Here is a 56,886-nt window from a genome sequence, read left to right as displayed (position 1 = left end):
AGGTGTGCAAGTCTGGCGTCAGACTGCATTCATTCAGCGCATCGTGCTGTCAAAATAGCCGTAACCCATGCCAAACTCGCCGCTTTCGCCTGGGGAGAGCCGAAAGGGATGAGGTTGCGCGCGCAGCTGCTCGTGATGAGCTGCCTGGTGATGTCGGCAAGTCTGGCAGCGCCCGGCAACGCTTGTGCGAGCGCTAGCGAAACAGCGGACAGTGCACGGGTCGATTTCGCCATCGACGCGCAGCCGCTGGCCACCGCCCTCATCGCCTTTGGCAAGCAGGCCAATATCCAGGTACTTACCTCCGGCAGCTCGGTGGCGAGCTTCCGATCCACCGGGCTGAGCGGCTGTTATTCGCCGGATGCGGCCATGGCGCGGCTGCTGCAAGGCACCGGCCTGCGGTACGAATTCACCGATCGCCATACCGTGGTGATCAAGCCGCGCGCCACCGCCGCCAATGCACACCCGTCCGAGGAGGCCGAGCCGCGCGACGTCAAGGAGCTGCTGCCGGTGCAGACCACCGCGCTGGTAGGACGCGATGTGGGCTTCATGGCCAATCTCACCAGCTCCGCCTCGCGTAACGACGCGGACCTGATCGATGTGCCGCAATCGGTGAGCGTGGTGACACGCGACCTGATGAATTCGCAGCAGGTGCTCAGTGTGGCCGACGCCGTGCGCAACGTCGCCGGTGTGCAGTACATCGATGGCTCGGACGGTTTGCCGCTGTTTCAAATACGCGGCTTCTATGTCGGCAATGGCCTCACCGACGGCATGCCCAACAGCATTGCCGGTTCCGGCGATTTTCCGCCCCTTATCGGTGTGAATCGCGTGGAAGTGCTCAAGGGGCCGCAGTCGATCCTGGGTGACACCACCGGCAACAGTTTTGGTGGCCTGGTCAACGTGACGATCAAGCAACCACAGGGTGCGCCCTTGCGAGAGCTGAGCTACACGCTCGGCGAGCGTGGCGAGGCCCAAATGGGCCTGGACCTGACTGGCCCGCTGGCAAGCAGCCCGGAGCTGAGCTACCGCTTGGTGCTGTCGGGCGAATACGCGCATCGCTCGCCGCAGGGTTATCTCAATCGCCGCAGCTCGTATATCGCGCCGTCCATCGCGTGGCGCACCTCCACAACGCAGTTGGTGGTGGGCGCACAACGCATCCAGAATCGCTTGCCCGTACCCGATCACGTCGTGATGCTGGGCGATGGGCTGTCGTCTGCTTCGCCGTTCGGCATCCTGCCTGGCAACCCGCACGATTACGCCAGCTACCAGACCGATCGCCTGTACTTGCTGCTCGACCAGCAACTGGACGACACCTGGAGCTGGCGAGGCCGCGCGCAGTACGTGCGGCAACGCAACGACCAGACCGGGTGGACCTACTACAACCCGTCGCCCAACGGCGACGTCACCGCGGTGGCCGAGTCGTATCGCTACAGCGATGCTTACTACTCGTTGCAAAACGATTTTGTCGGCGTGTTCGATACGGGCCCCATCACGCACACCGTGACGCTGGGTTTCGATTACTCGCGTTCGCGCATCGGTCATGCCGATGACTACGTGCGCCTGTGGGGTGCCGATGGTAGCTACAACCTTTTCAAGGATGCAGCGTTGCCGTCGGTACCCTCGCTGGTCACGCTCGATGACAACCAGCCCATCGCCGGCACCTCCTGGTCGGTGGACAACGGTTTGTTTGCGCAGGATCAGCTGAGCCTGGGCGAGCATTGGGATCTGCTCGTGGCGCTGCGGCGCGCCGCCTATTCGGTGTCCACCGAGGACGTGAACGGCAACCCGTGGACACCCCGGCGAACGAAATGGGTGCCCAACGCGGGCCTGGTCTACAAGCTCACGCCCGATGTGGCGTTCTATGCGGGTACGGCCAGCGGCTTTCAGCCGGTGTCGTTCCTGGGCGAAAACGGTCGGCCACTCGTGCCGGCGCTCTCACGCCAGATCGAAGCCGGCGCCAAGTTCAACCTGTTCGATCAGCGCGCACGCCTCACGGTATCGCTGTATCGCATCATGCTCGACCACAGCTACCTGCTGGTGTCGCCGCAACCGCCGAATTTTGCCGAGCTGGGGCCGGGTCAAACTAATCGCGGCGTCGAGGTCGAGTTCGTTGGGCAAGTTACGCCGGGCCTGGACCTGAGCAGCAGCTACACCAACGCGATGATCAGCAACCATGACGGCACGCGAGCCTCCGGCGCGCCGCGCCAGCGCTTCAACCTGTGGGCCAGCTATTGGTTCCAGAACGAAGCCCTGCGCGGCTGGGGCGTAGCCGCCGGCGTGTTGGCGCGCGGGCGCTCCTATGGACAAAGCTCCGACTACACCGCGTATTACCCCGTGCCCGGGCAGGCGGAGTTTGGCGCCAACCTGTCCTATCGCGCCGCGCGCTGGCGCGTCACGCTGGGCGTCAAGAATCTCTTCTCGCGCCGCCTCTATGCGGACGACTTCAATGAAACCTTCGTGCCGGTGCGCACGCGTCGCTCGCTCCTGCTGAGCGGTAGCTACGACTTCTGATCGTTCCCCCTCGTTTCCGTCTGGCACCTCTCGAACGTCTAACTCTACGGGGACCTTGCGCTAACACCGCAAATGGAACGGGCCATCGCCCAGAAATGGACCGGGCATGGGACGACAGACGTAGAGGGGAGAATTGATGAAGCAGGTTGCTTGCAAGCCGCTGGCCTTGGCGCTGGCGTACGGTTTGGCGTGCTCGTCGTGGGCGCATGCGGGTGATATCCCGCTGGACATCATCCAGGAGGACTTCGGCGGCGGGCAGTACGGTTTCCGCCTGGGTATCAATGTGGGCGTGAATGGCGCCCAGCCCAAGGAATACTTGTTCGATACAGGCTCGGACTCGTTCAACATCGATGCGGGTCTAACCGCCCTGCATGGCTCGGGCCCTGCGTGGTTTCCGACTCAACCCGGCGCCAATGTGGGCCCGTTGCGGTTCTATCTCTACGGCGACGGCACCTACGGCTACCTGCAGTCGTCCACCACGGTATCCAGCTTTGAGTTCTACAACAGCAGCACGGGCAGCAAGGTAGCCAGCTATGCCACGCCCACGGGCGCGCCGGTGGCGATCAACTACGCCTATGTCACCTCCACGGCCACCGGCCCAGTGGCTGGCACCGCCGGTGGCGTGACGTTGAAGGTGGACACCGGCTTTCAGCAGAACCTCGCCAATGGCGTGGCGCCGGAAGAGGGCAATTTCTACGGCATTGTCGGTGCCGGTGACTTTGGCAACGGTGTGCCGGGCATGCTCACCAGCTCGGGCTATATCGTGGAGGCCAATGGCACATCGGCTGTGCCTGGTAGCTGCGGAGCAGGCTGCCTGATCATGGGCCTTACGCCGTCGTTGCGCGCGCAGTTCCTGAGCGTCGTGCCATGGATCGGCGGCGCACAGGGCAGTTTCGCGCTCTCGGGTGCCCCTTCGGCCAACCAGTTCGATACGCAGTTCATGTATGCGCTGAGCGACGGCAAGCACACCTCCAGTGCATCGCTGCCCACGCTGTTCGATACCGGTACGCCCAACATCATGTTGATCGATAACGGGGTAGGCCTGCTTTCGGGCGAAACCGCGGTCGGACACATCAATCAAAACGGAAATGAGATCCCGGGTATCACGCTCACCACCACCGGTGTGGCGCCGGGTGCGCAGCCTAGTTCCGTAGCTACCGGTGATGACTCCACCGGCGATTACACCAACGTGGTGACGGTCGGGCCGTATTCCAATTTCGATAACGGCGCCATTTACGGCATCGGCTTCTTTTTCCGCAACGCGGTGATGTACGACCTGGCCAACCAGTCGACCGGCTACACGCCGTTCTACGTCACCGATGAGGACATTGCAGGCGGCCTTACGGTAACTCAGGCGATGGGGCCGTTGGGCCTGGCGGGTGTGATCTCGGGCAATGCGCCCTTTGTGGTCACCCACGGCGGCATTGCCAACCTCAGTGCCGTGAACACGTATACCGGGTTGACCCAGGTCGATGCGGGTGGTTGGTTGGGCTTGGCGGGTCCGGGCAGCGTGTCGCAGTCGTCCAAGGTGCTGGTCAACGGTGTGCTGGATATCTCCCGCACAGCGCAGGCCACGGCCATCACATCGCTATCGGGCGGTGGCATGGTGCAGTTGGGCGGCAACGTGCTCATGCTCACCCATGCCGCCGGTACCTTCGCGGGCCAGCTCACCGATGGTGGCCTCAGCGGTGCGGGGGGCGGTGGCCTGGTGATCAGCGCGGGTCAGGAAACGCTGAGCGGACAGAACACCTATACCGGTAGTACCGGCGTGGCTGCGCAAGGCGCGCTCAACCTAACGGGTTCGCTGGCGGCGGGCGTCGTGAACCTGGGGCAGTTCGCCAACAACGGCAGTGTCGGCGGTTCGGTGCTCAACGAAGGTTGGCTGCAGAACAATGGCCGCATCGCGGGCGACCTCGCCAGCACCGGCGTGCTCACCGGACAGGGGCGCGTGGGCGGCAACCTCAGTGTCAGCGGCACGGTGGCACCAACCTTCCAGGGCTTCACGGTGGGCGGCAACTATCTGCAAGGGGCCGGCTCGGTGTACTTGGTGGCTGCCAATCCATTGCAGGCGGGTGTGTCCAGCCAGATCAACGTGAGTGGGCAGGCCACGCTCGCCAAGGGTGCGGCGGTGACGTTGGCGCCGTCAGCGGCGGGGCAGCCGTATCAGGTCGGCGCACGCTATACGGTGCTCAGCGCCGCGCAGGGTATCAGCGGCAGCTACGCGTTGACTGGCAATACGCAGCTCAGCGCGGTGCTGGGTATCGCTCAGGCGTCGGATGCGCAACACGTCTACCTGGATGTGGTGCAGCTGCGTGCGCTGGACGCCGTGGGTGGTACGCATAACCAGGTGGCGACGCTCAGTGGCGTGCAGTCGTTGGCTCCGGCCAATGCGCTGTTCACCACGGTGACCAATTTGCCGAACGATGCTGCCATTCGTAGCGCCGCCGACCAGTTGTCGGGGGATATCTATGCCACGGCGCGGGGCACGTTCCTGGAAGACAGCCACTTTCTGCGTGACGCCGTCACCAGCCACCTGCGTGACCTCGAACATACCCAGCCCGATGGGAGCCGAAGCAAGCTCGTCTGGTGGGGACAGTTCATCGGCTCGTGGGGACACCGCGACAGCGATGGCAACGCTGGTGGAGTGTCGCGCTCGCTGGGTGGCTTCGTGATTGGTGCAGATGTGCCGCTGGGCGAGCGGAGCCATCTTGGCGCCGTAGGTGGTTATACGCAGACCTCACTGCAGGTCGGCTCGCGCGCATCCTCTGGCTCCAGCGACGATGCGCACGTGGGTGTCTACGCCGATACCACGATGGGCGCGTTCGGCCTGCGTGGCGGCGTGGCATACACCGAGCACACGCTGGAGGTCACCCGTCGCGTCGACTTCGCTGCGGTGGCCGTATCGCCGCAAGGCCGCGTCAAGTCGGATACCCAGCAGGCGTTTGTCGACGCCGGCTACGCGATCCAGCATGGCGCCACCACCTGGGAGCCGTTTGCGCAGGTTGCCTATGTGCGCTTGAACGACGATGCCTTCAGCGAGCGCTTGGCCGGTGCCGCTGCGCTCAACGGGCGCAGCGAGAACGACTCGGCCAGCTACAGCACGCTGGGTGCCCGCGTGGCCTCGCAGTTCGAGTTCGCGGGCGATGCCGTGAGTGCGCACGCCATGCTGGGCTGGCGCCACGCGTTTGGTGGCGTGAACCCGCAGGCCGCGTTGCACTTTACCGGCGGTGCGGACTTTGCGGTGCAAGGCGTGCCGGTGGCCCGTAACGCCATGGTCGTGGATACCGGGCTGGATCTGGCCGTCACCAAGAACGCCAGCATCAACATTGCCTACAGCGGCCAGCTTGGCCGACACGCGGTGGATAGCGGCTTTAAGGGCGGCTTCCTCTGGAAGTTCTGATCGTTGCGCAAGAAAAACGCCCCGGGGTTTGACCCCCGGGGCGTTGTCGTTAAAGCCGTGGTAGCGACGTATTACTTGGCGCCGCCCGACGCTTCCGGCTTGGCTGCGCTGTCGCCCGTGGCTTCAGTGGCGGCCTTGGCCTTGGCCTTGTGGCCGCTGTGCTGCTTCTTGGCCTTGTGAGCGGTTTCGCTGGTCTTGGTGGCGGCTTCGGTAGCCTTGCTGGAGGCGTCGCTTGCCTTCATGGCGGCGGCATCGCTCGCCTTGGTGACTTCCTGCGTGGTTGCGCCGGCGGTCGTGGTGGCAGCGGCCTTGGCCGGAGCCGTTTCCTGCGCAAAGGCGGGAGCGGTCAGCACGGTGGCGGCGGTGACGATGAGAGCGGCGAGCAGGGTCTTGCGCATGAGGAAAACCTCCAGTGGGTAAAGTGCCGTGACGACGTTGCGTCTCGGCTGGGATCAACGCTAGACCCGATTCGCCTTACCGAACCTGAACCGATCCGGCTCCCTTTAGCGGCCAGACAGATCGATGAATCGACGCTTCCTGACCGATGAAAACCCGGTGCCATCCCACTTGAAAAGCCTGGGAAGTGGCCGCCGTGCTCGATTCGTTTGGACGGCTATTTGGCGATCAATGCGCCGCGCCAACGGCTGGGCCGGTTTCCGCGCCCGCCTGCTCATGCTCCAGATGCGCCAACTGCGCCTCGTCGCGCGGCAGCAAGGCGTCCAGCTTGCCCCTCATGCGCAGCAGCGCCACGTTGGCCATGTCCTTGTCCACCCGTTGTTCGGGCCCGCCTTCGGTCGGTTGGCGGGCGCCAGGCGCACGGGTCAGCGTGGCCAACTGGCTACCCACCACTTGAGTCAGGGCGAAATAGCCATCGCTCTTCACCCCGGCCTGTTCAAGCAAGCGACCAGGCAGCATCCAGGAAGCCAGGGCTTCGTGTTCGGCTGGCATGGGGTTGCGTGGGTTCACCAGCAGCCACGTACTGGGTTGGCCCAGCATGTCCTGACCATCGGCGAAGCCGGCGCGCTCAAATACGCTGGTGAGCGCGGGCAAGTGGTCGCCATAGAACAGCAGCAGGGTTGGGCGTTCGCGTTGGGCCAGCAGGTCGGCCAGGCGTCCCAGCTCCTCGTCGGCATGGCGCAGGTGATACAGGTAATTCTGCAATTCCAGCCGATCGCTGCCGGTGATGGTGTCGGGCAGCGCAATGGCGTCGCGCTCGGTCGGGTTCGCCGGGGTGACGTCGTACGGGCCGTGTGCCTCGATGCTGATGGCGAACAGGAACTGCGGCGGGCCCTCGTTCTTCAGTTGCGCCATGATTTCATCGGTCATCGCGCGGTCGGTCATATACATGCCGTCGGTCGTTGCCTGTGCGGGAAACGCCGACTGCGATACGAAACGATCAAAACCCATGGCCTTAAAGGCGGTGCTGCGGTTCCAGAAGCTGGGGTCGTTGCCATGCAGCGCGATGGTTTCGTAGCCCTGCGAGCGCAAGGCGCGCACCATGCTTGGCACCACCTTGTGGTTCATTTGCAGATAAGGAAATTGCATGTCGTCGAAGTAGCGCAGGGAAAGCCCCGTGAGTACTTCGAACTCGGTGCGAATGGTGCCGCCGCCGAAGGTGGGTACATGCAACGCGCCACTGACGCCTTGCGCGGCCAAGCGGCGCAAGTGAGGCGTGAAATCGCTTTGCTCGAAACCGCGCATGATCGACGGATCAAAAAACGATTCGCTCTGCACCACCACGATATCCGGGGACTCGCCTTGCCCCGCCGTTGCGAACAAGCGCTGGCGCACAGCGAGGTCCGAGCGGGCAATAAGGTCGCGTGCCGCGTCGGGGTCGGGCTTTTGGCGCGCATGCGTGTGTTGCAGGTGGAACATCAGCAGCGAACTGAACAAGCCGGAGTGTTCGGCGGTGGCGGAGGCCGACCACGGTTCCAGCCACAGGTGATGGCCGCCGTAGATCTTCATCCAACCGGGCTGCCCTGCCATGAGGCTGCCAAAGAGCGCGAGCAGCGCCACGCCCGTGGTGATGCGTTTGCCGCGTGTGCGTCGCGCGAACAGCGGCGATTCCATGCGCCACGCCAGCACGATCAGCGCCACCGCCATCGCCGTGACGAGATAGGGCCACGGGCTGGCAGGCAGGTAGCTGCCGAGCAGGGCGAGGCCGCCACGTCGCAACTGCCCCACCATACGAAAATCGGCCGGCATCAACGGCGTGTGCAGGTGGCTCACCTTCAACGCGTTAATGCCGTAAACCAACGCCTGCATCAGGAACGCCAGGCTGAAGGACAGCAGCAGGCGTCGACTCAGCACCAGCAGCAGGCCCGCCAGCAGCAGGCCGGGCAATGCATTGGCAATAAGGTAAGTGGGCTGGTAGATCGCCTGCAGCGGGCCCACGCCTTTGCCGCCATCGATCAGGCCGGTAGCGAGCACGAATACCACCACGGCCAGGAGCGCGAGCCCCAGGCGCCATGGGGTGGAGCGATCCCGCAGGGCGGGGCGATGTGGCGAAGGGTTGTTCATGGCCATCCTGCGGCCGGGCTGTCATGACGTGGACACCGGACTGTAATGTCGTGCATATGAACCAATCGTTGGCCGCGCCGGGTGTCTGTTCATGCCCGAGCAGGGCGGAGCGGCAGCGAGCGCGACACTGGGGCACAATGCAACGATGACCGTTTTGAACAGGCCCACGGAATCCCAGGCGCTACGTGCCCTGATCGATGACCGTTACAGTGAGTTGGCTGCACGTTGCCGGGTGATGGGCGTGCCTTTGCATGACGATGCCGGCGTGGCCGAGCGCATTCGCCGCACGCTGCTGGCCAGCGATTTCGCCTTCGATACGTGGTTTCGCCAACCGCAATTGCTCGCCCCCCAAGGGCTGGAGCGCCTGCGTTCGGGCAGCGATGCCAGCGCCCGCGTCGATAGCCTGAAGCTCTCGGAAGATGAAACGGTTTGCCTGACGGAATTGAGACGATTCCGGCATGCCGAGGCGTTACGCCTGGTGTTTCGCGATGTGAACGGGCTGGATGAATTGCCCGAGACTTTGTCCGCCACCAGTGTGTTGTACGAGGCCCTGCTCGGCGCCGCACTGGCATGGTCCGAGCGCGCGCTGGCCGTGCGCTACGGGCACAGTCGCAGCCACGAAGGCGAGCTGCAGCGCATGGTGGTCATCGGGTTCGGCAAGCTGGGTGGCAGCGAGCTTAATTTCTCTTCCGACATCGACTTGGTGCTGGCTTATCCGAACAGCGGGCAGAGCGATGGAACACGCTCGCTCGATAACAGCGAGTATTTCGTGCGCCTGGCGCGCCAGCTTGTGCGTCTGCTGGCCGAGCCCACGGTGGACGGCATTTGCGCGCGCGTGGACTTGCGCCTGCGGCCGTTCGGCAATGCCGGCCGCCTCGCCTTGCCGTTTGCCGCCATGGAGCAGTACTACCAAAGCGAAGGCCGCGATTGGGAGCGCTACGCCTGGATCAAGGCGCGCGCCGTGGCGGGTGATCGCAACGCCGGCAAGCAATTGCAGGATCTGTTGCGCCCCTTCGTTTATCGCAAGTACCTCGACTACACCGCGTTCGCAGGCCTGCGCGAGATGAAAGCGCTGATCGACGCCGAAGTGGCGCGCAAAGACCTGGCCGACAATCTCAAGCTGGGGCCGGGTGGCATCCGCGAGATTGAATTCGTGGTGCAGCTGATGCAGCTCATTCGTGGCGGGCGCGAGCCCAGCCTGCGCGTGCGTGGCTTGCTCCCCGCGCTCACCGCCTGCGAGGCGCGCGGACACATCAGCGCCGCGCGTGCCAAAGCGCTACGCGAAGCCTATGTGTGCCTGCGCCGCGTCGAGAACCGCGTGCAGATGCTGCGCGATGCGCAGACGCACGACATTCCCGAAGACGCCTTGAGCCGCGAACGCATCGCGTTGGGGCTGGGGCACGCCTCCTGGGAGGAGTTGGCGCAAGAGCTAGCGCACCATCGCGCGCTGGTCAGCGAAGAGTTCGCCGAAGTGCTGGTGCCGCAAGGTGGCCGCACGGCGAGCGCGCCGGTGGCCGATGTGGCGCTGTGGCAGCGCGCGTGCACCGAAAGCCTCGATGCCGCCCAGATGGAAGCCTCGGGCTTTGCGCCCGGCGCCGAAGTGGCCGAAGCCCTGCAGAAACTTGCTCAGGCCGGCAGTGTGCGCAGCATGGCGCAGCGCACCCGCGACCAACTCGATCGCCTGATGCCGCAGTTGCTCGCCGTGGCGCGCGACAGCGCGGCGCCGGTGCCTTGTTTGTTGCGCCTTTGCCGGTTGGTACAAGCCGTAGCCAGGCGCTCCTCGTACCTCGCCTTGCTGGAGGAGCAGCCCGCCGCGCGCTTGCGATTGGCGCGCTTGTTCGCCGAAAGTGCCTTCCTTGCCGAGCGCGTCATCGCGCAACCTCTGCTGCTGGATGACGTGCTCGATCCGCGCATCGATCAATTGCCGCTCAAGCGCGCCGATATCAGCGAAGAAATCAGCCGCGTGTTGGCGACGCTGGACGAGCGCGAAGCCGAAGCGGAGTTGGAGCGCCTCAACGAGTTCAAGGCGAGCGTAGCGTTTCGCCTGGGGCTGGCCTTTAGCGACGGCCGTGCCGATGCCGTTGCCACAGCGCGTCGCTTGGCGGTGCTGGCCGAATCGATCGTGCAGGCCGTTACTACCTTGGCCGAACGTGAACTCGCTGCGCAGCATGGGCGCCTCCCTGGCGAAGGGAGCGGCCTGGCGGTGCTGGGTTACGGCAGCCTGGGCGGCGAGGAACTGGGCTTTGCCTCCGACCTGGACCTCGTTTTTGTGTACGACGGTCGCCGCGCGCATGCGATGAGCGACGGCGCCCGCCCGCTGGAAGGCTCGCGCTGGTACCAGCGACTGGTGCAGCGTGTGATGAACTGGCTCACCGTGCTTACCCGCGCCGGGCGCATGTACGAAGTAGATACGCGCCTGCGCCCCGACGGTTCCAAGGGCTTGCTGGTGAGCAGCCTGGAGGCGTTTACCGAATACCAAAAGGGGCGCGCATGGACCTGGGAACATCAGGCCCTGTTGCGCGCCCGCCCGGTGGCCGGCGATGCCGCGCTCAACGCCGAACTGGCGGCGGTGCGCCGGGAGGTACTTGCCACGCCACGCGAGCGAGAGGCCGTCATTACCGAAGTGAGCAACATGCGCCAGCGCTGGCGCGCCGAACGTGACCGTTCCGACGCCAGCCTGTTCGACCTCAAGCAAGGCGCAGGCGGCCTGCTCGATATCGAGTTTGCGCTGCAAGGCCTGGTATTGGCCAACGCGAGCGACGGGCCTGCACTGCTCAACATCACCGCCAATGCGGGCCTCATCGAGGCATGCCGCAACGCGGGCCTGTTGGATGGCCGACAGGCTGGTCTGTTTGCCGAGGCGCATGCGGAGTTGCTGCATCGCGCGCTGGCATGCACGTTGGATCTGCGCTCGCGCATCGCGCCACACGACGAGGAACTGGAGCGCCTGAGCGGCAACGTGCGTGAAGTGACGGCCGAGCTGGGCTTTCGGTTCTAGCGATGCTCTGATCTTGATCGTCATTCCTGCGAACCCCAAAAGGGGGCGAGAGCAGGAGGCACTTTTCAGCAGTCAAAGGGTCGGTGATCCATCGCCTGTCGATACTTGAACGTAAAGGCACTGGATGACGAGCGCCTCGGCTGTTGAGAGGCGCTTCTTGCACTTGCCCCCTATTGGGGTTCGCAGGAATGTCGGCTTAGATGATGCCCTGGTTCTGATCATCCCCTAGCGGGGGCTTGAATCTAGGGGCCGTCTTATCAAGTGGCAACTTGCTCGTCATTCCTGCGAAGGCAGGAATCCAGCGCCTTTGCTTTCAGCGCGCCGACCGTAGCGAATAGCGGCGTTCATGGCGATATGAGCGCGCCACCTAAGCCGTCACCCCTCCTCCAACACGCATCGCGCTTCCAGCACCATCCAATACAACGCCGTGGTGTCGAACGCGCGCGCAAACATCTTCGCCAATTCCACCGTCATCGGCTTGCCATTCATCATCCAATCCTTTAGCTGTGCGCTGGTGATGCCGATGCGCCGCGCCGTCTGCGCAAAGGTGAGGTCATCCGGCAGCATGTAATCGTGCAGCAGCACCTGCGCGGGTGAGCGCACGGCTAGCACACGGCTGACGTACATGCGCGGTGAGAGGGGAATCCGACTCATCACTGTCCTTAGTTGATGTGCGCGCACGCTTAAACACGCCGGCGTCGACGCAGCGATAGGTGTAGGCAAAGCACCGATTAAAACGTAAGTGATCGCCAAGGTGCGGCACACCGGCAACACGCCCGGTGCGCCGCGGGGGCGATCAACGGACGGGTCAGGTGCTGGCGGCGGGTTTTTGGCCCAACAAGCGCGCGTAGGTGTGCAGGTAATGCACGGCTGTCGATAACCCCGCGGATTCCAACGGGGTTAGGGCAAGCTGGCGTAACGGGCGGGAACCTCGGCGCGGCGGGGCGAGGAAAGCCTCCTCGCTATCCATCAGCAGACCCAGCAAGGCGTCTGCGGAGCGGGCAATACCGATCAGCGTTAACAACCGCTGCTCTGCGTCCCCAACCTCAGCTGGGGGAGCCAGCGTGTCGGCGGAGGTCGCGTGCGTAGCCTCTGATGGGAAAGACGGGCGTGCGCGTGCCGTATGATCGTGGGTAGCCATGATCAACTCTCGTGTAGTTGTTGATGGTTAGCGGGTCGTGTGAGTCGTTACCTCACGCGGCCCGCGCCTCATGACCCGAAGGTCACGGTTGCGCGAGAGACGGATTCAGACACCCCGCGCGCAACGAGACGAAAAGTAACAGAGGCGCGCCGAACGCCTTGTCAGGCGACCACCCGTCGCACCATGCGGCCCCGGCGCGCCTCTGCTGCGGCATGCGCCGTCAGCGCGCGACATCCGCCACGACTGACCACCGCCGCATGCGCGCGCGGATGCGCCATGCAGGTCGGCCTCAACACTACGTTCTCGATCTTCGCGTAGCCCGCCCCCGCCCGAAGGGGAGCGCAGTTTTGCTCGGCGCATCCTTAGGGACGCTCTGATTTTGATCGTCATCCGAGCAAACCCCGAAAAAGGGGGCAAGAGCAGGAATGACGAACGAAAAGTCGATTAATCGGACCTTCCCTAACGTTCGGTCGCTTGTCGCGCTGCGATGCGTTCGCGCAGCGTCGCGCTGATGGCTGCGGTTTCGCGCAGTGGGCCGGCGGGTGGCGCGTCGTCGTCCATGGCGCGCAGCCAGCCGCCTTCGCGCAGAGCTTGGTGAAAGCGCTGCAGTTTGCCCGGCAACGACCCTTGCACAAAGGTGTGCACGGAGCAGCCGACGGCGCAGGCTTCGGACAGCATGTTGACCGAGTCGGGGGTTACCACCAGCCGATCGGCCCAGGCGAGCACGCCGGCATAAGGGTTGCCGCCATCCTGGCGGCCGCGCCACACCAAACCCGGAATGCCGGCAAGGCGCTGGCGCAGGATATCTACCAGCGGCACGGGTGTGCGCCGCGATGCCACGACCAGCAAGCTGCCGCCTTGCTGGCGATGACGGGCCAACAAGTGAGTGGCGAGCTGCTCGATATAACCCTCATCGAACGTGACTCCTTGGCGTGGCCCGCCCAGCAGCACACCCACGCGAGGCGTGGGCAACTGGGCAAGGCCTGGGTTGGCGTCGCGGCCGTCCTCTAGCCAGGCGTCGTCCACGGGGTTGAGTGAGCCCAGGGGTTGCAGCACGTTGGGGCCGCTGGTGCGGTCGTGGCGCGGCGCGATCACGAGGTCCCAGTGGGTGGGGGCGGTGCGCGGGTCCAGAATCTGTACGGTGTAGCAGCGGCCGTGGCTGAGTGTGCGCAGCACACGGGTGTACAGCGCGGCCTGGCGACCGCAACCAATGGCGACAGCGGGCCAAGGGGCAGCGAACTGTTTGGCTTGTAGCGGGGGCAGGGCCCGCAGGGCGCCAGCGGTGAGGCGGGGGGCCAGCCAGGACCACGGGGCACGCGGCTCGACCTGCAGGTGGCGCATGCGCAGGCCCAGCCGCTCGGCCAGGGCAAGGGCCTGACGCTGGTTGCCGGCGGCGTCGTCGGTGATCACCCAGCATTCCCCGCGCAGCTTCACCATAGGGGCGGCTCCGGCGGGATTGTTTCTCCAGACAGTACAGTTCGTTTCATTCGCCTGGGTCCTGTTTGCCTTCGCCCGCGCTTACACTTGGCGTCCGTTGCGCCGCCTTCGGCGCGTCATGCCAAAAGGATACCCATGAGCGAGATGCTTTCCGAGGTCGCCCTCGATCAACTGTTCCGCCAGGCCCGCACGTTTAACGCGTGGCTGCCGAAAGAGGTGAGCGATGCTCAGTTGCACCAGCTCTATGAACTGGCCAAGTTCGGCCCGACCAGTGCCAACTCGTCGCCAATGCGCCTGGTGTTCGTGAAGTCCAAAGAGGCCAAGGAAACGCTGGCCCCGTTCTTGTCCGAGGGCAACCGCGCCAAGACCATGGCCGCGCCGGTCACCGCCATCGTGGCAACCGATTTCGCCTTTTACGAGAAGCTGCCGCAGCTGTTCCCGCATGCCGACGCACGTAGCTGGTTCGTCGGCAACCAGCCGCTGATCGACACCACGGCCTTCCGCAACGGTTCGCTGCAGGGCGCGTACGTGATCATGGCGGCGCGTGCGCTGGGCCTGGATTGCGGCCCGATGTCGGGCTTCGACGTGGCTGGCGTGGACGCCGCGTTCTTCGCGGGCACCACGTACCGCGCCAACTTCCTCATCAATATCGGTTACGGCGATGCCAGCCGTGACTTGTTCCCGCGTAGTCCCCGTCTTTCGTTCGACGAAGCTTGCCGAATCGCCTGAGTACGCCGTACTCGCGCCCATTCGCCCAGCCCAACCCCACCCAGGAGAACTCATCCATGCGTGCTCTTCGTTACTTGCTCCTCGCCGGCCTGCTCGGCGCCGCTGTCACCGCTCAGGCCGCTCCGGTCACCTATAAGATGGACCCGGGCCACACCGACGTGCTGTTCAGCTGGAACCACTTCGGTTTCTCCAACCCCACCGCCAACCTCGGTCTGGGCGAAGGCACCATCGTGTTCGACGACAAGGACCCGTCCAAGTCGTCCGTGCAGGTGACCCTGCCGATGGACAAGCTCGACACCCACCTGCCGGCGCTCGATGAGCACCTGAAGAAGCCGGACTTCTTCGACGCTGCCAAGTACCCGACCGTGACCTTCAAGAGCACCAAGGTGGAAGCCGTTGGTGGCAACAAGTACAAGGTCACCGGCGACCTGACCGTGCACGGCGTAACCAAGCCGGTGACGCTGGACGCCACGCTCAACAAGAGCGGCGAGCACCCGATGATGAAGGTGCAGACCGTGGGCTTTGACGCCACCGCGACCCTCAAGCGCTCGGATTTCGGCGTGGGCGCGTACGTGCCGAACGTGAGCGACGAGATCAAGGTGAGCATCACCACCGAAGCGTCGGTGCCGAAGGCCGCCAAGTAAGTTCGTTCGCTAGGGAAATTCGGATTTTGATCGTCATCCCAGCGAGAGCTGGGATCCAGTGCCTGTAAATCGCTGAATGTAAAGGCACGGGATGACCAGCTCTTCGGCTGTTGAAAAGCCCCTCCTGCTCTTGCCCCCTTTTTGGGGTCCGCAGGAATGACGGACAAAAAGTCGATTAATCAGACCTTCCCCAGGCGATAAAGAAAAGCCCGCGTCTTTCGGCGCGGGCTTTTTGTTTGTGTGTCGATGTGGCTTGGGGATGCTCTGATTTTGAGCGTCATCTCGGTGAAGGCTGGAGATGCCTTTCAGCAGACGAAGGGCTGGTCATCCATGGCCTGTGAATATTTGAACGTAAAGGCACTGGATTCCCACTTTCGCAGGAATGACGAGCAGGGGCCACTTAATCAGGCCATCCTTGGCGTGAGGTGTCAGTTGCTGCTCACGCCGGCATTCTTGAGCGATTCGAGCTTGTTGAGATCGATGTCGTTCACGACCTGCTTGAGCTGGTCGATGTTGGCCGCGTTGCCGCTGGCCTTGACGCTGAAGCGCTGGGCCACCACCACGCCGTACTCGCCGCTGTTGGCCTGGTTGTCCCAGGACTCGTGCACGAGGCGACCATTGCTGCTGTACGTTTTCTGGTAGCCGTGATCGGTCTGCTGTTCGCTGTCGGGTGCTACCGCGCTGGCCAGCGCCATCATGCCGTGCATGCTGCCGGTGTCGGTGACGTCGACCTGCACGTTGTGGCCCTGGCCATCGCTGTACGTGCCTTCGGCGGTGGTCACTTCCACGCCCACGTTGCCGCTGTGTTCGGCGGACATGCTCTGGCGCTTCAGGCCGCCCAGGGTGTCGGGCAGGAATTCCTTGATGGCGCTGGCGGGCAGCGACTGCACATGGGCGTCCGAGCCCATCATCTTGCCCATGGCCGCCTGCTGCGCGGCGGTGTCGCCGTTCTTCTGGGCTTGCGCCATATCTTTGCTGGCTTGTTCCGCCTGCTTGCCCATGGCCGCAAGCTTGCCGAGCGCGCTGTCGGCATCCACGCTGACCTTGCCGCCATGGCCGTCATCCAGTTGTACGGAGCCCAGGGCTGCGCCGCCGGTGAGTGCGGCGGTGCCGATGACGCCGGCCACGATCAGGCCCACGATCCAGCTCAGCACCACTCCGATGATGACGACGACGGCCGTATAGCCGGCCGCCTTGTCGGTGGGGCAACGCATGGTGTGCGGCAGGCCCAGGTAGAGCAGGTAGATGCCGTAGATGGCACCGGCCAGCGCCACCAGCCAGCCCAGCCACGGCACGATCACCGCGATGCCGGCCACCCACGCGGCGGTCCAGGCGTAGGCCACGGTTTTGAGCGCCTGCACGGGGTCTTTGCTGCCGCCGAAGGTCGGCGCCAGCGCGTTGACGATCAGCGCCAGCACATAGGTGACTACCAGCGAGAGTAGGTAGTGCAGTGCCATGCCGGCAATGCCCGCGCCGATCGGCGTGTGCATGTGCACGCCGAAGCCGCCGTAGCCGATCAGGCTGCCCTTGATGAACTGGGCGATGGCCGGTAGCGCGGCCACGATCAGGATGTAGTTGCGATAGAGCCCCGCGACGCTGGCCGGCTCGATGGCGATGGCCGGCCATTCGGTTTGCGGGGTGCTCAGGATGGCCTTGATGCGCCGAAAAAGGGTGCCGAAGTCCATGACAATCCTTGTAGATCGGGAGTAGGAGGGTGGGGGCGAGGCGCTGGATAGCCGCCGCCCCCGGTTGAATCCGTGCCTCTTTGTAGGGCAAGTGAGTGTAAAGCTGATGTCATTCCCGGATTTATAGGTAATTCTTGGCCTTGTTTGGCGGCGCTGACACCCGCCGCTCGGGCTATGCCCTACGGTGAAGAAACAGGCAAAAACTGATCGTGGGAGCAGGCCGGCCTGCTAACATGGGCGGTCTGGTGTCCTGATGGAGTGTTCCCATGTCGCGTTCCCCTGCGGCTGCCTCGTTGATCCCCGCGAATGCCGAAAATCGTTATGAAGTGACGCGGGCTGACCTACCGTTGTCATGCCCGATGCCCGGCATGGCCCTCTGGAACTCCCATCCGAAGGTCTATTTGCCGATCGTCGAGGACGGCGGCGAATCCACATGTCCTTATTGTGGCGCGCATTACGTGCTGCGCGACTGATTCAAACGCGATCCGTTACAACTGAAACGATAACTGGCGCCCATTTAGGCACGATTGCTGCTTGCCTCCTATGATGAAGGCACCTTTTGAACCCATCATGTCAGCAGTCGCTACGCCAGCGAGGTCACTGACCGTAGTTCAGTTGATCCCCGCCCTGCATTCTGGCGGAGCGGAGCGGTCTGCGCTTGAAATTGGCCGGGCGTTGGTTAAGGCAGGTCACCAGTCCATCGTGATCTCCGCCGGCGGCCGCATGGTGTCGCAGCTGGAGGCTGAGGGTAGCCGTCACATCACCCTGGATATCGGGCGCAAGTCGCTCGGTACCCTGATGAACGTGGGCGCCCTGCGGCGCCTGTTGCGCGAGCTCAAGCCCGATATCGTGCACGCCCGTTCGCGCCTGCCGGCCTGGTTGGGCTGGTGGGCCATCAAGGGCATCAAGCCTGCCCCTCATTTCGTCACCACGGTGCACGGGCTCAATTCGCCCGGGCGCTACAGCTCCATCCTGTTGCGAGGCGAGCGGGTCATTGCGGTGTCACAGACGCTGCGGGATTTCATGCTCAGCCATTACCCGTGGCTGGAGCCGTCGCGAGTGCGGGTGATCCCCCGTGGGATCGACCCCGACGCCTTTCCGTATGGGCACCGTCCGGACGATGGCTGGCACAAGGCCTTCTTTGCCGAGTTTCCCTCGCTGGCGGGTGCGCCGCTGTTGACCCTGCCGGGACGCGGTACGCGCCTGAAGGGGCACCACGACGGTATCGAGTTGGTGGCCGAGCTCAAGCGTCGTGGCATTGATGTGCGCCTGCTGTTGCTGGGTGTGATCGAGCCCGGCCGCGAGGCGTATGTGCAGGAGCTGCGCGAACTCATTCGAGCCCGCGGGCTGGAGTCGCAAGTGGTGCTGACGCCGCCACGCAACGACGTGCGCGACATCTACGCCATTTCTTCGCTGATCCTGCAGCTTTCCAACAAGCCCGAATCGTTTGGCCGTACGGTCATCGAGGCGCTGTCGCTGTGCCGACCGGTGCTGGGCTACGCCCATGGTGGCGTGGGCGAACTGTTGGCAGAGCTGTATCCGGCGGGTCGCGTGCCGCCGGCCGATCGGGAGCGCCTGGTCGAGCGCGCCGCCGAGTTGCTGCGTGTGGCACCGCCCATTCCCATGCTGCAGAGCTATCGCCTGTGTGACATGCAGCAGGCCACGCTGGCCCTGTACGACGAGATCGTCGCCGCCTAAGCGAGGGTGGGGCCGACAAGGCCGATGTCTCACCTACAATGCGGGGGCCTCGATCACCCGACCTGCGCATGAATTCATTCGTTTCCGCTCTCAAGGCAGCCCTGCGTTCGCCACTGCTGCCCTACTGGCTGGTTATTGCCCTGCTGCCGGTGGGGCGCAGCTCGGAGCTGGGCACCTTCCTGTGCTTGCTGGGGGTGGTGTTGCTGTTCGTGCGGCAACCCCATGCCTTGCATGAGCATGCCGGCGCGCAGTTGCTGCTGTGGCTGTTGGGGGCTTACATCGCGGCGGCCCTGCTTTCGGCGGTGGATTCGCTCGCGCCGGGCAAGAGTTGGTCGACCGTGGCCTCGCTGCTGCGCTACGTGCCGCTGGGCTTGTATGCCTGTTTCGCCATTCGCCGCGAGGAGAAGCTCAATGCGCTCTACGTGGCGGTTTCCGTCGTGGTGGTGTTCTGGGCGCTGGATGCCTGGGTGCAGGCGCTAACGGGTTGGAGCCTTGGCGGGCACGCGGAGGCCGAGCGTATCTCCGGCATCTTTGGCGCCACCAATCTCAAACTGGGGCCCACGCTGTCGGTTCTGTCGCCCTTCGTCCTGTGGACGGCGCATCGTCGATGGGGGCTGAAGGGCCTGCTGCTGGCCTTCGTGCTGCTGCTGGGGCCGGTGCTGCTGTCAGGCTCGCGGGCGTCCTGGCTGTGCTACGCGCTGGTGGCCTTGGGCTTTGCGTGGCATGTGGCGCGTTCGCCCTTGCGCTTTCTGGCGGCGGCCGGGCTTGGTGCCGTGCTGTTGGTGGCGGCTGGCGGCATCGCGTGGAAAACCTCGGAGCGTTTCCAGGTGCGCATGGAGCGCACGTTGGGGGCCTTGCAGGGCTCCGCCCAATCGTTGGACAGCGCCACCAGCGGTCGCCTGGATATCTGGCGTACCAGTGTGGCGATGTTCGAGGCGCACCCGATCAATGGCGTGGGCGTGCGCGCCTATCGCAACGCTTACCCCAGCTATGCGCCGGCCAATGATCACTTTGTGGTGTCGGGCGAAGCTTGCGGGGTGGGCGAGGGCGCTTGCCACGCTCATCAATGGGTGCTGGAGGTGCTGACCGAAACCGGCACGTTGGGCCTGTTGTGTTGGCTCGCCGCCATAGGGTTGGCCGTACGTGCATGGCGTCGCGTGGGCGCGGCGGCACGCGGGCGGGCCTTTCCGGCCACGCTGGCACTGGGTGTCATGCTGTTTCCGCTCAACACGCACTTGGCCTTCTACTCGGCCTGGTGGGGCTTGTTGTTCGCCTGGTTGCTTGGCCTTTGGTGCGCGGCGCTGTATGTGGTTCCGGCGGAACGCGGGGCAGAGGCATGACGCGCGAACCTTTGTCGGTGGTGGTGATCACCTATAACAACGCGGATACGCTCGATGCCTGCCTGAGCCAGGTGGACTGGGCCGAAGAAATCGTGGTGCTCGATTCGGGCTCCACCGACGAAACCATCGCTATTGCCCAGCGGCACGGCGCGCGCGTGGCGGTGCATCCGTTCGACGATTATGGCCCGCAGAAGCAGCGCGCCTACGATATGGCCAGCCACGACTGGATTCTCAACCTGGATGCGGACGAGATCCTCTCGCCCGGTACGCGCGAGGAGATCGAGCGTGCCCTAACGGCTCCCCGCTATGCGGGCTATCGCCTGCCGCGCCGCGAGCGCATGTTCTGGACGGTGCAACACCGCTGGAGCTGGCGCAATGGTCATCTGCGCTTGTTCGACCGCCGCCGTGGCGGCATGAACGATGTGGAGGTGCACTCGGCGGTGGAAGTGCGTGGCCGAGTGAAAACGCTTTGGCATGCGGATTTCGTCAATGACGGCGACGGCGACATCGCCACCCGCGTGGAGAAGATCAACCGATACACCAGCGGCATGGTGGCGCATAAGCTGCGCAAGCGACAGCGTTTCACTGGCCTGCGCATGGTGTTCTATCCGCCGGTGTTCTTCCTGCGGCAATACCTGGGTAAGCGCTACTTTCTCAATGGTTGGGCGGGTTTCATCGCGAGCGTCACCGGCGCCTTCTACGCCTTCCTCAAGTACGCCAAGTTGCACGAGGCCCGCGAGCAGGCCCGGCGGCGCAGCTGAGCCGGCGCCGCCAGGGCGCGGCACCGGCTCGCGTCAGGCGGCTTGTCGCCAATCAAGCGAATGATCGTTCAGTGCGGACAACAGGCTGTTGCATGCCTCGCGTCGCAACTGCTCGCGGCGACGAAAGGCCGCGCGATGTTTGCTCTCTACCTGCGATTCGTCGCGCGATGGCTCGACCAGCGGCAAGGCAAAAAAGCCGTCGGGTTGCAGTACGCCGTGGCATTCCTCCCAGAAGCCGTCGTAGTCGGCCTTGATCTTGCCCGGCTGCGTGGCAAACGGGTGCGCCAGGTTGGATACGCCGCGCATCTGTCGCGTGCCGGCGAATGCACCAAGGCACAGCAGCAGCGAGAACAACAGGTTCTTCGGGCGCAGTCCGTGGCATTGCTTGGTGAGTTCGCGCACCGCTTCGCGCCCCAACTCTGCCGCGGCTCCCTGCAACCCCCCCACCAGCAGGGCGTGGCCGCTTTCGGCGATGCTGAAGGTGAGCGACGAAAGCACCTGCTCCTGCGTGTTGGTGAGACACAGTGCCAGTTCGCCCTCGCGACTGCGGCCCAGTGGCCGGCGTAGCTCGATCTGCAACTCGCTGCCGTTCTTGAGTGCCACCGCGCCCAGCACGCAGCGACCTTGCAGGTAGATGGTGTCCAGCATGGCCGAGGGAAAATGCGTAAAGGCAAAGCGATAGTGATCACGCACGATGGCGAGCCGCTGCGCGCTGCTCAGTCGGCGATTGATGTAGTGGTGGTGCCAGCGCTCGATCAGGCGCGGGTCATGCGCCAGGTAAGACGCAAGGCGCGGCGAGCCGAACAACTCGCGCAACCATGCCGACTGTCGGCGCGGCATGCTGGCGGTTCGGGCGATGTACTTAAAGCGAGCAATCAGGCGCTTATGGATGGCGCCGCGCCAGTCAGGACGCTGGCGCAGGGAGCGCAGGAACAACGGGAAAGACATGCAGGGACATTATTCTTCGAGGTAACCGCAAATAATAACGTGAGCGGTTGCCCGGCGTCGCCGCATCAATAGATGGGCGGGCTACCTTCCGGACGTGTCTTGAAGCGCTTGTGCACCCACAGGTATTGCTCGGGCGCGGCGCGCACCATGTCCTCGATACATGCGTTGACGCGCGCGGTGTCGCCCAGCGTGTCCTTGCTGGGAAAGTGCTCCAGCGGCGCGCCCAGGCGCAGTGCATAGCCTTGGTTGCCCGGCAGGCGCCGATGATGAAAGGGCATGACCACGGCGCCGGAGAGTCGCGCCAGGTGGTGCGTGGCCGTAATGGTGGCCGCGGGGACGCCGAAAAACGGCACGAACACGTTGTCCTTGCTGCGCATGTCCTGGTCGGGCGCGTACCACAGCGTGCCGCCGTTGCGCAGGTATTTCACGGTGCCGCGAATGTCGTCTTTCTCGAACATCGCCTCGGCGTAGTCCAGGCGTGCGCGCAGCACTACCCATTCGAACACCGGGGCATCCATGCGGCGGTACATGCCGGAGATGCGGATGCGTTGCGATACCAATCGTGCACACAGCTCCAAGTGAGAGAAGTGTCCGCCCACCAGCAGCACGCCCTTGCCCTGCGCACGCGCCGCTTCGAGGTGCTCAATGCCCTCGATGGTGACGGGCACGTTGGCGATGGCTCGTTCGCTACCCATCCAGCCCAAGGCGAACTCCACCATCATCAGGCCGATGTCGCGCAGGTGCGCGTCCACCAGCGCCGCCTGCTCGACCTTGGAAAGCTCGGGAAAGCACAGGGCGATGTTGGCTTCGGCCACACGTCGACGGGGTGAAGGAAAGCGTTGCACCAACTGCCCCAGGCCACGCCCAAGCGCCATCAGCGCGGTACGCGGCAGGTGCGCGATCAACCAGATCACACCCGCGCCCAGCCAGGCCGGCCAATGGGTCGGGGCGAGCAGCGAGCGGGTAAACGGGGGGCGGGGCATGCCAGGCATCGTCGGCATTGTAGGGAACTGGCCATAGCGAGGCGAGCCGTGGCCGAGCCGATATACTGGCGCACCGGATCGAAGGGCCTGCCGTTGCGCTATCTCTACACTCTCGCCATGTACCTGGTGACGCCGCTGATCATGCTGCGTTTGCTGGCCCGTGGCGTGCGCTACCGTGATTACCACCGTCGATGGCGCGAGCGCTTCGGCTTTTTCGATGCGCACGGCATCAACGGCAGCCTATGGGTGCATGCGGTGTCGGTGGGCGAGGTGAATGCCGCCGAGCCCCTCATCAAGGCTTTGCGCAACGACTATCCGAACGCGCCGTTGGTCATTACCACGGTCACGCCCACGGGGTCTGAGCGTGTGCGCCAGCTGTTTGGCGACAGCGTGTTCCACGTGTATCTGCCTTACGACCTGCCGTTTGCCGTGAAGCGCTTTCTGCGCCGCGTGCGCCCGCGCCTGGCGGTGATCGTGGAAACGGAAATCTGGCCGAATCTCTATTTCGCCTGCCGCAAGCGTGGCATTCCGCTGATGATCGTCAATGCGCGCCTGTCCGAGCGTTCGTTGCGCGGTTATAAGCCGATGGGCGCTTTGGTCGCCAAGGCATTGGGCTGTGTGCGTCAGATCGCGGCGCAATCGCGCACCGATGCCGCACGTTACCGCCTGTTGGGCGCGGCGCCAGAGAAAGTGGTGGTTACCGGCAATCTGAAGTTCGACATGCCGGTGCCTTACGACGCCGAACTCAAGGGCGAGGAATTGCGCCGGCAGTGGGGGCCGTTGCGCCCGGTGTGGATCGCTGGCAGCACCCATGAGGGCGAGGAGCTTCCCGTGCTGGAAGCGCACCTGGAGGCGCTGACGCGCTGGCCCGACGCGCTGCTCCTCATCGCACCTCGTCACCCGGAACGATTCAAGCTGGTGGAAAACTCCGCGCGTAGCCTCGGCTTCGTGGTGGGTACGCGAAGCGCCGACCGGGTACCTTCGGCCGCGCACCAGGTGTTCGTGATCGACGCAATGGGTGAACTGATGCCGTTCTACGCGGCATCCGACCTTGCCTTCGTTGGCGGCAGCCTGGTGCCTATCGGAGGCCACAATGTGCTGGAACCGGCGGCGCTTTCCACGCCCGTGTTGGTGGGGCCGCATACCTTCAATTTCGAGGAAATCACGCTCACCCTGATTCGCGAGGGTGGCGCTGAACGCGTGGATAGCGCGGAGGGCCTGGGTGCGGCGGTGCAGAAGTTGCTGCGCGATCGCCCGCGACTCGATCGTATGGGCATGGTGGCGCGCATCGTGTTCGACAGCGAGCGCGGCGCAGTCAAGCGTGTGATGGGCATGATCGACCAGCTGCTGCAGGAGTAGTGGCTGGTGCCGGTGTCATGCCACTAACGAAAAAGGCCGGGCATCGCCCGGCCTTTTCGTGTGCGGTGACGGTGTGCAGCGTTACTGCAGCATCGCGTTGACCGTCTCCATGTCCTTCAAGTCGATCGAGCCGGACGACTGCTTGAGCTGCAACTGGTCCAGCACGAGGGCGTGGCGCGACTGCGAGTAGCTGCTCTCGGCCTGGGTCAGGGTCTGAATGGCGTTGAGCACGTTCAGCATGGTCTGGGTGCCCACGTCGAAGCCGGCACGGGTGGCTTCCAGCGCCTTCTGGCCCGATTCCACCGAGGCCTTGTTGGCCTCCACCTGGCTGATGCCCGAGAGCACCGAGCGGTAGTAGTTGAGCGTGTCACGCACGACCTGGCGTCGGGTCGATTCCAGTGAATCCTGGGCCTCGTCGCGCTGGTAGATCGACTGGCGAACGCGCGACTGGGTAGCGCCGCCGGAGAAGATCGGAATGTTCACCGACAGGCCCACGGTGGTGCCGTAGTCGCCGTTGCCGCGCGTGTTGGCGCTGCCGTTCTCCAGCCAGGTGGTGTCCTTGCCGCGCGACACCGAGGCGTTGAGCGTGGGCAGGTGGCCCGCGCGCGCCGCGTTGATGCTGCTCTCGGCCGCCTTCACGCCGTACTGACCGGCCTGGATGGTGGCGTTGGAGGTCAGCGCCTGCTGTACCCACTGGTTCGGGTCGGCCGGGTTCGGCGGGCTCAGCGGCAGGTCTTCGCGCAGCTTCTTCAGATCAGTAACCGGTTTGCCGGTGATCTGCGTCAACGCTTCCTTGGCATCATTGAGCGTGTTCTGCGCAGCGATGGTCTGGGCTTTGGCAAGTTCGTAGTAGGACTTAGCCTGATATACGTCAGTAACAGCCGACAAACCAACCTTGAAGCGCTGGTCGGCCTGGTCATAGGCCTCCTTGTAGGCGTCTTCGTTGGCCTTGGCGAACACCAGTGCATCCTGGCTGGTCAGCACGCCGAAGTAGGCCGTGGTGACACGCACGTAAAGCGCCTGCAGGGCCGCTTCATAGGTGGCGTCCTGGGCCGAGGCCTGCTCGTGGGCAGCCGACAGGTTGGCCCACTGGCTGAGGTCGAGCACGGTCTGGTTCAGCGTGGCCGACAACGAGCGGGTACGGGAATGGCCGCTGCCCTGGATGCTGCCGTTGGCCAGCGTCGCGCCCGTCGATTGCTGCGTAAGGCCAAAGCTGCCGTTGAGCTGCGGCAGCATCACCGCACGCGCCTGGTTAACGCCTTCACCGGTGGCAAGTCGGGTCGCTTCCGCCTGCGACAGCACCGGGTCGTTGGCGCGGGCTTCTCGGTATGCATCCAGCAAATCCTCGCTGTGGCCGGCCAGCGGGAACGCCGACAGGGCCAGGGCAAGGGTCAGAAGCTTCAAGCGCATGGGTTGCCTCATGTATAGGAAAAGGATCAGAAAACGAAGCGGCGCGGCGGTTCGGCGTGCTTCAAGTACGGCAGGTCGGTTTCGAACAGCGATTCCTCGCGGTAACGGCCGTTGCCCTCATGGGTAAGCAGCAGCACGCTCTGTACCGGCGATTCACCGCGCACCACCAGCATGCGACCGCCCGGCTTGAGCCAGCCCAGGAAACGCTGCGGGATCTGGTAGACGGCGCCCGTCACCACCAGCACGTCGAACTGGCCGGCCGGCTGCCAGGCCGTCACGGCTTCGCCGACTTCCAGCGTTACGTTGCTGATGCCGGCGTGCTTCAGGCGCTCACCGGCGGTGGCGATGAAATCGGCGTGGATGTCCACGCTGGTGACGTGACCAGCAAGCTTGGCCATGCACGCGGTGAGGAAGCCCGAGCCGGTGCCGATCTCCAGCACTTGGTCGTTCGGCTGCAACTCCAGCGCCTGCAGCACGCGGCCTTCGATCACCGGCTTCATCATCACCTCGCCGTGGCCCAGCGGCAGGCAGAGGTCGGCGAAAGCGAGTTGGCGGTGCTCGGCGGCAACGAAATCCTCGCGGCGCACGCTGCCCAGCACGTCCAGTACACGTGCATCCAGCACCTCCCAGGGGCGCACCTGGTTTTCCACCATGTTCAGTCGCGCCTGTTCGAAGTTCATTGCCATCTTGCTTACGTCCTGTTCGGATCGGAAAAAAGGCTAAAAATGATAAGTGCTTAGCCTGTTTCCGACAATGTGCAAAGCCTGCGGCCTTGGTCGTACGACACGAAGTGCCGGAAGTCATCGCGCTTGGTTGACGGAAGTCATGCCAGGCGCGGTGTCCGCGGACACTCAGGCACTGCGACGGTGTATCTGGGGCAAGGGTCCACGCATGCTGGCGGGCAGGCGTGCCAGTGCATCTTCCATGGCTTGATGCAACGAGGCGTCAAGGCGCTGCACGCGGGCCAAGGGCGAGGGCGCGGCGCGGCTGGCGGCCGCCACCTCCAGCCAGGCCAGCCAGCGCGCCAGGCGGCTGCGCTCGGTGGCATCCAGCGGGGGCAGGGCGGCGCGAGCGGCAAATGCCGACTGACGGGTGCCGGCATGGCCGCGCTCCAGCCACGCTGCCAGCGCACGCTGGGCGAGACGGTAGGCGGGACTCAGGTTAAGTTCTACGACAGTAGTCGACATGGGGAAAGCCGTGTATCGTGGCCGTGGAAAATAACTAAACCGACGCGTATACTAAACGCGTGTTATCCGTTTGTGAAGCCAATTCCGAAGGTAAAGCCATGAGCACGATCCCGCAGACCAAACCTCAGGGGCCCGGACGTCCCAAGGACATGGAGAAGCGTGCGGCGATCCTGGAGGCCGCCAAGGCCCTGTTCATCCGCAACGCCTTCGCCGGCACCAGTATGGACGCCGTCGCGGCCGAGGCGGGTGTGTCCAAGCTCACCGTCTACAGTCACTTCGGCGACAAGGACAACCTGTTTCGCGAAGTCATCCGCGCCCGCATCCAGGACATCCTGCCGGAAGATACGTACCAGTACGTTCCGGGCGAAGACATCGGCGAGACCCTGCAACGCATTGCCCTGCACCACGTGCGGCTGGACTGCGACGTGCAGAACGTGGGCACGTTCCGCGCCATTCTCAGCGACTGCCGCCAGGGCAACCCCCGCTACGGCAAGCTGCTGTGGGAGGAGGGCCCCGAGCGCGGTCACCATTTGATGAAACGCCTCCTGCAACAGGCGGTTGACGACGGCAAGCTGGACATTCCCAATGTGGCCCGTGCCGCAGGCCAGTTCACTTCGCTGATCAAGGGCGAAATGCTCTTGCGCCGCATGTTCGGCTGCGAAGAGTGTGCCCAGTCCTACGCCGTGGAGCTGGAAGAGACCGCCCGCGATGGCGTGAACATGTTCCTGCGCGCCTATCTGCCCCGCTGAACAGGCGCCACCGCCGCCGCACTCGCGGCGGCCCCCGCTTCGTGCTCAAATAGCCCCCTTGAAGCGGGGGTGCCGGCGACAGTCGGCTGAGAGAGTCCCTTCGAACCTGATGCGGCTAGTACCGCTGTAGGGAGCTTCGCCGCACGGCCCTCGGGCTCGTGTGCCTGGCGCCGTCGCTTCTGTTGTTGTCCCGCGAGCCCCCTCGCGACACCCCGTGCAGCCTTGCGCGGGTTTATCAACAAAGCGCTTCCCCCCGGGGACATCGCTTCGACAGCGGACCAGCCCATGAATGCCCTGCCCAACGACCTTGCGCGCGCCGCGCAGGAACTCTCCGAAGCCGTGACGCGCCCGATCCCGGGGTCGCGCAAGATCTATGCGCAGGGCAGTCGCCCCGACCTCAAGGTGCCGTTGCGCGAGGTCTGCCAGGCCCGCACGCCGACCCTCTTTGGTGGCGAAGAGAACCCGCCGATCACGGTGTACGACACCTCCGGCCCGTACACCGACCCCGCGTACAAGGTGGATCTGGTGACCGGCCTGCCGGCCCTGCGTGCCGCCTGGATCGCCGAGCGCGGCGATACCGAGCAGTTGGGCGGCCTGAGCTCGGCGTTCGGTCGCGAGCGTGCGGCCGACGCCAAGCTCGACGCCTTCCGTTTCCCCGGCACGCGTGCACCGCGGCGCGCCAAGGCTGGCGCCAACGTCACGCAGATGCACTATGCCCGTCAGGGCATCGTCACGCCGGAAATGGAATACATCGCCATCCGCGAGAACCAGCGCATCGAAGCGCTGCGCGAAAGCGCGCTGCGTACGCAGCATCCGGGCGAGTCCTTTGGTGCGTCGCTGCCCAAGCTGATCACGCCGGAGTTCGTGCGTGACGAAGTGGCGCGCGGCCGCGCCATCATTCCGGCCAACATCAACCACCCGGAAAGCGAGCCGATGATCATCGGCCGCAACTTCCTCACCAAGATCAACGCGAACATCGGCAACTCCGCCGTGTCCTCGGGCATTGCCGAAGAGGTGGAGAAGCTGGTGTGGTCGATCCGCTGGGGCGGCGACACGGTGATGGACCTGTCCACCGGCAAGCACATCCACGAAACGCGCGAGTGGATCATCCGCAATTCGCCGGTGCCGATCGGCACGGTGCCGATCTACCAGGCGCTGGAGAAGGTCGGTGGCGTGGCCGAGGACCTCACCTGGGAGATCTTCCGCGACACCTTGATCGAGCAGGCCGAGCAGGGCGTGGATTACTTCACGATCCATGCCGGCGTGCTGCTGCGTTTTGTGCCGCTCACCGCCAAGCGCGTCACCGGCATCGTTTCGCGTGGTGGCTCGATCATGGCCAAGTGGTGCCTGGCGCATCACAAGGAAAACTTCCTCTACACGCACTTCGAAGACATCTGCGAGATCATGAAGGCGTACGACGTGTCCTTCAGCCTCGGCGATGGCCTGCGTCCGGGTTCGATCGCGGACGCGAACGACGCGGCGCAGTTCGGTGAGCTGGACACGCTGGGCGAGCTCACGCAGATCGCGTGGAAGCACGACGTGCAGGTGATGATCGAAGGCCCCGGCCACGTGCCCATGCAGCTCATCAAGGAGAACATGGAGCGTCAGCTGGAGAAGTGCCACGAGGCGCCGTTCTACACGCTGGGGCCATTGACCACCGACATCGCACCGGGCTACGACCACATCACCTCCGCCATTGGCGCGGCGATGATCGGCTGGTTCGGCACCGCCATGCTTTGCTACGTGACGCCCAAGGAACACCTGGGCCTGCCCAACAAGCAAGATGTGCGCGACGGCATCATTGCGTACAAGATCGCCGCGCACGCAGCCGACCTCGCCAAGGGGCATCCGGGCGCGCAGGTGCGCGACAACGCGTTGAGCAAGGCGCGCTTCGAGTTCCGTTGGGAAGATCAGTTCAACCTCGGCCTCGATCCGGAGAAGGCCAAGGAATTCCACGACGAAACGCTGCCCAAGGATGCGCACAAGTCTGCGCACTTCTGCTCCATGTGCGGCCCCAAGTTCTGCTCGATGAAGATCACGCAGGACGTGCGCGACTACGCTGCCGAGCACGGCACCGGTGAAGAGCAGGCGTTGGAAGCTGGCATGGCGGAGAAGGCCGCCGAGTTCCGCGAGCAGGGCTCCGAGGTGTACCACAAGGCGTAACCCGCGCGGGCGCCCATGCATGACGTGGGCGCTCGTTGCGATGCATGCTTCATCGCCAAGTGGCGATGAAGCATGTCCCCGGACTGAATCGTAACGGGGATTTTTCACCTGCGTTTCGCGCGGCGACTCCTACGGTCTGGCATTGCCCAGCCAGCCTGAAGGAGGCACGCCATGGCATCGAAGCCCTTTGCCACCGATATCGAAACCATCCGCAAGCGCGCCCGCGAGCACATCGACCAGGGTGCGATCACTGCCGGCTACAGCGCCGACCGCAAGACCGTCATCAAGCTGCTCAACGAGGCGCTCGCCACCGAGATCGTGTGCGTGCTGCGTTACAAGTACCACTACTTCATGGCCAAGGGCATTCACGCCAAGAGTGTCGCGGCGGAGTTTCTCGAGCATGCCAACGAAGAGCAGGGCCACGCCGACCTGATCGCCCAGCGCATCACCCAGCTCGATGGCGTACCCAATTTCTCGCCCGAGGGGCTGCTCACGCGCAGCCACGCCGATTACGTGGAGGGCGACGACCTGGTCGACATGATCAAGGAAGACCTGGTGGCCGAGCGCATCGCCATCGACAGCTACCGCGAGATCATCCAGTACCTGGGCACGGCTGACCCCACCACGCGGCGCCTGATGGAATCCATCCTCGCCATGGAGGAGGAGCACGCCGAGGATCTTGCGACCTTGCTGGACGAACTGGGCAAGAAGGGCGAGCCCGCGAAGCCACGGCCGGAAAAGAAAAAGTTCGGCAAGGCTTGAGCGCGTCGGTCATCCGAAGGCCGGTTCCAGCGTTTCCTGAGGAACGTCGTGAACGGGAGAGGCATCATGCCGATGTCGAGCCAAGCGGCCCGTACGGGCCACGCGTTGCTGCGCGCCGTGCTGATCGTGTTGTCGATCGTGGTGCTGGCAGTGTGCGTGCTGATGTGGTGGGTCACGCAGTTTGGCGCCGCGCAGCCGGTGGCGGACGGCGACCTGCCGCCGGCGCAAGTACAGGCCCAGGCGTCGGTCTCGCCTTGAGTTGGGCACAAAAAAAGCGCGCCACCCTCAGGCGGCGCGCTTTGAAAAGCCAGTAATCAGGCCTTCTTGTCGGCCTGGTAACGCTCGATGCCGGCGATAATTTCAGCCTTGGCCTCGTCAGCGCCCACCCAGCCTTCCACCTTGACCCACTTGCCCTTCTCCAGATCCTTGTAGTGCTCGAAGAAGTGGCCAATGCGCTCCAGCCAGTGGCCGGACACCGACTTGATGTCCTTGATATGCGCGTAACCGGCGAAGATCTTCTCCACCGGCACCACCACCAGCTTCTCGTCGCTACCGGCTTCGTCGGTCATCTTGAGCATGCCCACCGGATGGCAGCGGATCACCGAGCCCGGCACCAGCGGCAGCGGCAGAATCACCAGCGCGTCCAGCGGATCGCCGTCGCCGCCCAGGGTGCCCGGCACATAGCCGTAGTTGCACGGGTAGCGCATCGGCGTGGAGAGGATGCGATCGACGAAGATCGCGCCGCTTTCCTTCTCCACCTCGTACTTGACGGGCTCGGCGTCCTTGGGGATTTCGATGATGACGTTGATTTCGTCCGGAACCTTGCGGCCGGCGGGAACGAGGTGCAGACCCATGGGCGTTTCCTTCAGCGTAGTCAAAAGCAAAGACGTGAAAGGATACGGCAAAAGGTGGTGCATCGCAGCAGCCTGCCGCCTGGGACCTGCCATCAATTCAGCCGGGAGCGTGGCGCCTGGGGGGGCTCAGGGTTGGTACGGGCGCTCGCGTAACCATTTGGTTGCAATCCATTTTTCGCCCTTGATGACGGGAAGGCCCGCGTGTAGCGAACTTTCGTCACCGGTTTCGTAGGCGAAATAGACGGCCGAACCGCGCAGGGCCGTGACGGTGAGGCCAAGGCGGGGAAAGCCCGTACCTCCGCCCTCCTCGGGCGTGTTGAGGTACATGACCACGCTGGCGATGCGTTGGCCACCGCGCGCCGTGACCGCGCTAAAGCCGGGCTGCTCGGGGCTGAACCAGTCAAAGTGCGGCTCGTACTCCTGGCCGGGCAGGTAATGCAGGATCTGCAGCCCTTCGCCGTGGCTCACCGGTATGTGCAGCAACTCGGCGATACGCTGCTCGATGCGGTCCACCAGGGGCGTTTCGCCCATACGGAAGAACATGCCCTGGCTCGTGCGCCGTTGGTCCACCTGGTGGCGTCCATCCACATCCACCGTGAGCGCACGCGCAAGGCGCGGTCGCGCTTCGGCGATCAGTGCATCGCACTCCTCGCCACTGAGCATGCCTTCGAGCACACGCACGATGGGCGCGTCGGTACTCATGGTGACGCGCATCGTGTGACCGGCGACGGTTTGAAAGGGCGGCTCGGGGTGGCGTGTGCGCGTACCACTCACCGTGCCCTTGGCGGCTGCCATGACCGTGGCGAGAGGCAGATTTAGCACGCGGGCCACCATCTGGCGACTCTGCTCGCCACCGTAACCGGCGTCCTTCAGCAGGCGCAGCAGGTCGGGCAGGCTGTGCCCGGAGCGGGAGGTGGCGAGAATCCACTCGCGCAGTTCCGGGCGGATGGTGTGGTTGTTCATGTGCATCAGGACAGTGCGCCGGCAATCGCCGGCGCACCATGGTACGCGTGCATGTGCCTTACTTCACGTGCTCCCACAAGTAGGTGTAACCCAGCGCGCTCATGAAGGCCGCCTGCTTGTTGTCGGCTGCCGCGCCGTGGCCGCCTTCGATGTTCTCGTAGAAGCTGGTGTCGTAACCGAGCCCTTGCAGCTTGGCGTACATCTTGCGCGCGTGGACCGGGCCGACGCGATCATCGCGCGTGGAGGTGGTGAACAGCGCCGGTGGGTATGTCTGCCCGGCCTTGGCGTTGAAGTAGGGCGAGAAGGTCTGGATCCAGCGCCATTCTTCCGGCTTGTCCGGGTCGCCGTATTCGGCCATCCAGGAAGCGCCGGCGGAAAGATGGGTATAGCGCTGCATGTCCAGCAGGGCCACCTGGCTGACGATGGCGCCATAGAGCTGCGGATACAGCGTGAGCATGTTGCCCATCAGCAGGCCGCCATTGCTGCCGCCCATGGCACCCAGGTGTGTGGGCGAGGTGATCTTGCGCTTAAACAGGTCTTCGGAGACGGCGGCGAAGTCCTCGTAGGCACGCAGGCGATTGGCCTTGAGTGCGGCCTGATGCCAGCGCGGGCCGTACTCGCCACCGCCGCGGATGTTGGCGATCACGTACACGCCACCCTTTTCCAGCCACGCACGTCCCACGCTGCCGCTGTAGCTGGGCTGCAACGAGATCTCAAAGCCGCCGTAGCCGTATTGCAGGGTAGGGTTGTTGCCGTCGGCCTTGAGGCTCTTGGAGGCGATCTCGAAGTAGGGCACGCGGGTGCCGTCCTTGGAGGTGGCAAAGTGCTGGCTCACCGCATAGCGCGTTGCGTCAAAGAAGGCGGGGCTGTGTTTGATCGCCTGCGCATCACCCTGGCCAAGACTGCCAAAGTACAGCGTGGTCGGTTGTAGGAACCCGGTGACGGTGAGGAAGTAGTCGTCGCTTTCATCGGCATCCACGCCACCCGCCGCGATAGTGGACAGCTTCGGTGCGCCGCCCAGCGGCTGGCGCGCCCAGTTGCCCGGGCCTGGCGTGAGCACTTCCAGGCGATTGACCACGTTGTCCATCACATTGAGGATCAGGTGATGGCGCGTCCACGAATAGCCGTCCAGCGCGGTGCTGGCGTTGGGCTCGAACAGCACGGTGAAATCGCGCTTGCCCGCCATGAAGTCTTCGAAGTGTGCGGCCAGCAAGGAGCCGGACTTATACGTCTTTCCACCCACCGACCAGTCGCTGCGCGGCTCCACCAGCAGCCATTCGCGATGCACGTCGGTATTGGCGTCGTTGGGCACGTCGATCTTGATGAGCTTGCCATCCTTGGCGCGCAGGAAGGTTTCGCTGGCATAGAAGGCGATCTGGCGCGTGACAAAGTCGCGCTCGTAGCCAGTGGTTTGATCGCGCATGGCCGACACGCTCATGTCGTCCTTGCTCGCCTCGTACACGGTAGTGGCGCTGGTCAACGGCGTGCCGCGCTTCCACTCCTTGACGATGCGCGGATAGCTCGATGTCGTCATTGAGCCAGGGCCGAAATCGGTGGCCACATAGAGGTGGTCCTGATCCATCCAGGTCACCTGGGTCTTGGCCTCGGGCACTGAGAAGCCGTCCGCGACGAACTGCTTGTCGGTCAGGTCGAACTCGCGCACCACGCTGGCATCCGCGCCACCGCGTGAAAGTGCCACCAGACAGCGCTTATATGCCGGCTTGAGACAGTCCGCGCCATGCCATACCCAGTTCTCGCCCTCAGCCTTGGCGAGTGCGTCCAGGTCGAGCACCGTTTCCCACTGGGGTTGATCCTTGCGGTATTCCGCCAACGTGGTGCGGCGCCATACGCCGCGCGGGTGATCCTTGTCGCGCCAGAAGTTGTAGTAGCGATCACCGATCTTGTTCACCATCGGGATGCGCGCGGTGGAATCGAGCACTTCGAGCAGGCGCGCGTCGAGCTGCTTGAACTCGGCGCTTTCGGTGTACTTGCCGACCGTGGCAGCATTTTGCTGCTTGACCCAGTCGAGCTGTTTGGCGCCGTCGATGCTCTCCAGCCAAAGGTTGGGATCGGCGCTGTTGGCGGTGGCAGAAGCGAGGTTGTCGGAGGCATGTGTCATGCCGCCTAGTGTGAGGCCCAGCGTGAGTGCGAGCCAGAGTGAGGTCCTGCGTGCCATTGGCATTCGTCCTTGCGAGGTGAACAAGCGTCGAGTGTGGCCGGCCGCAGCAAGGCCTGCGTGTGACTGAAGTCAGGGGCACCAGGTCCCGGGTGCGTCGCAGGCGAACTGGGCGGACAGAACGCGGATGATCGTGCAGGCACCCGGCGACCATTGCGGTCGCCGGGCTTGATGGCTTTACAGCAGCGGAATAAGCAACAGCGCCACGATGTTGATGATCTTGATCAGCGGGTTCACGGCGGGGCCGGCGGTGTCCTTGTATGGGTCGCCCACGGTGTCGCCGGTAACGGCGGCCTTGTGCGCGTCCGAACCCTTGCCGCCAAAGTGATCATCTTCGATGTACTTCTTGGCGTTGTCCCAGGCGCCACCGCCGGTGGTCATGGAAATGGCCACGAACAAGCCGGTGACGATGGTGCCGATCAGTACGCCGCCCAGCGCTTGTGCACCGGCCTCGGCGCCGCCCAGCCACTTGAAGCCGAACACCACCACCACCGGCACCAGCACGGGCAGCAGCGAGGGAATCAGCATCTCCTTGATGGCCGAGCGGGTGAGCAGGTCCACCGCGCGCGAGTAGTCGGGCTTGGTGGTGCCTTCCATGATGCCGTGGATCTCGCGGAACTGGCGGCGCACCTCTTCCACCACCGCGCCGGCCGCACGCCCCACCGCTTCCATCGCCATGGCGCCGAACAGGTATGGGATCAGGCCACCGATCAGCAGGCCGATGATGACGTACGGATTGGACAGGTCGAAGCGGAAATCCGTGAGGTTGAGGTGCTGGTTGAGGTTATGCGTGTAGTCGGCGAACAACACCAGCGCGGCCAGGCCCGCCGAGCCGATCGCATAGCCCTTGGTCACGGCTTTGGTGGTGTTGCCCACCGCATCGAGCGGGTCGGTCACGCCGCGCACATCGGCCGGTAGTTCGGCCATCTCGGCAATGCCGCCGGCGTTGTCGGTGATAGGGCCGTAGGCATCCAGCGCCACGATCATGCCGGTCATGCTGAGCATGGCGGTGGCAGCGATGGCGATGCCATACAGGCCCGCCAGTTGATAAGCGCCCCAGATCGCCGCGCACACGGCCAGCACCGGCAACGCGGTGGATTTCATCGAAACACCGATGCCCGCGATGATGTTGGTGGCGTGGCCGGTGGTGGAGGCGCGCGCCACGTGCTGCACCGGGCTGTACTCGGTCGCGGTGTAATACTCGGTAATCACCACCATGGCGCCGGTGAGCACCAGGCCGATCAACGCACAACCGTAAAGGTGACCCACGCCGTAGGCGGAGTCGGCCATCAGTTGGCTGGTGATCGGCCAGAAGGCGATGGCGGCGAGCACCGCCGATACGGCCACGCCGGCATACAGCGCGCTCATGATCTTGGTGCTGCGTGCCTTCACAAAGAAGGTGCCGATCACCGAGGCGACGATGGAGGCGCCACCCAGCACCAGCGGAAACAGCACACCGTTGCTGCCGGTCTGTTCGGCCATCACGCCGCCCAGCAGCATGGTGGCGATCAGGGTTACGGCATAGGTTTCGAACAGGTCGGCTGCCATGCCGGCGCAGTCGCCGACGTTGTCGCCCACGTTGTCGGCGATCACGGCCGGGTTGCGCGGGTCATCCTCGGGGATACCCGCTTCCACTTTGCCGACCAGGTCTGCGCCCACATCGGCGCCCTTGGTAAAGATGCCGCCGCCCAGGCGGGCGAAGATCGAGATCAGCGAGGAGCCGAAGGCCAGGCCCACCAGCGCATGCAGCGCATGCATGGTTTCGTAGCCCATATGGTGAAGCACCACGTAATAGCCGGTGACTCCCAACAGGGCCAGGCCAACCACCAGCATGCCGGTGATGGCACCACCGCGAAACGCCACGTTAAGCGCGGCGGCCAGGCCGCCACGGGCCGCTTCGGCCGTGCGCACGTTGGCGCGTACCGACACGTTCATACCGATGTAGCCGGTGGCCCCGGAAAGCACCGCGCCGATGGCAAAGCCAATCGCCGTGCCCCAGTCCAACGCAAAGCCAATCACCAGGAACAACACCACGCCGACGCCGCCGATGGTGGTGTACTGACGGTTGAGATACGCCTTCGCACCCTCCTGGATCGCGGAAGCGATCTCTTGCATACGTGCGTTGCCCGGCGATTTTGCCAAGACCCAGCGCACGGACAGTGCGCCGTAAAGAACCGCCACGACCGCACATGCCAGCACGATCCACAAGCCATACTGCTGCAGCATCGGAGCCTCCCCATGGTGGTAACCACATCGCCGAGGCCCGCCACCGGCACCCCGACACGGCGGCCGCCCTTGCGGGCGGTCTGGGCCGAGTATAGGCAAAGGTTGACGACAGTCGTGTTGTGCGGCGCAGCGGGTGGCGAACATGGCGCACAAAAAAAGCGGCGCCTAGGGCGCCGCCTTGGGGGCAACCTGCGGGGCAGGGTTAGCGAATCACCATGTCCAGGATGATGTTGTCGCCGATGGACACCAGCAGGTAGTTGTTGTCGTTGCGCACCCAGCGGTAGCCGTACGGTGGCGGGGCCAGGCGGTAGCCGCGATAGTCGTTCACGATGTACATCGGGCCGTCGTAGCGATAGCCGCGCTGCCAGTGGGGGCGGCCGTAGTAGGTGCGGTCGCTGTAGTAGCGGCGCTCCCAATAGTCGTGGCGGTCGCGATCACGGCGCCAGTCGCCGCGGTCCCGCCAGTCGCCCCGATCATGGCCTCGGTCGCGATCATAGTGACCATCGCGGTTACGGCCCCGGTCGTGGTCGTGCCACGGGTCGGCCATCGCCGCGCCGGTGCCGGCGAGCAAGGCCAATGCCACGAGCATGCGGGTTAGGGCTTTCATCGCAACCTCCTCGGCGCTCTGGACACGCCACGAGGCGTGCTTGACCAGGCGTGGCCATCGTAGAAACCTGCGTCTGAATGGAAGTAGCGATTCCAGGTAAACGCTGACCACACTTTCAGCCGCGACTCATGCGTCGCACGGCGATGGTTCAGGGAGTGCGTTGGGGTGGCTGCCTGATCTCAGGCGAGCGCGTCGAAGGGGCGGAGGCCGGCCCGATGTCGAGCTGCCGAATGATTGAATGAAGGGCTCGGCCAGACAGCAGGATCGTGAATGCGGTGATATTCCTGCCCCCGCATCAGAATAATCCCATATTTATGCCCCGGCCCCATTGGCTATCGTCCCGGTTGTGCACCGACTTTGCTTTAGGCGAAGCCGCGATGCAGCGCTTTAACGGCACGGACGCGTGGGCATCAAAGCAACGGCACTTGAGGTTTGGCGCCGTTCCTCGCTCCTGATAGTCGGCTCGCCGATCCCGAATGTTGGGGATCTACGGCGCTGGCATCGGGTGGATGCAGGTGCCCGACTCGTACCCCCTGGCCATCCATCCCTTTTTGAGTGAGTGATCCCATGAATCAGAGCAACACCGGCGGTCTTGCAGCCGCATCTCAGGCCGATATCGCCTCTCGGCAAGCCATGCTTCCGACGATCCCCATGCTGCAGACACGCTACGGCGTGATGCTGGCGCCTACCTCGGAATCGGCACTGGCCCGTTCGCTTACCACGTACGGCGAGTGGGTGGAGCAGGAGTTGGACGTGCTCGGCGCCCTGCTCGAAGAGGGGCAGACGGTGCTTGAGTACGGCGCAGAGCTGGGCGCCCATACGCTGTGGCTTTCGCAGATGGTGGGTCACAAGGGTCAGGTTCACGTGGTGGAGCCGCGTCGCTTCGGCCATATCGCGCTGTGCTCGGCGTTGGCGCTGAACCATCTGGGTAATGTCTACCCGCTGCACGCCTCGCTGGGCGATGCGCGTCGGGACGTCACGCTGGGTGCTACGGATACCCAGCCTGAGGAAGCCTCGCAGCAGACCGCCGTCGACGCACTCAAGCTCAGCCCGCTGCACCTCATCAAGGTCAATCAGTCGGGCGGCCTGCTGCCGCTGCTTTCGGGGGCCGAGAAGACCATCCGCGACCAACAGCCGCTGATCTATTTCCGCCTCTCCACGGCCGACATGGCCACCAAGGAAATCGCGGCGCTGAAGGCCCTGGGTTATCGCTGCTGGTCGCATCTGCCTTACCTGTACAGCACCGACAACTTCAACAGCAGTGCCACCAACATTTTCCCGGGCTGGGTGAGCCAGAACGTCATTGCAGCCCACCAGGACAAGTCGGTGGACCTGGCACACCTGACGGAACTGTAACCAGACGCCGGGGGAATCCATGGAGCCTTGCGCAGGGACGCGCGATTCAAGCCGCAGGTCGGGCCTGACCCTACTGCTGCTGCTGAGCGCTGTGTGCATGGCTGTCGCGGCCTGCGCGTTCGTCGGTGGTGAGGCAGGTCAGCCCCAGGCTTCCGCAGCGGGTCCGGTCTCAACGAAGGGACCTCATGGCGATGCCGGGAGACCGGCGTCGCCTGACACTCGTGTTCAAGCGGCGAGTGGCGCCGCCGGACCGCAACTCAACGCTGGCCGCAAGGTGACCAAGGCGGCGCGAGGTGTGGGTGACCAGGGAGCGGTCAGTGCTGGTGTGCTGTCGACCGCGAACCTTGCGGTACGGGATATCCAGTTGGCCAGGCACCAGCTGGCGCGAGAGTCCTCCAGGAACGTTCGCGATGCTGCGGCGCGGGCATCGACGCAGATGGTCGCCATTACCCCTTGTTGTGCTTTACCCAACCGTTCGATGGAGATGCGGCCCATGCTGCACACAATCAGCTGGATCACATTGTTGGTGCTTGGCCTGGTGGCCGGCTTACTGCTGTGGCGAGCGAGCGTTCGCCGAGCGCGCGCTGAGCGCGCGAAAGCAGCGCAGCCTCAAGGTGAGCGCCGTGCACCATCGCTGCTGGACTACGACTTCGATAGCGATCTGCACGTGCCAGAAGATGCCGCCTTCGCAGACAAGGTCCACCAGGCATTGGAAGGCAAGCGCGGGGATTCGAGCCAGCCGAGCAAGCCAGTACAGCCTCCCGTGAGCAGCGAGCAGCCAGAAGGGCCCGCGCCAGACGCATCGCCGGTTACGGGCGAGGCGATGACTATCGCTCCGTCGACACCTGTTGTGGACGCTGCCGCTGCGACCGCTACGCAGGTTGACCCCGCGCACGCGGTTGCATCGCCGGAGGAAAAGACCGAGTCGCCCTCACAGCCATCCGAAGACAGTCTGCCGCCGGAGCTGTCTACGTCGGTTGCGTCTCAGGTGGAGCCGGTGGCGCCCCCCATGGCCGAGCGCTCCCCGGAAATCACGGTTGCCGCCCCAGCGCACGAGGCCAACACTGGCAACGACAACGACGTCGTAGAGACGCTTGTGGTCGAGTCGGTCGATACGGTGCCTGCATCTTCGGCGCCGCCTGTGCATGCGGCGGCCGACAAGAGCACGCCGAATTCCATCGAGTCTGCGCCCGTGCAGGGTGAGGAGTCCGACGGTCCGGAACGCAGGAGCGTGCTTGCACCTGTCGCGGAAGCTCCTTCCGGAGGGGATGCGGTCGCTCGCCCAGAGCGCAAACGCCCGGTAACTCCGGCAAAGCCGACGTTGGAAGCGAAGCGCCCACCCGCGCCGAAGAGCGAGGCCTCGGATGGCCGGCGCGTTCGCTATGCATTCAACATGGGTGCGTTGCCCGGCATTGCCTACATTGGCAAGCATCTGGAACCCAAGCTGGCTTTCCAGCGTATGGAGGGCGGCGGCACCGTGCTTCGCGTGGCGACCGGGTCGAGCACCATGGAGTTGCCGCTCCCGCCGAGTCGCTTGATTGCCAGCTTGCGAGCGCCATTGGCGACCGATCGGGAAGAAGACGATCGGTCCGGTCCTGGCAAGGACATCGCTCCGCGTCCGGAAGTCGCGGGGTCGCCGGGCTTGCCGGCGGGCACCTCGGCATTCATCCATTCCGAGCATGCGCGGGTGGTCGAGCAGCTGAGTCATCGCCTGCAGCGTCAGCCCGAGGACCTGTCGATCCGGCGCCGTCTGAGTCAGGCGCTGCTGGCGCAGGCGGGTATTACCGTGGACGAGATGGATCGTGCCCGGCTGCTGGATATGGGCATCGACCACCTGGAACAAGTGCATGCCTCGGGCGAGGAAGACGAGGCGCTGTTGGTGCTGCTGGGGCAGGCATGCCACAACCGCGCGCAGATCGGTCCGAGTGTGGATCCGGACTTGCTGCGCGATGCGGAGGCGGTCCTCCGCAAGGCGCTTAACGCTGGTGCGTTGCCTGACTCGGACGCGGCCTGGCTGTTGCAGCAGACCTTGCAGGCCGCGGTCGGTACCGACGCGGCAGGTCATGTCGCGGCGCGATTGCAGGAGGCGCAGGACATCCAGTTGCGCGGCCTGGCCAGCAAGCCTGCGGATATGGCGCGCTGGCAGGTTGCGGTCATGCGCACCGAGTTGCTGGTGACGGATCACGTGCAGCGCAACGTGACCGCACGTCGCCTCCATCTGCGACAGCTGCATGCCAAGTATCACGCCGTCATGCAGACGGAACAGGCCCCCTCGGTGCTCGAAGCCTGGGTGGACATGCTTTGCGTAATGGCGGAATCCTCGTCCGGTACGGCGGCTTCGGAGCGCTACGCGGAAGCGGAAAGCATCATTGCGCGCCTTCCGTCATCTTCCACGGAGGGTTTGTCGCGCGCTCGAGCAATGTCCGATATCGCCTTGTCGCGAGTTAAGACTGAACGCGTTTCGGTGCCGGCAGCTTTGCTGGCCCAGGCCGAAGCGGCGCTGGCGCCTTACCTGGAGCAGGAAGCTGAGGTGCGCTTGCGCGCGGCGCGCATTGCGTTGGCGCTGGCCCAGCGGGCCGATGCATCCACCGCCGACGCGTCGTATCGGCAGGCGGCAGAGCTGGCTGTGCCGCTCACCAGCGTGCCATCGCTGGCCATGGATGCGTTGCGCGTAGTGCTTGCCTCGTTGCTGGCGTTGGGCGACACCCGAGACCACGGTGTCTACGCACGTTGCCTGGCCGTGCTGGCCGGTCCCGAGGATGTGGAATCACTCTGGTTGCTGGCGCAAAGCGCCTTCCGCGAAGGGCGTTACGCCGAAGGCTGCCGACATTGCGAGCAGGCCTGGCGAGTGAGTGGCGCTGCCAGCCCTGCCATGGTGGAACACTGGCAGCAGGCGCAAGCGCAGTGGGCCATGCAGGACGGAAACTCCGCCGAGGTGCTTGCCAACCTTCGCCATCTGCGTATGGCGCGCGCAAGGCGAGGCGCGGCGGCATAAAGCCGGCGCGCCTGCGCATATTTCCGCTTAGGGCTGCTCTGATTTTGACTGTCATCCCAGCGAACCCCAAAAAAGGGGGGCGAGAGCTGGGATCCAGTGCTTGTAAATCCCTGAACGTGGGGGCGCTGGATTCCTGCTTCTGCAGGAATGACGAACAAAGGTCGACTAATCAGGCCTTCCTTAGTGGTCGAAAGGCTCGCATTTCTTGGCGACGGCCGTGTTCTTCAATTGCACGTATTGCGGTAGGCCGTGCTTGCCGTAGGGCACGGGGGCTTCGCCCTGGATCAGCGGGGCGAGATAGCGGCGTGCGGCGGCGGTGATGCCAAAGCCGTCGCGGGTGAGGAAGCTCGCCGGCATCTTCTTTTCGCGGTTGGCGATCTTGGCGAGTGGCGCAGGCTCGATCTTCCAGCGGTATGGTGCGTCGTTGGTACGCACGATCACCGGCATCACCGCATTCATGCCCGCGAGGGCGTACGTCACCGCGGCCTTGCCCACGGCGTAAGCCTGCTCGGCATCGGTGTTGGAAGCCAGGTGACGCGCTGAGCGCTGCAGGTAGTCCGGCAGTGCCCAGTGGTACTTGTAGCCGAGCTTCTCCTTCACCAGCGCCGCGAGCACCGGTGCCACGCCACCGAGCTGGCTGTGACCGAATGCATCGCGCGTGCCTGCCTCCGCCAGAAACTGGCCTTGCGCGTTGCGTAGCCCTTCAGAAGCGACCACCGTGCACCAGCCTACGCGTTCCACCGTGGCCTTGACCTTGGCCAGGAAGGCTTCCTCGTCGAAGGCGCGCTCCGGAAACAAGATCACATGCGGTGGCGCGTCAGCACCTTCGCCTGCAAGCCCGGCGGCAGCGGCGATCCAGCCTGCATGACGCCCCATCACTTCCAGGATGAACACCTTGGTGGAGGTGTCTGCCATTGAGGCCACATCCAGGCTCGCCTCCAGGGTGGATACGGCGATGTATTTGGCAACGGAGCCAAAGCCTGGGCAGCAATCGGTAACGGCGAGGTCGTTGTCCACTGTCTTAGGCACGCCAATGCAACGGATGTCGTAACCCATGGCCTTGCCGAGCTGCGAGATCTTCAGCGCGGTATCGGCCGAGTCGTTGCCGCCGTTGTAGAGGAACCACCGAATGTCGTGAGCGCGGAACACCTCGATCAGGCGCTCGTACTCGGCACGGTGGGTGTCCAGCGATTTGAGCTTGTAGCGGCACGAGCCGAAGGCGCCGCCCGGTGTGTGGCGCAGTGCGGCGATGGCGGCTTTGGTTTCCTTGCCGGTGTCGATCAGGTCTTCGCGTAGCGCGCCCAGAATGCCGTTGCGCGCGGCATAGACCGATACGCCTTGCGCGCGCGCCGCCTCGATCACGCCGGCGGCAGTGGCGTTAATGACAGCGGTGACGCCGCCGGACTGGGCGTACAGCAAACGGCCTTGGGGCTTGGAGGTCGGCTTCATGTGGGTTCAATCCGGTAGGGCGAGGTTGCCGTGCTCATCAAACACGAAGAAGGGGTTGAATGCGAACTCCCAAAGGTGATCGTCGAGGTCGGCGATGTACGCCGAGTAGCCGCCCCAGAACACTTCTTGAGGTGGTTTGACGGCGCGAGCGCCGGCCTTGAGCGCCTCTGCGTACCATGCATCTACCTGCGCCTTGGAGGCGGCATTGCGTGCGAGCGTGACGGCGGCGAAGCCGGTGGGGTCGTTTTCGCAGTGGGCGTCTTCGGCCAGTGCGGCGCGGCCATACAAGGCCAGCACCGTGCCGCCACCCGTGAGGAAGGCGATGTTGTCGTTGCTCGTGGAAGAGGTGCGCCAGCCCAGCGCCTCGTAGAAGCAGCGGGCGCGAGGCAGGTCGTCGACACCAAGGGTGACAATGTGGATGCGTGGGGACGTCATGTCCGGGGTTTCCGTGGTTGGGGTGTTGGCAGCTTAATCGTGTGACAAATGCCACCCTATGGGCTGCACGCGCTCTTCACGGCAACTCCTTTGGAAACAACGAATTGGCGTTCTTCGACTAAGGTCGTCGTTTGACGTAACTGGCTGCAGAAGCTACTTTGAGCGCTACTTTTCTCGCTTCCCGCGGGAGCCGCCAGCGGCGGTGGCCCGGGGATACCTTGGAGCACTATGCGACTCGTCCTACTCGGTCCGCCCGGCTCGGGCAAAGGCACCCAGGCAGCCCGCCTTAAGGTGGAACTCGGCGTACCGCACATCTCGACCGGCGACATGCTGCGCGCGGCCGTAGCGGCTGGCACGCCTACGGGCCTCAAGGCCAAGGCCGTGATGGATGCCGGCAACCTCGTTTCGGACGACATCCTGCTCGCCATGCTCGAAGAGCGCCTGGCCCAGGATGATGTGAAGAACGGTTTCATCCTCGATGGCTACCCGCGCAACTTGGCCCAGGCCGACGCGCTGGACCACCTGTTGGCCAAGATTGGCCAGCCACTGGATGCCGTGGTGAAGCTGGAAGTGCCCAACGAGGTGATCATCGGCCGTTGCGAAATCCGTTTCGCCGCCGAGCACCGCAAGGACGACGATCCGGCTGTGGTGCGCGACCGCCTGAAGGTCTACGCCGAGCAGACCGCGCCGGTGGCGGATTTCTTCGCCCGTCGTGGCAAGCTGCAGGTGGTCGATGGCGTGGGTGAACTCAACGAGGTCACCGGCCGCATCAAGCGGGCGTTGTCCAGCGAAACGGCCACCGCCAACGGCTGATCTCCCGGGCCGCCGCAAGGCGGCCCGATGGTTTTGGGCCCCGGCGCGCGTTATCACCGGCCGTGGCCCCTGCAATCGGAACGAACATGCGCCTGCATATCCTCGGCATCTGCGGCACCTTCATGGGCGGCGTCGCCGCGCTGGCACGTGAGCTTGGTCTCACCGTCGAGGGTTCCGACGCCAATGTCTATCCACCCATGAGCACTCAATTGGAGTCGCTGGGTATCCGCTTGATGGATGGCTACCGCGCCGAATATCTCCAGCCTGCGCCGGATTTAGTGGTCGTGGGCAATGCGATGGTGCGTGGTAATCCCGCTGTGGAATACATGCTCAACGCGCAACTGCGCTACGTGTCCGGCCCGCAATGGCTGGGCGACACGTTGCTGCAAGGGCGCGAAGTGCTGGCTGTAGCCGGCACGCACGGCAAGACCACCACCACCAGTCTACTGGCGCATTTGCTGGAAAGCGCCGGCCTGGCGCCGGGCTTTCTCATCGGCGGCGTGCCTGGCAATTTCGACACGTCGGCGCGCGTGGGCAGCGGTAAGCCTTTTGTGATCGAGGCCGACGAATACGACAGCGCGTTCTTCGACAAACGCTCCAAGTTCGTGCACTACCGTCCGCGCATCGCCATTCTCAATAACCTCGAGTACGACCACGCGGACATCTTCCCGGACGTCGCGGCGATCCAGCGTCAGTTCCATCACTTGGTGCGTACCGTGCCTGGCAACGGGCGCCTCATCGTCAACGCGCACGACAAGTATCTGGAACAGGTGCTGGCGATGGGCTGCTGGACGCCGGTGGAAACCTTCGGCATTGGTCGGGGCGACTGGCAGGCCGAGTTGCTAGAGGCGGATGGTTCTTCCTTTGCTGTACACCACCAGGGCGAACGCCTGGGCGAGATTCACTGGTCGCTCATGGGCCAGCACAGCGTGATGAATGCGCTGGCTGCGCTCGCCGCCGCCACGGCGGCTGGAGCCAATCCGCGTGCATTGCTGCCCGCTTTCGCCGAGTTCCGCAGCGTCAAGCGCCGCATGGAAGTAGTGGGCGAGGCAGCTGGCGTGCGCGTGTATGACGACTTTGCCCATCATCCCACCGCCATCGCCACCACGCTGGCGGGTCTGCGCGCCAAGGTAGGGTCGGCGCGCATTGTGGTGGCGCTGGAACCGCGCTCCAATTCCATGCGTCTGGGTGCCCACGCCGAAGCGCTCGCACCGTCGCTGGCCGATGCCGACCAGGTGGTGTTCCTGCATCGACCTGAGCTGGCGTGGGACGCTGGCCGCGTCACCGGTGCGCTTAGCGGTCGCGGCAGCACCGTACCCACGGTGGACGCGCTTATCGACGCGCTGCGTCGCGACGTGCGTGCAGGCGATCACGTGGTCTTCATGTCCAACGGTGGCTTTGAGGGTGCGCCCCGGCGTTTTGCCCAGGTGCTCGGCAGTTAGGCCGCATTGATTCACCCAGTTCACCCAGCCTAGGCACGCTGGTGTCCAGGCTGTCCGCCGCGCTTGCTACGGGCGCGGAAAGACGGGCTGTTCGGCAAAGCTGACATGCCAGTGATCTGCGAACGGACAGTGGCGGTTGTGCTTGGGCCGAGTGAATAAGCACATCCCTACGGAAGGTCTGATTAAACGACATTTTGGTCGTCATTCCTGCGAAGCCCAAAAAGGGGCGAGAGCAGTAATGCAGTGCCTTTACGTTCAGGCGCTTAAAGGCGCTGGATCCCAGCATTCGCTGGGATGACGATCAAAATCTGAGCCTACGTAAGTCGTTACACTGGCCGGTATGGCTGCCCAGTCTCCCTATCGCGACCTGCCGCTGTTCCCATTGGGTACCGTGCTGTATCCGGGCGGCCAATTGCCGCTGCGCATTTTCGAACAGCGTTACCTGGATATGGTGCGCGAGTGTGCGCGCAAGGCAACGCCGTTCGGCGTGTGCCTGATCCTGTCCGGTAGCGAGGCGGGTACACCGGCTACGCCGGCCGCCGTTGGCACGCTGGCCCACATCGTGGATTTCAATAACCGCGAAGACGGCTTGCTCGGCATCCTCGCCGAGGGTGGCGCGCGCTTTCGCGTGGCACGCACTCGTGTGAGGGCCGACGGTTTGGTACGCGGCGACGTGGAGATGTGGCCTGACGAACCCGCCGCGACTGTGCCGGTGGAGCTGGCGTTGTTGCAGACCATCCTCGAACGGTTGGTAGAGAACCTGGCACCTCAGTGGCACAACGCACCTCGCGATCGATATGAGGACGCGAGCTGGGTTGGCTTTCGCCTGGCCGAATTGCTGCCGCTGCAGGATGACGAGCGCCAGCACATGTTGGAGTTGAGCGATCCAGTTCGACGACTGTCGGAACTTCGCGACATCCTGCCGCGCTTCCAACGCGCGTAAGCCTTGCTGCGGTTGCAGGCCTTGCGCGTACCGGGCGCGCTCCTACACTGGGCGCTCTCTACCTAGGCGGATTTCCCATGAGCAGTCTCGCTGGCAAAACCTTGTTCATCACTGGCGCATCGCGCGGCATCGGTCTGGCGATTGCGCTGCGCGCTGCGCGCGATGGCGCCAACATCGCCATTGCCGCCAAGAGCAGCGTGCCCAACCCCAGGTTGCCCGGCACCATCCATAGCGCAGCGGCGGAGATCGAAGCCGCGGGTGGCAAGGCATTGCCGATCAAATGCGACATCCGCGAGGAAGACGAGGTGCAGGCTGCCGTGGCGGCCACGGTGGAGGCCTTTGGCGGCATCGACATCCTGGTCAACAACGCCAGCGCCATCTGGCTGGCGGGTGCGTTGGATACGCCCATGAAACGCTTCGACCTGATGCAGCAGGTCAACGCGCGAGGCAGTTTCCTCTGCGCGCAAGTGTGCCTGCCACATCTGCTGAAGGCCGAGAACCCGCACATCCTCACGCTGGCGCCGCCGCCGTCGCTCGACGCCAAGTGGTGGGCGCCGCACACGGGCTACACGCTCGCCAAGATGGGCATGAGCTTTGTTACCCTCGGCCTGGCGGGCGAGTTTGGTGCCAAGGGCGTGGCTGTGAATGCACTGTGGCCACGCACCATCATTGCCACCGATGCGCTCAACATGATTCCCGGCGTGCCGCTGGAGCGTTGCCGCAAGCCCAGCATCGTGGCCGATGCCGCGCATGCGGTGCTGACGCGGCCCGCCAAGGGTTTCGCGGGCCACTTCCTGATCGACGAAGAGGTGTTGCGTGAGGCGGGTGTGTCCGACTTTGCGCCTTACGCCATGGACGCCTCGCAATCGCCGCTACCCGATCTGTTCCTCGACTGATGAACGCCGAGTGCCCTTTCTGCGCCATCGTGGCCGGTCGATTGCCGGCTAGCGTGGTGGCGCAGAACGAGTCGGCGCTAGCGTTTCTGGACGTGCGCCAAGCGGTGCCCGGGCATGTGCTGGTGGTGCCGCGTGTCCATGTCACGACGATCTACGACATGGACGAAGTCAGCGCCGGGGCGATGATGCAACTAGGTGTCCGCGTCGCGCGTGCCTTGCGTGAGGCCTTCGACCCGCCTGGACTCAATCTGTGGCAGTCCAACGGTGCTGCCGGCGGCCAGGAGGTGCCGCACGTGCATCTGCATGTGCAGCCGCGCCGTGTGTCCGACGGCCTGTTGCGCGTCTACGCACAGGGCGCGCCGGCGCCCACGGCGCGCGATGAACTGGAACGTCTGGCCGAACGCTTGCGCCCGCTACTGTCTTCCTGAGGCATCGCCTCGCGCATTGGAGTCCGCGATGAAATACCTGCACACCATGATCCGCATCCGCGACATCGACGCCAGTCTGCGCTTCTTCTGCGAAGGCCTAGGGTTGGTGGAAAAGCGACGCATCGAGAACGCCGCGGGCAAGTTCACGCTGATCTTCCTGGCGGCACCCGAGTCACCCGATGCCGAGCTGGAGCTGACCTATAACTGGGGCTCGACAGAGGATTACGGCAGCGCCCGAAACTTCGGCCACCTGGCGTTTCGTGTGCGGGACATTTACGCCACCTGCGCGCACTTGCAGGCGATGGGCTACACCATCAACCGACCGCCGCGTGATGGCCATATGGCCTTTGTGCGGTCTCCGGACCTGATTTCGGTGGAATTGCTGCAGGATGGCGAATTACCGCCGAGGGAACCCTGGGCATCCATGCCCAACACGGGCGTGTGGTGACACGCCCGCTCCGCGCGTTCTTGCGCTTGGTTCTCGGGCGAGTATGGCGGGAGCCTGCGTGTCTGACAGCTAGGCCATAGGCATTAGCCATCTGGCAGATAGACGGCCTAAAGCCTGTCGATATGCGCCGTTTGTCGAGTGACTGTCACGCACGGAGTTGTATATTGTGTGAGACGCATCACACTTTCACGGTGGTCGCGGTGTAGTTTTCGCGACGGGCGTGGTGACCAGGGGTGGCCAAGGGCTTGGCTACGTCCGACCGAAACCTGTGACCCTGAACAGGGGAGGGGGAGGGGAGCCATGGCTGTTCTGAGGGAGGAAGCCAGACGCTGTGTCGTCTGGTTTGGGCAACCCGACGATGCGGAACGCGGGGAGCTCGCAAGGGCGGGATGGATCGTGCGCGTGGCCGATGCCGCTACCCAGACGGGTGTGGGCATGCGGAACAATGACACCGTGGTGGCGCTGGCCGATTTGCGCCAGGGCGAGCCCGCATCGGCCTTGATGATGGCGCAATTGATGGAGGACCACCCCTGGTTGCCGTGGGTGTCGCTCGTGTCGCCCGACATGCCTACGCAGGATCCGCTCATCGATCGTATCCTCGAAGCGAGCATCGAATACTTCACCACGCCGGTGGACCTCGAACGCTTGGTGGAAACGCTGGCGCGCATTGGCGGCGACCAGCCGGTACCGCTGGCCGAGCCGGGTGACATTGGCGTTACCGGTCACAGCATCGCCATTCGCAACGTGGTGGCCAGCATCCGCAAGTACGCGCCGGTGGAGCTACCGGTGTTGATCACGGGCGAAACCGGCACTGGCAAGGAAGTGGCTGCGCGGGCGTTGCATGGCTTGTCGGCGCGAGCCGATCGTCCGTTTGCCGCCATCAACTGCGGCGCACTGCCCCCGAATCTGGTGCAGTCGGAACTGTTCGGTCACGAGCGAGGCGCCTTCACGGGGGCTAACGCGCGACGCATCGGTCATTTTGAAACCGCGGCCGGTGGCACGGTGTTTCTCGACGAAGTGGGCGACCTGCCGCTGGATGCACAAACCAGCCTATTGCGTTTCCTACAAGAGGGCACCCTCGAACGCGTCGGCAGCAGTCAGCTCATCAAGCTGGACGTGCGTGTGCTCGCGGCCACTCACGTGGATCTGGAAAAGGCCGTTGAACAAGGCCGTTTCCGCGAGGATCTGTATTACCGCTTGAACGTTCTGCGCTTGCGCATGCCGGCGTTGCGCGAGCGTGAGGACGACGTGCTGTTGCTGGCGCAACGCTTTCTGGATGCGTTTCGCGAATCGCACCCGAGTCGGGCGCGTGGTTTCAGCGCCAGTGCAAGGCGTGCGATGCTCGATTTCACTTGGCCAGGCAATGTGCGCGAGCTATTGAACCGCGTGCAGCGTGCCGCGGTGGTGGCCGAGGATCCGCTGATCAGCGTGGAAGATCTCGACCTGTCCGACGTCATGAGTCGCCAGGCGGCACGCTCCAGCTTGGGGAACACTCGCGTGGCGGCGGAGCGCGATGCAGTGATCGCCTGCCTGCGGGAGAGCCGCTTCAATGTGAGTGAATGTGCGCGCCGGCTGAAGGTGTCGAGGGTGACCATCTACCGACTGTGCAAGAAACACCAGTTGGCGCTGGACGAGCTGCGCTGACGTTCGATACGACCCAACACATGCCTGGACCAATACCGGGCTCAGTGGCGGATGCTCGCCAAACCATGACTGGTTGGGCGCCGACCCAGCCATGTCGCCGCAAGCACCCGCCGCTGAGTCTGGCCGTCGACAACACGAGTCGACGGTTTGCGCAGGCATCGAAAGGAAGGCCCCCGACCCGCAGGGGACGGGTCGGGGGCTTCCATTGGTGCCCCGGCCACAGGGGTTGCCGGGTTACCGCCCTCGTCACCGCCTTGCGGCGGAATCCTGCTGGTACTGCCCGCCCGCCTTCCCATGGGGCATCGGTGGGTCGGACGTGATTGTTCCCGTTGCCAGCTGCGATGGTCGCGCCGACGTTGCCCTGGACCACCCAGAAGCGTCGCATCCGCCGCCGTGGCACTCCGTTCCACAGTGATCGGCGCGTCGTCGCAGCTGGCTTTCCCCCTTCCCGCCTGTACGTGACTAATCGAGCAATCGCCGTGCCAAACCGCACGAATGGCGTAAAACAAGGCTGAAGCCGCATGGCATGGGGCTTTGAGCAGGGCGTGGCCGTGCAAGGGGTGTTACAGCGTGCCGGCGCCAAGGGCGCGGGTAACCCTCGGAAAGTCGCGCCGTTGTGCGGTTTTCGGGCTGTTGTAACGCTACTGATACAGCGCACAGCCTTTGAGTCACACTTTCATGTCCAGGTGAGGGAGCCACGCGTGGTGCAATCGCCAGTGGCAGGCCTTAGGATGCATGTTGCGCCGCAACGGTTGGCGCATCCCCGCTTCTATCCTCAACGCATCTATGGCGCCGCCCCATCGGGGAGGTCCGGAGTTCCGACATGCACGCGCAAGACCCGTCCGCCCAGTCCCTGATCGATCTCGGTAAGCGTTATTGGCTGCCGGTGTATCGACCCCGTGATGTGGTGCTGGACCACGGCAAGGGCGCGCGTGTGTGGGACACCCTGGGCCGCGAATACGTGGATTTCGGTGCCGGCATCGCGGTGAATGCGCTGGGTCATCAGGATCCGGACCTTATGGCGGCGCTGACCACCCAGGCCGGCAAGCTTTGGCACACCAGCAACGTGTTCTACAGCGAGCCGCCGCTGCATCTGGCCGAAGAGCTGGTGCGTGCCTCTGGTTTCGCCGAGCGTGTGTTCTTCTGCAACTCCGGCACTGAGGCCAACGAAGCGGCGATCAAGTTGGTGCGCAAGTGGGCCACCGCGCAGGGCCGCGAGGCAGGCAAGCGCGTTATCGTGACCTTCCGTGGCTCGTTCCACGGCCGTACGCTCGCGGCGGTCACCGCCACTGCCCAGCCCAAGTACCAAGAAGGCTATGAGCCGTTGCCGGGCGGTTTTCGCTATCTGGATTTCAACGACGTCGCCCAGCTGGAAGCCGCCTTTGCCCATGGTGACGTAGCTGCTGTGATGCTGGAGCCCGTGCAGGGTGAAGGCGGCGTGGTGCCTGCCGCACCGGGTTTCCTGCAGCGCGTGCGCGAACTGTGCGACCAGTACAACGCCCTGCTGGTGCTGGACGAGATCCAGTGCGGCATGGGTCGTACGGGCACGTTGTTCGCCTACGTGCAGGACGGCGTGAAGCCGGACATCGTCACCCTGGCCAAGGCGTTGGGCTGCGGCTTTCCCATCGGCGCCATGCTGGCGGGCCCCAAGGTGGCCGAAGTCATGCAGTTTGGCGCGCACGGCACCACCTTCGGCGGCAACCCGCTGGCGGCGGCGGTCGCGCGCGTGGCACTGCGCAAGCTGTCGGCGCCCGAGCTGTTGGCCAACGTGGCGCGCCAATCGCAGGCACTGCGCGACGGCGTGGCGCGCATCAACGACTCGCTCCATCTGTTCGACGAAGTGCGCGGACGCGGCCTCATGCTCGGTGCCGTACTGAGCGAAGCGCACAAGGGCAAGGCCGGCACCATCCTGGATTTCGCTGCCGCGCACGGGTTGCTGCTATTGCAGGCGGGTCCGGACGTGCTGCGCTTCGTGCCGGCGCTCAACATCACCGACGCCGACGTCGCCGAAGGCCTGCAGCGTCTGGAAGCCGCGCTGCGCGCCTACCTGGCAGCCTGAGCGTTATTGCCGCGCGGTCGGCGCTTCGCTGTCCGATGACAGTGCGGCGCCGCAACCGCGACAGTAGCGGGCATCTGCTTGGTGACCTTGCAAGTCGCATCGCGGGCAAGCCGCATGTTGACGCGCGTCGCGAATGCCGGCCGCTAACTCCGCGGCAAAGATGCCGGTGGGCACGGCGATGATGCTGTAGCCCACCAGCATAATCAGCGAAGTGAGGATCTGCCCCAGCGTGGTGTGCGGGGTAATGTCGCCAAAGCCCACCGTGGTCATCGTCACCACCGCCCAGTACATAGCGCGCGGGATGCTGCTGAAGCCGTTCTGCGGACCCTCGATCAGGTACATCAGCGCGCCGAAGATCAGCACGAGGGTAAGGATGGTGCTGATGAAGATGAAGATCTTCCGTCGCGACTTCAGCAGCGTGGACCACAGCATGTCCGCTTCGCCCACGTAGCGGGTCATCTTGAGTACGCGGAAGATGCGCAGAATGCGTACAGCGCGGATCACCAGTAAATACTGGCTTCCGACCACCAGCAGGCTGAGGTAGGTGGGCAGCACGGCCAACAGATCAATGACGCCGAAGAAGCTCAGGGCATAGCGGCGCGGACGCGCCACCACCAGCAGGCGCATCACGTATTCGAACGTGAAGGCCAGGGTGAAGATCCACTCCAGCACATAGAAGGTGCGCTCGAAGTGCACATGCAGGTCCTGCACGGTATCGAGCACCGCCACCAAAATGCTGGAGAGAATCGCCACGATCAGCACAAGGTCGAACAGTCGCCCTGGCCGATCGTCGTGGCCGAAAATGATGTGGAACCAGCGGGCGCGCCACCCATGGTCGCGCGCAGGTCGCACCACGCTATCGAAAGGGAAGGGCGGCTGTCGGCTCATGCGTGTCTCTTTGGTGCCATGGCGACCAGCATAGCGCTACGCGCCGTAGGGTAGGCAGGGCTCAAAGGGCCCCGGCAGCTGTTAGTGCGTGCTGCAACCCTGCCGTGTTCTGAAAGTGGTGGACTTGGAGACCCGCTTGCCGTGCGCCGGCCACATTGTCGATGTTGTCGTCCACGAACAGAGTGGACGCCGCCGTTACACCCAGGTGCGCCAGGCATGCCAGGTACACCTGCGGATCGGGCTTGCGCGCACCGAACTGGGCAGAAGCAAAGGCCCTACCGGCAAACAGCGGAAATAGTTCGGGCACGATGTCTGAGAGACGCTCGGCCATCAACACGCCATTGTTGGTGAGTAAGCCCAGTTCCAGGCGCCTACCCGCGGCCTGCGCCATCGCCCATACGTCTGGCCGCAGCCGGGTTGCGGCGCGGCGGGCATCCGTCCAGGCATCCGCGCTTACTGTGCAGCGAAGCTGGGCGCCCAACGCGCGCAGGTACGCGACGGCATCGAGGGTGCCACTGTCTCCCGCCTCCTCGATGCCGGACTCGTAGATGGCAGCCCACACGGCACCGGGCGTACGGCCGATAGCCTGTGCCAGGTGCCGTACACGTTCATCTCGCTGGTAGTCGACCAGTACGTCATCCAGGTCGAACAACACGCAGCGCAGGGGTGTACTCATCCCCCGCGGGCTGCTCGCAGGGCGCCGCGGGCGGCTTCGAGCGTGTCGGCCAGATCCTGTTCACTGTGCGCACTGGAAACAAACCCCGCCTCGAATGCCGAGGGGGCGAGGTACACGCCGCGCTCGAGCATGCCGTGGAAGAAGCGGTTGAACAGGGCGGCATCGGCCGAGGTCGCCTGCGCGTAGCTCTCCACCTTTTCGCCTGTGAAGAACAGGCCGAACATGCCGCCCACGCGATTCACGCTGAAAGGCACGCCTTCGCCATCGGCCACGGCTTGCAGGCCATCGGTGAGCAGGCGCGTCTTGGCTGCCAGGGCGTCGTAAAAGCCCGGTGCCTGGATAAGTTCCAGCATCGCCAGTCCTGCTGCCATCGCCACCGGGTTACCCGACAGCGTGCCCGCTTGATAGATCGGGCCGGCCGGGGCGATCTGTTGCATCAGGTCGCGGCGACCGCCGTAGGCGCCCACCGGCATGCCGCCGCCGATGATCTTGCCGAAGGTCGTCAGGTCGGGCGTGACGCCGTAATAAGCCTGGGCGCCGCCGAGCGCTACGCGGAAGCCGGTCATCACTTCGTCGAAGATCAGCAGCGCGCCGTGCTTGCTGCACAGCGTACGCAGACCCTGCAGATAGCCGTCCTTGGGCGGGATGCAGTTCATGTTGCCCGCGACCGGCTCGATGATCAGGCCGGCGATATCGTGACCGTGCTCGTCGAACAGACGCACGGCCGCGTCCAGGTCGTTATAGGGCAGGGTCAGTGTGAGATCGGCATTGGCCTTGGGCACCCCTGGCGAGGTCGGCACGCCAAAAGTGAGTGCGCCGGAGCCCGCCTTCACCAGGAAGCTGTCACCGTGGCCGTGATAGCAGCCTTCGAACTTCACGATCAGGTTGCGGCCGGTGGCGCCGCGCGCCAGGCGGATGGCGGACATGGTGGCCTCCGTGCCCGAATTCACCATGCGCACCATATCGATCGAAGGGATGAGCCGAGTGATGGTCTCGGCCATGGTCACCTCGGCCGGGCAGGGCGTGCCGTACGAAAGGCCGTTCTTCACCGCGCGCTCCACCGCCTCCCGCACATGGGGGTGGTTGTGGCCTACGATCATCGGCCCCCACGAGCCCACGTAATCGATATAGCGCTTGCCCTCCACATCCCACAGGTAGGCGCCATCGGCGCGTGAGGTGAAGAAAGGCTCGCCACCCACCGATTTGAAAGCGCGCACGGGCGAATTCACGCCGCCAGGCATCAGCTGCTGCGCGCGATGGAACAGTTCGTGGTTGGTGGTCATCGTGAAGCTCTCAATCGTTAGTGAAGAGGTGAGCGAAGCGCGCGGCGGCGCCGAGAACGTCCGCGTCGCCAAAAACGGCTGAAATGACCGCCAGATAATCGGCGCCCGCATCTATCAGCAGCTTGGCATTTTCCGGCGTGATGCCGCCGATCGCCACCCGCGGTACGCCCAGCGCGGCGGTCTGCCGCAGCAACTCAAGCGAAGCGCGCCGCGCGTGCGGCTTGGTAGGCGAGGGAAAGAACGCGCCAAAGGCGATGTAGTCGGCGCCCGCCGCGGCCAGTTGCTGGGCACGTTCCAGCGAGTCGTAGCAGGACACGCCAATGATGGCCTGTGACCCAAGCACAGCACGGGCGGCCTGTAGGTCACCGTCATCCTCGCCCAGGTGTACGCCATCCGCACCGGCAGCCAAGGCCAGGGCGATGTCGTCGTTCACGATCATCGGAACCGAGTGGACGGCGCACAGCGCGCGAATCGCCTGGGCCTCCGCCAGACGCCGGGCGGCGTCCTCGGTTTTGTCCCGGTACTGCAGCAGCCGGGCGCCGCCGGCCAGCGCCTGTGCGACCGCGTCCAGTAAATTGGGGCGGGGGCCGTCGGTGATCACATAAAGGCCTTGGCCCTGGAGTCGTGCGTACATGAAATCGTTCCTGGAGGACTTGCGCCATACGCTTTCGCATCGGCGGGGGAGTTGCGAGAATGCCGCACTTATTCTCCATAGCAAGCAGTCCTGCGATGAATCAGAGCACCAACGAAACCGGCACCCTGCGCAAATGGATGTGTGTCGTCTGCGGCTTTATCTATGACGAAGCGCTTGGCCTGCCCGACGAGGGCATCGAGCCGGGCACCCGCTGGGCCGATGTCCCCGACACCTGGACCTGCCCGGACTGCGGAGCCACCAAAGACGATTTCGAGATGATCGAAATCGACTGATTTTTGCTCCACCTTGCCCCCAAACGGCCCGATTCCGTCATCGTACGGACCGGGCCGTTTGTTTAGATGCTCCCGCACGACTCCCCCAAGTCGCGCAACCTGGCAGGAGCAGCACCATGCAACAGTTCATTCCGTTCGAAGACGAGTGGGACATGCTGGAAAGGCTCAGTCCCGAGTTCCTGGTTCCCTACCATGTCGGCGTACCGTGCAGGCATGACTTGGCCGGCGCTCACTGCACCGGGCCCACCGGCCCTTCGATCATCAACACGTCCCTGGCCCTGACGCCGATGCGCGTTGCGGTGCCCGCGGGCAGCTCCAATACGTAGCGCGCCGGCGCAGCGCTGGGATACGTAGGGCAGGGATCTGCCTTACAGGGCGGCACATTCGCCTGCAGCGAGACCAGCTGCCGTTGGGCATCGAAATACAGGATGTCCAGCGGGATGAGCGTGTTCTTCATCCAGAACGAGCGGACATCTGTATCTGGGAACACGAAAAGCATCCCGTGATCCGGCGCCAGCGCGACGCGCGCCATCAGGCCACGTGCGCGACGGGCATCGTCGGTTGCCAGCTCTGCAATAAAGCGATGACTGCGCAACTGCACGGTGGTCGTGTCCTGCACGCTTGCGGGCAACGCGGCAGACGCGGCGAACAACAAGGAGGCAAAGAGCTGCATATATAGAGTGCTCACCAAGAGGAAACCATACGGGAGTGTGCCGCCCGGCATGCGAATGTCATCGCACTGAAAAAAAATTGCGAAGACCCCTTCCCAGATCCGAAAGGCCACGCTATTATTTCGCTCCTGCCCCGACGAGAAGTTCATCCTCACGGGGTTGCCGCCGAAAGGCCTGAAGCAAAAATTATTTCGCTGAAGGTGTTGACGGACAGGAAAAACGATGTAAGATGAGCGGCTCACTCGGAACGAAATGTTCCGAAGCGGAAACGGAAACGTTCTGCAA

General features: G+C 64.3%; 48 protein-coding genes and 1 riboswitch. Of the genes, 25 read left to right on the top strand and 23 right to left on the bottom strand.

All coding sequences use genetic code 11. From position 1 onward, the window contains the following. Window positions 1-108: 108 nt before the first annotated feature. The gene (locus tag AC3G2C_RS19325; protein ID WP_488386255.1) at window positions 109-2,508 is read left to right on the top strand and encodes a TonB-dependent siderophore receptor; all 2,400 of its coding nucleotides are present in this window, start codon (window positions 109-111) and stop codon (window positions 2,506-2,508) included. A 136-nt stretch (window positions 2,509-2,644) separates the two neighbouring features. Then, window positions 2,645-5,908, top strand: coding sequence for an autotransporter outer membrane beta-barrel domain-containing protein (locus AC3G2C_RS19320; protein ID WP_488386254.1), 3,264 nt, complete (start codon window positions 2,645-2,647; stop codon window positions 5,906-5,908). Between the two features lie 71 nt (window positions 5,909-5,979). Here the strand turns inward: AC3G2C_RS19320 and AC3G2C_RS19315 are convergent, their stop codons facing one another. Together AC3G2C_RS19315 and AC3G2C_RS19310 are read right to left on the bottom strand one after the other, a co-directional pair. Beyond that, a complete protein-coding gene (locus AC3G2C_RS19315) occupies window positions 5,980-6,306 on the bottom strand; it encodes a hypothetical protein (RefSeq protein ID WP_488386253.1) in 327 nt (108 codons plus the stop codon). Window positions 6,307-6,532: 226 nt separating this feature from the next. Beyond that, window positions 6,533-8,428 (bottom strand): LTA synthase family protein, encoded by a 1,896-nt coding sequence (locus AC3G2C_RS19310; RefSeq protein ID WP_488386252.1) that lies wholly within the window; start codon window positions 8,426-8,428, stop codon window positions 6,533-6,535. 145 nt (window positions 8,429-8,573) lie between these two features. On the opposite strand from AC3G2C_RS19310, the gene glnE reads away from it, so the two are divergent. Continuing rightward, window positions 8,574-11,426, top strand: a complete 2,853-nt coding sequence (gene glnE / locus AC3G2C_RS19305) for a bifunctional [glutamate--ammonia ligase]-adenylyl-L-tyrosine phosphorylase/[glutamate--ammonia-ligase] adenylyltransferase (protein ID WP_488386251.1) — start codon at window positions 8,574-8,576, stop codon at window positions 11,424-11,426. 375 nt (window positions 11,427-11,801) lie between these two features. Here the strand turns inward: glnE and AC3G2C_RS19300 are convergent, their stop codons facing one another. The 3 genes from AC3G2C_RS19300 to AC3G2C_RS19290 form a co-directional block, all read right to left on the bottom strand. Continuing rightward, window positions 11,802-12,080, bottom strand: coding sequence for a helix-turn-helix transcriptional regulator (locus tag AC3G2C_RS19300; protein ID WP_488386250.1), 279 nt, complete (start codon window positions 12,078-12,080; stop codon window positions 11,802-11,804). Between the two features lie 154 nt (window positions 12,081-12,234). Beyond that, complete coding sequence (locus tag AC3G2C_RS19295; RefSeq protein WP_488386249.1) at window positions 12,235-12,567, bottom strand: hypothetical protein; 333 nt, start codon at window positions 12,565-12,567, stop codon at window positions 12,235-12,237. Window positions 12,568-13,026: 459 nt separating this feature from the next. Then, window positions 13,027-14,004, bottom strand: a complete 978-nt coding sequence (locus tag AC3G2C_RS19290) for a mitochondrial fission ELM1 family protein (protein WP_488386248.1) — start codon at window positions 14,002-14,004, stop codon at window positions 13,027-13,029. Window positions 14,005-14,139: 135 nt separating this feature from the next. Between AC3G2C_RS19290 and AC3G2C_RS19285 the strand changes: the two genes are divergently transcribed. Both AC3G2C_RS19285 and AC3G2C_RS19280 read left to right on the top strand, forming a co-directional pair. Next, window positions 14,140-14,733: a malonic semialdehyde reductase gene (locus AC3G2C_RS19285; RefSeq protein ID WP_488386247.1), complete on the top strand. Its 594-nt coding sequence runs from the start codon at window positions 14,140-14,142 to the stop codon at window positions 14,731-14,733. Window positions 14,734-14,789: 56 nt separating this feature from the next. After that, entirely contained in the window at window positions 14,790-15,377 is a 588-nt protein-coding gene (locus AC3G2C_RS19280; RefSeq protein ID WP_488386246.1) for a YceI family protein, read from the top strand. A gap of 428 nt (window positions 15,378-15,805) precedes the next feature. Here AC3G2C_RS19280 and AC3G2C_RS19275 read toward each other — a convergent pair whose 3' ends face one another. Then, the gene (locus AC3G2C_RS19275; RefSeq protein WP_488386245.1) at window positions 15,806-17,062 is read right to left on the bottom strand and encodes a Yip1 family protein; all 1,257 of its coding nucleotides are present in this window, start codon (window positions 17,060-17,062) and stop codon (window positions 15,806-15,808) included. Between the two features lie 266 nt (window positions 17,063-17,328). On the opposite strand from AC3G2C_RS19275, the gene AC3G2C_RS19270 reads away from it, so the two are divergent. From AC3G2C_RS19270 to AC3G2C_RS19255, 4 genes are all read left to right on the top strand, one after another. Then, window positions 17,329-17,535 (top strand): zinc-finger domain-containing protein, encoded by a 207-nt coding sequence (locus AC3G2C_RS19270; protein WP_488386244.1) that lies wholly within the window; start codon window positions 17,329-17,331, stop codon window positions 17,533-17,535. A 97-nt stretch (window positions 17,536-17,632) separates the two neighbouring features. Beyond that, on the top strand, window positions 17,633-18,760 hold the full coding sequence (locus AC3G2C_RS19265) for a glycosyltransferase (protein ID WP_488386243.1): 1,128 nt from the start codon (window positions 17,633-17,635) through the stop codon (window positions 18,758-18,760). A 68-nt stretch (window positions 18,761-18,828) separates the two neighbouring features. Beyond that, window positions 18,829-20,100 carry an O-antigen ligase family protein gene (locus AC3G2C_RS19260; protein WP_488386242.1) on the top strand — a complete coding sequence of 424 codons (1,272 nt, stop codon included), beginning with the start codon at window positions 18,829-18,831 and terminating at the stop codon, window positions 20,098-20,100. Continuing rightward, complete coding sequence (locus AC3G2C_RS19255; RefSeq protein WP_488386241.1) at window positions 20,097-20,861, top strand: glycosyltransferase family 2 protein; 765 nt, start codon at window positions 20,097-20,099, stop codon at window positions 20,859-20,861. The genes AC3G2C_RS19260 and AC3G2C_RS19255 overlap by 4 nt, the downstream gene beginning before the upstream one ends. Window positions 20,862-20,894: 33 nt before the next feature. On the opposite strand, the gene AC3G2C_RS19250 is transcribed toward AC3G2C_RS19255, so the two are convergent. After that, window positions 20,895-21,809 carry a VirK/YbjX family protein gene (locus AC3G2C_RS19250; protein ID WP_488386240.1) on the bottom strand — a complete coding sequence of 305 codons (915 nt, stop codon included), beginning with the start codon at window positions 21,807-21,809 and terminating at the stop codon, window positions 20,895-20,897. Window positions 21,810-21,874: 65 nt separating this feature from the next. After that, window positions 21,875-22,792: an LpxL/LpxP family Kdo(2)-lipid IV(A) lauroyl/palmitoleoyl acyltransferase gene (gene lpxL, locus AC3G2C_RS19245; protein ID WP_488386239.1), complete on the bottom strand. Its 918-nt coding sequence runs from the start codon at window positions 22,790-22,792 to the stop codon at window positions 21,875-21,877. A gap of 117 nt (window positions 22,793-22,909) precedes the next feature. Between lpxL and waaA the strand changes: the two genes are divergently transcribed. Continuing rightward, window positions 22,910-24,151, top strand: coding sequence for a lipid IV(A) 3-deoxy-D-manno-octulosonic acid transferase (gene waaA / locus AC3G2C_RS19240; RefSeq protein ID WP_488386286.1), 1,242 nt, complete (start codon window positions 22,910-22,912; stop codon window positions 24,149-24,151). A gap of 81 nt (window positions 24,152-24,232) precedes the next feature. Here the strand turns inward: waaA and AC3G2C_RS19235 are convergent, their stop codons facing one another. From AC3G2C_RS19235 to AC3G2C_RS19225, 3 genes are all read right to left on the bottom strand, one after another. Continuing rightward, a complete protein-coding gene (locus AC3G2C_RS19235; protein ID WP_488386238.1) occupies window positions 24,233-25,561 on the bottom strand; it encodes a TolC family outer membrane protein in 1,329 nt (442 codons plus the stop codon). Window positions 25,562-25,587: 26 nt separating this feature from the next. Then, window positions 25,588-26,247: a protein-L-isoaspartate O-methyltransferase family protein gene (locus AC3G2C_RS19230; protein WP_488386237.1), complete on the bottom strand. Its 660-nt coding sequence runs from the start codon at window positions 26,245-26,247 to the stop codon at window positions 25,588-25,590. A gap of 165 nt (window positions 26,248-26,412) precedes the next feature. Next, entirely contained in the window at window positions 26,413-26,748 is a 336-nt protein-coding gene (locus AC3G2C_RS19225; protein ID WP_488386236.1) for a hypothetical protein, read from the bottom strand. Between the two features lie 98 nt (window positions 26,749-26,846). On the opposite strand from AC3G2C_RS19225, the gene AC3G2C_RS19220 reads away from it, so the two are divergent. The 4 genes from AC3G2C_RS19220 (at window position 26,847) to AC3G2C_RS19205 (ending at window position 30,680) form a co-directional block, all read left to right on the top strand. Next, window positions 26,847-27,497, top strand: coding sequence for a TetR/AcrR family transcriptional regulator (locus AC3G2C_RS19220; protein ID WP_488386235.1), 651 nt, complete (start codon window positions 26,847-26,849; stop codon window positions 27,495-27,497). 55 nt (window positions 27,498-27,552) lie between these two features. Then, window positions 27,553-27,647: riboswitch (TPP riboswitch) on the top strand. A 135-nt stretch (window positions 27,648-27,782) separates the two neighbouring features. Further along, window positions 27,783-29,660 (top strand): phosphomethylpyrimidine synthase ThiC, encoded by a 1,878-nt coding sequence (gene thiC, locus AC3G2C_RS19215; protein ID WP_488386234.1) that lies wholly within the window; start codon window positions 27,783-27,785, stop codon window positions 29,658-29,660. A 171-nt stretch (window positions 29,661-29,831) separates the two neighbouring features. Continuing rightward, window positions 29,832-30,422 (top strand): ferritin-like domain-containing protein, encoded by a 591-nt coding sequence (locus tag AC3G2C_RS19210; protein WP_488386233.1) that lies wholly within the window; start codon window positions 29,832-29,834, stop codon window positions 30,420-30,422. 66 nt (window positions 30,423-30,488) lie between these two features. Next, on the top strand, window positions 30,489-30,680 hold the full coding sequence (locus tag AC3G2C_RS19205; protein WP_488386232.1) for a hypothetical protein: 192 nt from the start codon (window positions 30,489-30,491) through the stop codon (window positions 30,678-30,680). Window positions 30,681-30,736: 56 nt separating this feature from the next. Here the strand turns inward: AC3G2C_RS19205 and ppa are convergent, their stop codons facing one another. The 5 genes from ppa to AC3G2C_RS19180 form a co-directional block, all read right to left on the bottom strand. Beyond that, complete coding sequence (gene ppa, locus AC3G2C_RS19200; RefSeq protein ID WP_488386231.1) at window positions 30,737-31,276, bottom strand: inorganic diphosphatase; 540 nt, start codon at window positions 31,274-31,276, stop codon at window positions 30,737-30,739. A gap of 126 nt (window positions 31,277-31,402) precedes the next feature. Then, window positions 31,403-32,239, bottom strand: a complete 837-nt coding sequence (locus AC3G2C_RS19195) for a 2OG-Fe(II) oxygenase (RefSeq protein ID WP_488386230.1) — start codon at window positions 32,237-32,239, stop codon at window positions 31,403-31,405. Window positions 32,240-32,297: 58 nt separating this feature from the next. After that, the gene (locus AC3G2C_RS19190) at window positions 32,298-34,415 is read right to left on the bottom strand and encodes a prolyl oligopeptidase family serine peptidase (RefSeq protein ID WP_488386229.1); all 2,118 of its coding nucleotides are present in this window, start codon (window positions 34,413-34,415) and stop codon (window positions 32,298-32,300) included. A gap of 177 nt (window positions 34,416-34,592) precedes the next feature. Beyond that, entirely contained in the window at window positions 34,593-36,641 is a 2,049-nt protein-coding gene (locus AC3G2C_RS19185; RefSeq protein ID WP_488386228.1) for a sodium-translocating pyrophosphatase, read from the bottom strand. A gap of 202 nt (window positions 36,642-36,843) precedes the next feature. Further along, entirely contained in the window at window positions 36,844-37,248 is a 405-nt protein-coding gene (locus tag AC3G2C_RS19180; RefSeq protein WP_488386227.1) for an RcnB family protein, read from the bottom strand. A 567-nt stretch (window positions 37,249-37,815) separates the two neighbouring features. Here AC3G2C_RS19180 and AC3G2C_RS19175 point away from each other — a divergent pair. After that, the gene (locus AC3G2C_RS19175; RefSeq protein WP_488386226.1) at window positions 37,816-38,604 is read left to right on the top strand and encodes a class I SAM-dependent methyltransferase; all 789 of its coding nucleotides are present in this window, start codon (window positions 37,816-37,818) and stop codon (window positions 38,602-38,604) included. Window positions 38,605-38,623: 19 nt separating this feature from the next. After that, window positions 38,624-41,599, top strand: a complete 2,976-nt coding sequence (locus AC3G2C_RS19170) for a hypothetical protein (RefSeq protein WP_488386225.1) — start codon at window positions 38,624-38,626, stop codon at window positions 41,597-41,599. 180 nt (window positions 41,600-41,779) lie between these two features. On the opposite strand, the gene AC3G2C_RS19165 is transcribed toward AC3G2C_RS19170, so the two are convergent. Together AC3G2C_RS19165 and AC3G2C_RS19160 are read right to left on the bottom strand one after the other, a co-directional pair. After that, window positions 41,780-43,048 (bottom strand): 6-phosphofructokinase, encoded by a 1,269-nt coding sequence (locus AC3G2C_RS19165; protein ID WP_488386224.1) that lies wholly within the window; start codon window positions 43,046-43,048, stop codon window positions 41,780-41,782. A gap of 6 nt (window positions 43,049-43,054) precedes the next feature. Beyond that, window positions 43,055-43,483, bottom strand: a complete 429-nt coding sequence (locus AC3G2C_RS19160) for a VOC family protein (protein ID WP_488386223.1) — start codon at window positions 43,481-43,483, stop codon at window positions 43,055-43,057. Between the two features lie 228 nt (window positions 43,484-43,711). On the opposite strand from AC3G2C_RS19160, the gene AC3G2C_RS19155 reads away from it, so the two are divergent. The 8 genes from AC3G2C_RS19155 to AC3G2C_RS19120 all read left to right on the top strand — a co-directional run bounded on the left by AC3G2C_RS19155 (window position 43,712) and on the right by AC3G2C_RS19120 (window position 52,156). Then, window positions 43,712-44,296 carry an adenylate kinase gene (locus tag AC3G2C_RS19155; protein ID WP_488386222.1) on the top strand — a complete coding sequence of 195 codons (585 nt, stop codon included), beginning with the start codon at window positions 43,712-43,714 and terminating at the stop codon, window positions 44,294-44,296. A gap of 86 nt (window positions 44,297-44,382) precedes the next feature. Beyond that, window positions 44,383-45,738, top strand: a complete 1,356-nt coding sequence (gene mpl, locus AC3G2C_RS19150) for a UDP-N-acetylmuramate:L-alanyl-gamma-D-glutamyl-meso-diaminopimelate ligase (protein WP_488386221.1) — start codon at window positions 44,383-44,385, stop codon at window positions 45,736-45,738. Window positions 45,739-46,078: 340 nt separating this feature from the next. Next, a complete protein-coding gene (locus AC3G2C_RS19145; RefSeq protein ID WP_488386220.1) occupies window positions 46,079-46,681 on the top strand; it encodes an LON peptidase substrate-binding domain-containing protein in 603 nt (200 codons plus the stop codon). A 77-nt stretch (window positions 46,682-46,758) separates the two neighbouring features. Beyond that, the gene (locus AC3G2C_RS19140; protein ID WP_488386219.1) at window positions 46,759-47,577 is read left to right on the top strand and encodes an SDR family oxidoreductase; all 819 of its coding nucleotides are present in this window, start codon (window positions 46,759-46,761) and stop codon (window positions 47,575-47,577) included. Continuing rightward, window positions 47,577-48,005 carry an HIT family protein gene (locus AC3G2C_RS19135; RefSeq protein WP_488386218.1) on the top strand — a complete coding sequence of 143 codons (429 nt, stop codon included), beginning with the start codon at window positions 47,577-47,579 and terminating at the stop codon, window positions 48,003-48,005. Before AC3G2C_RS19140 ends, AC3G2C_RS19135 begins: the two co-directional genes overlap by 1 nt. A gap of 28 nt (window positions 48,006-48,033) precedes the next feature. Next, the gene (locus AC3G2C_RS19130; RefSeq protein WP_488386217.1) at window positions 48,034-48,453 is read left to right on the top strand and encodes a VOC family protein; all 420 of its coding nucleotides are present in this window, start codon (window positions 48,034-48,036) and stop codon (window positions 48,451-48,453) included. Between the two features lie 300 nt (window positions 48,454-48,753). Beyond that, complete coding sequence (locus AC3G2C_RS19125) at window positions 48,754-50,097, top strand: sigma-54 dependent transcriptional regulator (RefSeq protein WP_488386216.1); 1,344 nt, start codon at window positions 48,754-48,756, stop codon at window positions 50,095-50,097. Between the two features lie 823 nt (window positions 50,098-50,920). After that, entirely contained in the window at window positions 50,921-52,156 is a 1,236-nt protein-coding gene (locus AC3G2C_RS19120) for an acetylornithine transaminase (RefSeq protein WP_488386215.1), read from the top strand. Between the two features lie 3 nt (window positions 52,157-52,159). Here the strand turns inward: AC3G2C_RS19120 and AC3G2C_RS19115 are convergent, their stop codons facing one another. The 4 genes from AC3G2C_RS19115 to thiE form a co-directional block, all read right to left on the bottom strand. Then, entirely contained in the window at window positions 52,160-53,044 is an 885-nt protein-coding gene (locus tag AC3G2C_RS19115; RefSeq protein ID WP_488386214.1) for an ion transporter, read from the bottom strand. Window positions 53,045-53,105: 61 nt separating this feature from the next. Further along, a complete protein-coding gene (locus AC3G2C_RS19110) occupies window positions 53,106-53,720 on the bottom strand; it encodes an HAD family hydrolase (RefSeq protein ID WP_488386213.1) in 615 nt (204 codons plus the stop codon). Further along, the gene (gene hemL, locus AC3G2C_RS19105; RefSeq protein WP_488386212.1) at window positions 53,717-55,003 is read right to left on the bottom strand and encodes a glutamate-1-semialdehyde 2,1-aminomutase; all 1,287 of its coding nucleotides are present in this window, start codon (window positions 55,001-55,003) and stop codon (window positions 53,717-53,719) included. The genes AC3G2C_RS19110 and hemL overlap by 4 nt, the downstream gene beginning before the upstream one ends. Before the next feature lie 10 nt (window positions 55,004-55,013). Further along, window positions 55,014-55,637 (bottom strand): thiamine phosphate synthase, encoded by a 624-nt coding sequence (thiE, locus tag AC3G2C_RS19100; protein ID WP_488386211.1) that lies wholly within the window; start codon window positions 55,635-55,637, stop codon window positions 55,014-55,016. A 95-nt stretch (window positions 55,638-55,732) separates the two neighbouring features. Here thiE and AC3G2C_RS19095 point away from each other — a divergent pair, with 95 nt between their 5' ends. Then, complete coding sequence (locus AC3G2C_RS19095) at window positions 55,733-55,930, top strand: rubredoxin (protein ID WP_019465029.1); 198 nt, start codon at window positions 55,733-55,735, stop codon at window positions 55,928-55,930. A gap of 229 nt (window positions 55,931-56,159) precedes the next feature. On the opposite strand, the gene AC3G2C_RS19090 is transcribed toward AC3G2C_RS19095, so the two are convergent. Next, window positions 56,160-56,603, bottom strand: a complete 444-nt coding sequence (locus tag AC3G2C_RS19090; RefSeq protein WP_488386285.1) for a DUF192 domain-containing protein — start codon at window positions 56,601-56,603, stop codon at window positions 56,160-56,162. Between the last annotated feature and the right edge of the window lie 283 nt (window positions 56,604-56,886).

Source organism: Frateuria sp. sgz306004, assembly GCF_057750885.1.
The sequence above is the reverse complement of the archived record's forward strand: the minus strand, read 5'-3'. Positions and strand labels throughout refer to the sequence as shown.

Coding starts and splice junctions, on each gene's coding strand:
- AC3G2C_RS19265 (WP_488386243.1), top strand. CDS start 17,633: ATGTCAGCAGTCGCTACGCCAGCGAGGTCACTGACCGTAGTTCAGTTG.
- AC3G2C_RS19280 (WP_488386246.1), top strand. CDS start 14,790: ATGCGTGCTCTTCGTTACTTGCTCCTCGCCGGCCTGCTCGGCGCCGCT.
- AC3G2C_RS19125 (WP_488386216.1), top strand. CDS start 48,754: ATGGCTGTTCTGAGGGAGGAAGCCAGACGCTGTGTCGTCTGGTTTGGG.
- AC3G2C_RS19120 (WP_488386215.1), top strand. CDS start 50,921: ATGCACGCGCAAGACCCGTCCGCCCAGTCCCTGATCGATCTCGGTAAG.
- AC3G2C_RS19140 (WP_488386219.1), top strand. CDS start 46,759: ATGAGCAGTCTCGCTGGCAAAACCTTGTTCATCACTGGCGCATCGCGC.
- waaA (WP_488386286.1), top strand. CDS start 22,910: ATGTACCTGGTGACGCCGCTGATCATGCTGCGTTTGCTGGCCCGTGGC.
- AC3G2C_RS19155 (WP_488386222.1), top strand. CDS start 43,712: ATGCGACTCGTCCTACTCGGTCCGCCCGGCTCGGGCAAAGGCACCCAG.
- AC3G2C_RS19235 (WP_488386238.1), bottom strand. CDS start 25,561: ATGCGCTTGAAGCTTCTGACCCTTGCCCTGGCCCTGTCGGCGTTCCCG.
- AC3G2C_RS19275 (WP_488386245.1), bottom strand. CDS start 17,062: ATGGACTTCGGCACCCTTTTTCGGCGCATCAAGGCCATCCTGAGCACC.
- AC3G2C_RS19160 (WP_488386223.1), bottom strand. CDS start 43,483: ATGACGTCCCCACGCATCCACATTGTCACCCTTGGTGTCGACGACCTG.
- AC3G2C_RS19255 (WP_488386241.1), top strand. CDS start 20,097: ATGACGCGCGAACCTTTGTCGGTGGTGGTGATCACCTATAACAACGCG.
- AC3G2C_RS19190 (WP_488386229.1), bottom strand. CDS start 34,415: ATGGCACGCAGGACCTCACTCTGGCTCGCACTCACGCTGGGCCTCACA.
- AC3G2C_RS19115 (WP_488386214.1), bottom strand. CDS start 53,044: ATGAGCCGACAGCCGCCCTTCCCTTTCGATAGCGTGGTGCGACCTGCG.
- AC3G2C_RS19230 (WP_488386237.1), bottom strand. CDS start 26,247: ATGGCAATGAACTTCGAACAGGCGCGACTGAACATGGTGGAAAACCAG.
- AC3G2C_RS19270 (WP_488386244.1), top strand. CDS start 17,329: ATGTCGCGTTCCCCTGCGGCTGCCTCGTTGATCCCCGCGAATGCCGAA.
- lpxL (WP_488386239.1), bottom strand. CDS start 22,792: ATGCCCCGCCCCCCGTTTACCCGCTCGCTGCTCGCCCCGACCCATTGG.
- AC3G2C_RS19320 (WP_488386254.1), top strand. CDS start 2,645: ATGAAGCAGGTTGCTTGCAAGCCGCTGGCCTTGGCGCTGGCGTACGGT.
- AC3G2C_RS19095 (WP_019465029.1), top strand. CDS start 55,733: ATGAATCAGAGCACCAACGAAACCGGCACCCTGCGCAAATGGATGTGT.
- AC3G2C_RS19090 (WP_488386285.1), bottom strand. CDS start 56,603: ATGCAGCTCTTTGCCTCCTTGTTGTTCGCCGCGTCTGCCGCGTTGCCC.
- AC3G2C_RS19285 (WP_488386247.1), top strand. CDS start 14,140: ATGAGCGAGATGCTTTCCGAGGTCGCCCTCGATCAACTGTTCCGCCAG.
- AC3G2C_RS19195 (WP_488386230.1), bottom strand. CDS start 32,239: ATGAACAACCACACCATCCGCCCGGAACTGCGCGAGTGGATTCTCGCC.
- AC3G2C_RS19135 (WP_488386218.1), top strand. CDS start 47,577: ATGAACGCCGAGTGCCCTTTCTGCGCCATCGTGGCCGGTCGATTGCCG.
- glnE (WP_488386251.1), top strand. CDS start 8,574: ATGACCGTTTTGAACAGGCCCACGGAATCCCAGGCGCTACGTGCCCTG.
- AC3G2C_RS19130 (WP_488386217.1), top strand. CDS start 48,034: ATGAAATACCTGCACACCATGATCCGCATCCGCGACATCGACGCCAGT.
- AC3G2C_RS19300 (WP_488386250.1), bottom strand. CDS start 12,080: ATGAGTCGGATTCCCCTCTCACCGCGCATGTACGTCAGCCGTGTGCTA.
- AC3G2C_RS19295 (WP_488386249.1), bottom strand. CDS start 12,567: ATGGCTACCCACGATCATACGGCACGCGCACGCCCGTCTTTCCCATCA.
- thiE (WP_488386211.1), bottom strand. CDS start 55,637: ATGTACGCACGACTCCAGGGCCAAGGCCTTTATGTGATCACCGACGGC.
- hemL (WP_488386212.1), bottom strand. CDS start 55,003: ATGACCACCAACCACGAACTGTTCCATCGCGCGCAGCAGCTGATGCCT.
- AC3G2C_RS19110 (WP_488386213.1), bottom strand. CDS start 53,720: ATGAGTACACCCCTGCGCTGCGTGTTGTTCGACCTGGATGACGTACTG.
- AC3G2C_RS19315 (WP_488386253.1), bottom strand. CDS start 6,306: ATGCGCAAGACCCTGCTCGCCGCTCTCATCGTCACCGCCGCCACCGTG.
- AC3G2C_RS19185 (WP_488386228.1), bottom strand. CDS start 36,641: ATGCTGCAGCAGTATGGCTTGTGGATCGTGCTGGCATGTGCGGTCGTG.
- AC3G2C_RS19325 (WP_488386255.1), top strand. CDS start 109: ATGAGGTTGCGCGCGCAGCTGCTCGTGATGAGCTGCCTGGTGATGTCG.
- thiC (WP_488386234.1), top strand. CDS start 27,783: ATGAATGCCCTGCCCAACGACCTTGCGCGCGCCGCGCAGGAACTCTCC.
- AC3G2C_RS19220 (WP_488386235.1), top strand. CDS start 26,847: ATGAGCACGATCCCGCAGACCAAACCTCAGGGGCCCGGACGTCCCAAG.
- mpl (WP_488386221.1), top strand. CDS start 44,383: ATGCGCCTGCATATCCTCGGCATCTGCGGCACCTTCATGGGCGGCGTC.
- AC3G2C_RS19225 (WP_488386236.1), bottom strand. CDS start 26,748: ATGTCGACTACTGTCGTAGAACTTAACCTGAGTCCCGCCTACCGTCTC.
- AC3G2C_RS19260 (WP_488386242.1), top strand. CDS start 18,829: ATGAATTCATTCGTTTCCGCTCTCAAGGCAGCCCTGCGTTCGCCACTG.
- AC3G2C_RS19250 (WP_488386240.1), bottom strand. CDS start 21,809: ATGTCTTTCCCGTTGTTCCTGCGCTCCCTGCGCCAGCGTCCTGACTGG.
- AC3G2C_RS19290 (WP_488386248.1), bottom strand. CDS start 14,004: ATGGTGAAGCTGCGCGGGGAATGCTGGGTGATCACCGACGACGCCGCC.
- AC3G2C_RS19175 (WP_488386226.1), top strand. CDS start 37,816: ATGAATCAGAGCAACACCGGCGGTCTTGCAGCCGCATCTCAGGCCGAT.
- AC3G2C_RS19165 (WP_488386224.1), bottom strand. CDS start 43,048: ATGAAGCCGACCTCCAAGCCCCAAGGCCGTTTGCTGTACGCCCAGTCC.
- AC3G2C_RS19170 (WP_488386225.1), top strand. CDS start 38,624: ATGGAGCCTTGCGCAGGGACGCGCGATTCAAGCCGCAGGTCGGGCCTG.
- AC3G2C_RS19205 (WP_488386232.1), top strand. CDS start 30,489: ATGCCGATGTCGAGCCAAGCGGCCCGTACGGGCCACGCGTTGCTGCGC.
- ppa (WP_488386231.1), bottom strand. CDS start 31,276: ATGGGTCTGCACCTCGTTCCCGCCGGCCGCAAGGTTCCGGACGAAATC.
- AC3G2C_RS19210 (WP_488386233.1), top strand. CDS start 29,832: ATGGCATCGAAGCCCTTTGCCACCGATATCGAAACCATCCGCAAGCGC.
- AC3G2C_RS19180 (WP_488386227.1), bottom strand. CDS start 37,248: ATGAAAGCCCTAACCCGCATGCTCGTGGCATTGGCCTTGCTCGCCGGC.
- AC3G2C_RS19145 (WP_488386220.1), top strand. CDS start 46,079: ATGGCTGCCCAGTCTCCCTATCGCGACCTGCCGCTGTTCCCATTGGGT.
- AC3G2C_RS19310 (WP_488386252.1), bottom strand. CDS start 8,428: ATGAACAACCCTTCGCCACATCGCCCCGCCCTGCGGGATCGCTCCACC.